This window comes from Rhodococcoides sp. S146-33 (assembly GCF_059489205.1).
In genome coordinates, this window is record NZ_JCAJWY010000003.1 from 169,783 (window position 1) to 226,066 (window position 56,284).

Consider the following 56,284-nt stretch of genomic DNA (forward strand, 5'->3'; position numbering starts at 1 on the left):
GGCGAGTGTCGGATCGACGTAGCGCCCGCCGCCGTGCACGGTGCGCACCACCTCGGCGAGGGTGGCGGCCGAGGTGGTCTTCGGCAGGAACCCCCGCACTCCCGCCTCCAGTGCCTTCTTCAGGTAACCCGGTCGACCGTGGCTGGTTACGATGATCGACGCGCAGGCGGGCAGGGTTTCGGCAATCTTCTGGGCCGTCTCGATGCCGTCGATGCCGCCCATCTGCAAATCCAGCACTGCCACATCGGGTGCCAGTTCGGCGGCCACGGTCAGCGCCTGCTCACCGGAGTCGGCCTGACCGACGATCTCGATGTCGTCCTCCAGATCGAGCATGGTCGCCAGTGCCGTTCTGATCAGATTCTCGTCGTCGGCCAGTAGAACTCGAATCATGATGTGGTCCTCGGGTTCTGGGTCGGCAGCGCCGCCGTGAGGGTGAACGCTTCGGTGGTCTTCTGCGCGTCCAGGGTGCCTCCGACCGAGACCAACCTTTCGCGCAGGCCGCTCAGGCCGGTGCCGTCGTCGCGGCCGGTCGATGGTTGCGGATGATCGTTGATCAGTCGAATACTGTTGTCGGTCAGCTCGATCCGGCAATACGTGGCCTCGGAATGTCGCAGAATGTTCGTCACTCCCTCACGAACCACCCAGGCGGCCGCCTCGGCCGCGCGCTCGGACAGGACCGACGTCTCGCCGATCAGTTCGGTGGAGATACCTGCGGCGGACAGCAGCGATCGAGCTCCGTCGAGTTCCGACGCCACATCGACCGATCGGTAACCCCGAACCAGCTTTCTGGCGTCGGCCATGGATTCCTGGGCCAGAATGCGAACCTCGTCCATCTGGCCCGCCGCTCGGTCGTCACCTCGACGAGCCAGCGTCGCGGCGAGTTCGCTCTTGACGGCTATGGCCGAGAGCGCTCGTCCGACGACGTCGTGCAGGTCTCGTGAGAACCTCAGTCGCTCCTCCGCTACCGACAGCGCAGCCGCGGCGTCGCGGGTGGCGTCGAGTTCGGTGACGATGCGCAGCAACCACGCCGACAGTTGCACGGTGAACGCCATGAAGGCTATGAAGACGCCGAGTATCAGAGTTTCCACTGCCGGGGTTCCCAGAGCCGCCGCGAGCGCAGCGGCGGCGACGGCCGCCACCAGAGACCATCGCAATGGAATCCGGGTCGCAACTGCGGTGGTGACCAATACGCCGGCCCACAGGGTGTTGCTCGTGGTCCCGCCGGCGACCAGGACCACAGCGGCGACGGCCAGGATCGCCAACGGGATTCGTGGGTCGGCCGTCGACTCGCCGCCGAGTGCGGGGGTGCGCTGCACGACCACGAAGGCGGCGGCGGAGCAGGCCGCGATCGCTGCCATCGAGAGATAGTCGACGAACTGCAATGACGTCAGCATCCCTGCCACGGCAACAGCGACGGAGATCAGCAGAAACGACTGGCGGGTGTAGACGCGTACCTTGTCCACTGCACTGCTGTCGTTCCAGCCGTGCAGTGGATTCAGGTACTCGTACAGCTTCATGGTCTCCAGCCTTGCAGATGGACGGGGAAGGGGGCGGTCTAGGACCGCGGTTCCCAGCGGAAGTGCGTCCGGGCGATCAGCAGGCTTCCGACGATCCAGGCCAGCATCACCGCCAGAGGCATGGCGGCCTCGCCGAAGGTGCCGGCAAATCCGAGCGACGCGTCGCCGGGGGTGGTGTTACCGAACCAGCCCAGATTCAGCAGGTCCGAGACCGCGGCCATGGGGGTCAGGTCGATGACGTTGCTCAGTGAATCAGGGACGACGCCGCGCAGCGCGGCCGAGCCGGCCAACGCGATCAGAATGACCGGCAGGCTGGTGATCTGTGCCGCTTCGGCGTTGCGAGTGAAGGCCGAGGTGATCAGTGCCAGTGCGGCGAACAGCCCGGCACCGCCGAGGAGGGCCACGGCGACGAGCAGCACGTTGACGGGAACTGGCCCGCCGAAGGCGATCACCACAGCTCCGACGATCAGACTGAGGGCGACGGTGAGGATCAGCGAGGGTATTGCGGGGCCGAGCAGGATCTGGACGTCCGAGCTCTCGCCGGTGCGAAGTCGCTTGAGCACCAACTCGTCTCGACGTGTGGCGTAGACCGAGAGCATGTTGTAGTAGACCACGAGCACCACCAGGAACAATGCGAAGATCTCCAACGCACTCGCGACGCCTGCGTCTTTCAGTCCGCCGTCACTCCGGCTGCCGATGATCAGCAGCGCGATAGGGAAGATCAACGGCATGACGATCGCGTTGAACAGAAGTACTCGGTTGCGTCCGAGCAGTGTGAATTCTGCTCGCGACAGGGCGGTCATCGTGCTCATGCGCTCATCACCTCGGTCTTTTCGATAGCTGGGTCGTTCACGGTGGAGTTGTCGAATTCGTCTGCGATGGAGAGGAACACGGTCTCCAGTGATGCCGCGCGGGCATCCAGACCGTGCAGAGTGACGCCATTGGTGCGGGCCCACACGAGCAGGTCGGTGAGCGTGTCCTGTACCGATGATGTCTGGATCGAGACGGTGTCACCCGAGACGTCGATCGACGTACCGGGCAGCGACGGCAATGCCGTGCCGGGGGCCTTCAACTCGATCTTCGCCGGGTGGTCGGCGACCACCTCGTCCACGGTGCCGCTGCGAACGACTCTGCCGCGGTGCATGATCGCGAGTCGATCGCACAGGGACTCGGCCTCGTCCAGGTAGTGAGTCGTCAACATGATCGTCACGCCGGAGTTCTTCAGCTCCTGAATCAATCGCCATGTGTTGCGACGACTTTCGGGATCGAGCCCGGTGGTCGGCTCGTCCAGGAACAGGATGCGCGGACGGCTGATGATCGCGCAGGCGAGGTCCAGTCGACGTTGCTCCCCGCCGGAGAGAAACTTCACCCGAGTGTCGGCGCGATCGGCCAGATCGACGCGGCCGAGCACCTCCGCTACCGGCAACGGATCACTGCAGGTGCCGGCCCACATCCGCAGACTCTCGGCGGTTGTCAGATCCTGCGGCAGGCCGCCCTTCTGCAGCATGATGCCCAGAGACGGGCGCACCTTACGGCGATCGGCCACCGGATCCATTCCCATGATCCGGACCGTTCCCTTGCTCGGCCGCGAAAGACCCTGGATCACTTCGAGAGTGGAGGTCTTGCCGGCACCGTTGGTGCCCAACAATCCGAACAGCTCGCCCTCGGCGATATGCAGATCGAGGGCTTGGACGGCCTCGTACGCGTTCTTGCCCGAGCCGTAGCGCCGCGTCATTCCGTCGACGTCGATGATGGTCATGATTGCTTCTCCCAGTGCCGCAGTCCGATGACGAACCGGACGCCCATGAAGGCGACGATGACGCCGAGTGCGACGAACGCCGGAAGGGACGTGCCGACGATCGCGAAGAGCACGGCGACAATGGCCAAGCTGATGACGATGACGACGATCTCACGCGCCATCGTCGGAGCCGGCCCGATCTCCATCAGATCGGTGAACAGATTTCCTTCGTCTGGTTGCTTCATGACTACGAGTCTGCTGCGCCCGAACCGCCGAAAACAGTGCAGCGCATCATGACTTGGAGTGACAGCGTCACGGTCCAGCCATGACAAAAGTCATGTGCTTCCCGGTTTCGCCCTGTTTGCCACGTGTTCGGGTACTTTCAGCTCGTGAATCGCACCGAGTCGGCGAGCCCCGACCGTCGTACGCAGATGCGCGTCATTCTGGTGGGCTCGGTGCCGAACCTGGTGCAGTGGTTCAACCTGTATCTCTACGCGACCTTCGCGCCGTATTTCCGGACCGAGTTCTTCGATCCGGCCTCGGACGATTCACTCGTGTACGTCTACGGACTCTTCGCATTGACCTTCGTCGTACGCCCGCTCGGATCGTGGCTGTTCGGCAGGCTCGCGGACGTGCGAGGCCGACAGTTCGCGCTCGTCGCAGCAGTCACGCTGATGTCGGCCGGATCGGTTGCGTTGGCGGTCACTCCCACGGTCCACGCGATCGGTGCCTGGGCGGCGGTGATCCTCGCGGTCGTGAGCATCGTCCAGGGCGTCGCCACCGGTGGCGAATATGCGGCGGCGACGGTGCTGCTCTCCGAGTCGGGCACGCGCGGTCATCGCGGATTCTTCGCCTCGTTCCAGGCCGCGACCATCGTCGGCGGCCTCGTGCTCGCGCAGACGTGTCTACTCGTGCTGCTCGCGAGCACCGACCGAGCGGCAATCTCGGAGTGGGGCTTTCGCCTCGCGTTCGCCGCGGGAGGTGCGGCCGGCTTGGCGTCACTCTGGTGGGCGCGCGGGCTCGATCGCGCCCCGCGAGAACCGACGGCACCCCAGGCCGACCGGGACGCCACGATGGGAGCACTGTTTCGCGGTCATTGGCGTCCGCTGATGTGGGTGTTTCTGTTGACCGCGGGAGGAAGCGCGGCGTTCTACACCTACACCGTCACGGTTCCCTCGATCGTTCGCGAGACGTTCTTCGCCGCGGACGGCGACCGGGGAGAGCTCACCGCGACCGGTCTGGTGCTCGCCGCGTTCGTGGTGCTGATGGTGCTCCAACCGATCGGCGGCGCACTGAGCGACCGCATCGGCAGAAAGCCTCTGCTCGTCGTATTCGGGGTGCTGGGGATACCTGCCACCGGGGCGCTGGTGCTGACCGCTACCCAGGAGACGTCCCCGCCCGTGGTCTTCGTCATCCTGGTGAGCGCGTTCATCGTGCTCACGTGCTACCTGTCCGTGAACGGCATCGCCAAGGCGGAGGTGTTTCCCCCACACATCCGGGCGCTGGGGGTCGGCTTCGGCTACGCCGTCGCGAACTCCCTCTTCGGGGGCACGGCACCGTTGCTCTACCACGCCACGAGCAGCCACGGCAGTTTCGAATTCATCGCCTACATGACGGTGCTCATCGCGGTGACGCTGTGCGCCGCCCTCCGGATGCAGGGCGGCTCGGCGACCGCGCTCGACAAGCCGAACAGCCCGCTCTAGAAACCCCAGCCCATAACGGCCGGGCGCGCTGTTCCAAATGTCAGATCGAGCGCATGCAGGGATTCCTCGGTGCGAGCGGTGAGGCGATTCGCCGCGGCGAACAACCGAGCCCGGTGGGTGCCGAAATAGATGCTGGCCAGCACATCGATGTCCAGTTCGATGTCCGGTTCGGATTCCACCCGGGTGCAGGTCGCTGTGCCATCGGTGACGCTGAACGAGTAGGTACCGCCTGCGTCGAGGAACGGATCTCGGACAGCGATGATCAGCGATGTGTCGAGAGCGTAGGTCCGCGCCTCGAGCGCTGCCTCGACGTGCATGATGCGGGCCCACAGAGCGTCGTGGTGTGCGGTGACCTTCGGAAGCCGATTGTTGGTCAGCAAGAACGGCAGTGCTTCGTCGCGTGCCTGTCGGACCTCGATGGTGTCGACCAGGTCCACTCCGACCAGGATCTGCCACAGCGCTGCGTACGCGTCGTCGGTCACCGCGATGAATTCCTCCACCACCACCCGGCTGGGGTTGCGTCCGCGTCGGTAGGCGACGTAGCCGTCGGGATGGACGATGAAGAACAGTGCCGTCAGTCCGCCGCGCCGGTTCTCGCGGTCGGCGAAGAACCGTTCCCACCGAATCGGTGGCTTGGGCTGCGCGCCTGCGGTCTGCTGCTGCCACCGGTGGTAGATGTCCGGGAGCAATTCGGTGGCCTCGGCCGATTCGATCAGTCGCACGCCCGTCGCCGGGGGAGCGTCCTTGCGGAACTGAGCGAACCGACGGTCGATCGAGACGCTGATCTCCTCGGTGATCGGGCCGTACCCGAAGCGTCCGTAGATCGTCGCCTCGCTGGCTGTCAGCAAAGACAGCGGCGCGCCCGCGTCGTTCAGAGCGCGGTGCTGCTGGGTGAACATCGACCGCAGGATGCCGCGTCGACGATGCGTCGGCGCGACGGACACCCAGGAGACTCCGGACGCCTCGACCTGCGCACCACCGGGAACGGTGACCGACATCGGGAAGTGCATGGCCACACCCACCGGGGTCTCGCCGTCCCACGCCAGGTACACGTGCTCGGACTGGGTCAGGATCTGCGTCTCCGCCAAGTCCTCGGCGTTCTGGTGCTCGCCGAAGGCATGGGCGTCGAGCAGCGCGACGGCATCCCAGTCGTCGTCGGTGGCGGTACGGATGGTGATCGATTCGTCGGTAGTCATCGCTCTTTACTTTTCCATATAGAAGTAGGCCTTCGCCGACGGAGTCCCGGAAAAGCCGGGTGACAAGATGAGCGGGTGGTTCATGTAATCGATGTCGACGATCCTCTCGACCCCCGGCTGGACGATTTTCGCGACCTCAACTCCTCGGACAAGCGACCCGATCTGCCTGAGGGCAAGGGCTTGGTGATCGCCGAGGGTGTGCTGGTTGCGCAGCGCCTGCTGACCTCGCGCTTCCCGATGATCAGCCTGCTGGGCGTGAATCGACGGCTCGACGCCTTGCGCGATGATCTCGCCGAATCGGATGTTCCGTTCTATCGGACGTCGGCCGAGGTGATGGCCGAGGTCGTCGGCTTCCATCTCAACCGTGGAGTGTTGGCGGCGGCAAACAGGCCGCCTGCTCTCGATCTGGACGAGGTGCTGGCCGACGCCACGACGGTGGCGATCCTCGAGGGCGTCAACGATCACGAGAATCTCGGGTCGATGTTCCGTAATGCAGCAGGCCTCGGCGTCGACGCTGTGCTGTTCGGTGCCGCGTGTGCGGATCCGCTGTACCGGCGGTCGGTACGGGTCTCGATGGGGCACGTGCTGCGGGTGCCCTTCGCGAAGGTGCCCGAGTGGCCGCGCGGCCTCGATCGTGTTCGTGCGCACGGCTTTCAGCTGATCTCGCTCACACCCAATCCGGAAGCCGTGTCGCTGGCTGCGGCGATGACGGGGGAGAAGGTGGCGCTGTTGCTCGGCGCAGAGGGCCCGGGTCTGACCGAACATGCGATGCGCGCCACCGACATTCGCGCGCGCATCCCGATGGCACCTGGCACCGATTCGCTCAACGTCGCGACAGCGGCGGCGATGGGGTTCTACGAACGGGTGCGTCTGACGTGACCGATCGCGACCCGGGCAATCTGTGGACCGGTCTTCCGATCGCCGTGGTCTCGGCGATTCTCGTGGCGGTGGCACTGGCGGCGTTCGGACTGGAACTGGCGCGAGTGCATCCGTTGCTCGCGATAGGCCTCAACCTCGTCGTCGTGGCAGGCGCAGCCCCGACGGTCCTGCGGTGGCTCCGCGTCCCGGTGTGGCGCTGGGCTGTCTACGGTGCGAGTGTCGGTGCGCTACTGAGCTTCGTGGCCCTGGCGGCCCTGGCGTTCTGACCGACCGCGGGCAGGGTTGCGCACTACCGTTCACGATCGACGGAAACCCGTCGACCGGCGATCGTTGTGTGCAACGGTGCCCATACCGAGCCACTATTTTCGCGAGAACCAACGCTTCTTCGGTCGCGGTGCTGGTTCGGTCGATTCCGGTGCGGGTGCGTTCTGGGCCTCGACATTCTGACGCTGCGGCTCCTGGCCGGGAACGTACATCGTGAAACCGCAGACCGGCAGGGTGGCCGGATCGAACTCGTCTGCGTGCGGGGCACCGGTGTAGCGGAATCCGAGCCATTCGGCGTTGGCGGCCTCGGCAAATTCCTGCGGGTGGAACGGCAGTGACTGCGGATCCGGCATCACTCCGGGGGGATAGATCAGCGGATGCTCACCGGCCCAGAAGGATCGCTCCCACACCAGCGGCAGGCCCGCGTCCTCGTAGATGTACACCGGAGTAGCGCTGAACGATCGCCGAAACTCACCGCGTTCCCAGTAGGCGAACGCTCCCCACGCGTGCTGGGGATCCGACGCGACGAGGTAGGTGTGCTCGGATGCCAGAGGGCGAGTGAACGATTCGGGAAGCGTCGACGGTGTCGGCACCGAAAGATTGGACCCGCACACCACGGTCACGCCCGGATAGCAGCCGATGAAGACGTGATCGTCGTCCACCCCTGCCGATGTCGATATCGGACCTTGTGCGAGGGGCACAGCGGTCAGGTGGGGGTAGAGGCGGCCGACGAGGGCCGTCGCAGCATTCCAGTCCGAGGTGGTCGCCTCTCGGAGTACAGAAATCGGATCCGGTGTGTCCACGTACCAGATCGTTGACGCTTTGGCCCCCACTACCGGCACCTCTCTCTCCGTAAGCTTCGTCGAAAGCCTACGGCGTGAGCGTCGGCGATTTGTCACCGAGCGGTGAATCGGTCATCTACGACGTCAGTTGTGACCGCTGCTGCGTACTCCGAGCAGGACGTCTTCCCAGGATGGCATGGCGGGTTTGCCGCGCTTGTCCTTACCACCGTGTCCGGGTGCAGCCTTGGGGGCGGGTTTGGGGTCTCTGGCCACCGGCTCGCGCGGCTGATCGACGTCGGGAGCCGGGGCTTCGTCGTCTTCGATGTCGACGGTTTCGGCGTCCAGTTCACTGTCCGAGGTGGTGCCGTAGTACTCGTCGAAGCTCTGCTGTGAGGCTTCGTCGTCTGCCGCTGCAGGCGCGAGGGCGCGTACCGGAGCGAGGCCACGTAGCTGACGTCCGAAGTCGGGATCGATCAGTTCGTGTGCGGTGTCGTCCAGTGGCGCGATGGTGCCGCCGTGTCCGTCGGGCAGGAACTGCCAGTGCGCCTTGTTGGTGGTGCGTCCCGCCTGCCACTTCAGCTGTGCGACCCACTTGTTGTCCTCGTCGCGCCACGCATCCCACTCGGCGTCGTCGAGGTTGTGCCCGCGAGCGCGGAAGGCGAGTGTGACGACATCGAGCAGAGTCTGGACGGCGGGTCCGTCGTGGCGCAGCGGATGACCTGCCTGAGCCATCGACGCAGCCTGTGAGCGTTCGAGCAGAACGGGGTGAGCGAACACCTCGACGCGGCTGACGGCCATTCCGGAATCGGCGGCGACCTGTTCGATGGTCGCTCCACTCCGAATTCGAGCCTGGATTTCCTTCGGCCGCAGCAAGCTGTCCATTTCGATCTCAATCTGTCCTAGTCGAGCGATGTCGCCGCGTGAGGCTGCGCGGAGTTTGTCGTCGGCTGGAAGCCGGAATCTGTCGCCGGTCTTGGGATCTGCGCAGACGACGAACTTTCCGTCGGCCTCGAGACCCACCACATGTAAGTCTCGCACTGTGACCTCCTCATCGCGCCGGCTCGCGATACCGTCGAATTCGACCCTAGTTCACCCGATGTCCTCGGTGGGTGTTCGACACGCATCGCTTCCGCCGACGATCGTTTCTCTACCAGAGCGTAGACAGCTGCGGGCTCGGCTGCACTCGATCGCCCGAAGTTGCGTCAATTGCCTTGTGGCGCAATGCCGATCCGTCCCTGTGTAAGTACAGCGCGCCCAGGCCGAGGCCGATAGTCAGGGCGAGAGCGTGCCCGACGGCGGTGAACGACGGGCTCTGAATGCCGCTGACGGCGACGACCCCGATCCACAGTGCAGCCCAGACCGGTCGCCACGGCATCGGCAGGAACCTGATCATGGACCCGGCCACCGCTGCTGCGGCGTAGCTGACCCCGACGTCGACGGCCATCGCCAGCGAGTCGGCCAGCCAATCGGCGCGGATGCCGATGAACAGCCCGACAGCAACCAGCACCGTCGCGCCGACGTGGCCGGCGCTGAACGTGAGCAGGAATCGTCGCCAACCGGACATCCATTCGGCGACGGCGAACAAGAGTGCGACGCTGGCCAGCCACAGCCAGTTCACCCGGCCTTCGGTGAGAAAGACGCTCGTGACGAGGGTGGCAAGATGGCCGTCGGTCAGATTGTGCAGGTTGGTACTCGCCGCATGCAGCACGTGCCAGCGATCGTGTGGTCCGATTTGTCCGAGCGCCACCGTGCCTGCCACCTCGAGGACGCAGTAGATCAGTGTCACGCGAACCCGGAGTGCGAAAGCCAGGAGCCTGAACATACGAGCGCTCCCTCCGAGGTCTTTACGCTTGCGTACTTCAACGCAAGTGTAGGCCTCGAAGGGAGCACTCCAGCTGGGAGCTTGCTGGCAATCAGCTCAGGGTGGACACGACCCAGTCGATGCTCTTCGTCAGCGCGGTGATGTCGTCCGGCTCGATCGCGGGGAACATACCGACACGCAACTGGTTGCGGCCGAGCTTGCGGTACGGCTCGGTGTCGACGACGCCGTTGGCCCGCAGGATCTTGGCGACCTGAGCTGCGTCGACCTTCTCGTCGAAGTCGATGGTTCCGACAACCTGGCTGCGGTGATCAGGGTTGGTCACGAACGGCGTTGCGAACTCGCTCTTCTCGGCCCAGTCGTACAGGCGCGAGGACGAATCGGCGGTGCGCGCAGTGGCCCAATCCAGGCCGCCCTTGCCGTTGAGCCACTCGATCTGATCCGCGAACAACAGCAGAGTCGCCACTGCCGGGGTGTTGTACGTCTGATCCTTGCTGCTGTTGTCGACGGCGATCGGCAACGACAGGAAGTCCGGAACCCAACGGCCACTGGAGGCGATCTCGTCGACGCGGGCAAGCGCGGCCGGGCTCATCAACGCAACCCACAGCCCACCGTCCGCGGCGAAGCACTTCTGCGGTGCGAAGTAGTAGACGTCGGAATCGGCGACGTTGACCGGAAGACCGCCGGCACCGGAGGTGGCGTCGATCGCGACGAGGGCGTTCTCGGAGCCGGCCGGACGGCTGACCGGGATGGCCACGCCGGTGGACGTCTCGTTGTGTGCCCAACCGATGAGGTCGACGGATGGGTCGGACGTGGGTTCGGGCGCACTGCCCGGCTCGGCCTTGACGACGATCGGATCGCCGATGAAGGGGTTGTTCTTGGCCACCGAGGCGAACTTCGAGCTGAACTCACCGTTGGTCAGGTGCAGCGACTTCTCGCGGATGAGTCCGAACGCAGCGGCGTCCCAGAACGCGGTGGTGCCACCGTTGCCGAGTACCACCTGGTAGCCCTCGGGCAGCGAGAACAGGTCCTTCAATCCACTGCGTACGCGTCCGACGACGTCCTTGACGGGCTTCTGCCGGTGGCTGGTGCCGAACACGGACGCGCCGACGTCGACCAGGGATTGCAGCTGCTCGGGGCGAACCTTGGACGGGCCGCAACCGAAGCGTCCGTCGGCGGGAAGAAGGTCGGCGGGAATGATCGGCAAATCGGCCATGGAGTAGCGCGTCCTAGCGTCGAGGGAATATGGCACCCACAGGTTAGTCGGGTGCCATGACACCGTCGACTACCGGATCAGCTCCCAGCCGTCGACGGAGTCGGGGGTGCGCGGTTCGGGTCCGGTGTAGAGGGCCGCGGGGCGAACGAGCTTGCCCAGTCGCTTCTGCTCCAGAATGTGGGCGCACCAGCCGGCGGTACGACCGCAGGTGAACATGGCGGGCATCATGTGTGCCGGAACCTCGGCGAAGTCGAGGATCACGGCGGCCCAGAACTCCACATTGGTCTCGATGGCCCGATCGGGCCGGCGTTCGCGCAGTTCCGTCAACGCGGCCTGTTCGAGCGCGGCGGCAACCTCGTACCGTGGAGCGTTCAGGCGCTTGGCGGTGGCGCGCAGCACGCGGGCTCGGGGGTCCTCGGCGCGGTACACGCGGTGCCCGAAGCCCATGAGCTTCTCCTTGCGATCCAGGATCCCGGTGATCAGCGCGCGAGCGTCCCCGGTCTTCTCGACCTCCTCGATCATCGGCAGTACGCGGGCCGGCGCCCCACCGTGCAGTGGGCCCGACATCGCGCCGATTGCACCGGACAGGCAGGCGGCGACGTCGGCCCCGGTGGAGGCGATCACGCGTGCGGTGAACGTCGATGCGTTCATGCCGTGCTCGGCGGCCGAGACCCAGTACGCGTCGATAGCGGCGACGTGGGCGGGGTCGGGCTCACCCTTCCATCGGACCATGAAGCGTTCGGTGACTGTGGCAGCCTGATCGATGCGGCTCTGCGGAACGGCGGGCTGGTAGATGCCGCGAGCGGACTGGGCGACGTAGGACAAGGCCATCACCGAGGCGCGGGCGAGGTTGTCGCGGGCGGTGGTGTCGTCGATGTCCAGCAGCGGCTGGTAGCCCCAGATGGGGGCGAGCATCGCCAGGCCCGCCTGGACGTCGACGCGGACGTCGCCGGTGTGGATGGGAAGGGGAAACGGTTCGGCCGGCGGGAGACCGCGGCCGAATTCGCCGTCGACCAACAGGGCCCACACGTCGCCGAAGGTGACGTTCTGCGCGACGAGTTCTTCGATGTCGACACCCCGGTAGCGCAGTGCGCCGCCGTCCTTGTCGGGTTCGGCGATGTCGGAGGTGAAGGCGACGACACCTTCGAGACCGGGCACGAAATCCTCGGGAACGTGTTGAACAGCCATGGCCTGTGGACTCCCTCGTCGCGTTTACGCCCGGCTCTGCGCCGCATGCGGGCGTACTGTGCCAGAACCATAGCGAGCATGTACGCGGGAGTAGCGTCTGGGTTCGTGTCTGCAGATGAACAGCGGTTGGCGAACATGCGAGTCGACTACGGCGAGCCCGAGGACCTCGATATCGATGCTCTGGCCGGCGGGTGGCTCCCACTGGCGCAGCAGTGGTTGGCCGACGCTGTGGCGGCAGATCTACCCGAGCCCAACGCCATCGTGTTGGGGACTGTCGACGAGGCAGGCCGACCCGCTACTCGGACGGTGCTGTGCAAGGGTCTCGATGCCGACGGCGTGGTCTTCTACACCAATTACGACTCGGACAAGGGCCGCGCACTCGCGGCGAATCCCTACGCGTCGGTGACCTTCCCGTGGATCGCGAGTGCCCGGCAGCTCACCGTGCGCGGCTCGGTGGTCAAGGTCGACGCCGAGACCACCGAAACCTACTGGCGCACCAGGCCGCGCGGCTCCCAGCTGGGGGCGTGGGCGTCCGAACAGTCGCGACCCGTGGGCTCGCGTGAAGACCTGGCCGCCAAGTTGGCCGAGGTCACCGCAACGTTCGACGGTATCGACGTGCCGGTGCCACCGAACTGGGGCGGCTTTCGCGTCGAGCCCGAGACGGTCGAATTCTGGCAGGGCCGAACCAGTCGGATGCACAACAGGATCCGCATCACGTTGGCAAGTGGTGTGATCGAGCGTCTGCAGCCGTGAGCGGATTGCGCGGCATACTTGCCGACACGACACCGCTGAAGACCCCGGCCTATCGCCGGTTGTGGTTGGCGAACATCGTCACCGTCATCGGTGCCCAGCTGTCCATCGTGGCTGTGCCGCAACAGGTATTCCAGATCACGCTGAGCTCGGCCTATGTGGGTCTGACGGGTGTGTTCGCTCTCGTACCGCTGATCGTGTTCGGTCTGTGGGGCGGTGCGCTGGCCGATGTGATGGATCGCCGCACCCTGTTGATGATCACCACCTGCGGCCTGATCGGAACATCCGCACTGTTCTGGCTGCAGGCGTTCCTCGAACTGAACAATGTGTGGATCATCCTGGCGCTCTTGGCAATTCAGCAGGCATTCTTCGCGGTCAATCAGCCGACCCGCAGCGCGATTCTGCCGAGGATCCTGCCGGCCGAACAGCTACCGGCTGCGAACTCGCTGAACATGACGGTGTTCAACTTCGGCGCGATCGCAGGCCCGCTCAGTGCAGGCATTCTGATCTACTACATCGGGCTCGAGACTCTCTACCTGATCGACACCATCGCACTGTTCGCAACACTGTGGGCCGTGATTCGGTTGCCGGGAATTCCGCCGGCGAAGTCGGGTCAGCGAGCCGGATTGCGTTCGGTGTTCGACGGTTTCGCATATCTCGCCACCCAGAAGGTGCTGCTGGCATCGTTCGTCGTCGACATCATCGCCATGGTGTTCGGTATGCCCAGGGCTCTCTTTCCGCAGATTGCACACGAGAGCTTCGGTGATCCGGCGTCGGGCGGACCGGTGCTGGGCATGCTGTTCGCGGCCATGTCCGCAGGCGCGGTGGTGGGTGGAGTGTTCTCGGGCTGGCTTCCGCGCGTGCGTAGGCAAGGCCTGGCAGTGCTGATTTGCATCGTCGTGTGGGGCGTGGCGATGATCGGCTTCGGGCTGGCCGTCGGCGCGGCCACCGACGGGGCGACCGCCGTTGCCCTGTGGTTCGCGCTGGCGTTCCTGGCTCTCGGCGGCGGGGCCGACATGATCTCCGCGGCGTTCCGCAGCACGATGCTGCAGACCGTCGCTACCGACGAGATGCGCGGCCGACTTCAAGGTGTCTTCATCGTCGTCGTGGCGGGAGGGCCTCGTATCGGCGATGTGCTGCACGGGGCCGCAGCCGCGTCGGTGGGGACGGCAGCTGCTGCGGCCGGCGGCGGCGTGCTGGTCGTCATCGGTGTTTCGATTGCTGCGCTGGCTCTCCCGGCATTCATCCGCTACCGAGTGGGTGTCGTAGTAAAGAATGGTTCTCATGGGTGACGAACAGACCTACTCGTTGACGAGCGGCAAATATCGGGCAGACATCGCTGCCGTCGGAGCGGGCCTGCGGGTTCTCGAGTACGACGGCGCTGCGCTCACCGAAACCTGGGAGGCCGGCAGCAAGCCGCCGCTGTCGGCGGGGCTGGTGTTGGCCCCGTGGCCCAACCGGACGGCCGACGGGACCTTCGCTTTCGAAGGCGTCGAACATCGGTTGGAGATCTCCGAGCCCTCACGGAACAACGCCAGCCACGGATTCGTCCGCAAGGTGGCATGGACTCTGGTGGAGCACACCGACGATCGCGTCGAGCAGAGCGTGGACGTCGGGACGCATCAGGGTTGGCCGTTCTCGCTGACGGTGACGGTGGTCCACGAGCTGTCGGCGGACGGTCTCACCGTGACTGCGTCTGCGAAGAACACCGGTGAGTCCGCCGCGCCCTACGGGATGGGTTTTCACACCTATGCCCGGGTCGGGGACGTGCCGCTCGACGAGTGCACGCTCGAACTCTCGGCCGGGACCCGGCTACCGCTCGATCCGGTGCGCAATCTGCCCGTGGGCAATTCGGTGCCGACGGCCGATACCGAGTACGACTTCCGGGAGCCACGGACGCTGCAGGGCGTACAGCTCGATACCCCGTTCAGTGCGTCGCTGCCCGACGGCGACGGCCGTGCGAATCATGTTCTGCGTGGCCCCGACGGCACCGCGACCGTGTTGTGGACCGACGCGAACTTCGGCTGGGTACAGGTGTTCACCGCCGATCCGGCCAACGATCAGGCCTATCCCGAGAGGGGCCGGGCGTTGGCGATCGAACCGATGACGTGCCCGCCCGATGCGCTGAACTCCGAGATCGATCTGATCGTGCTCGAGCCGGGGCAAACCTGGTCGGGTACCTGGGGAATGAGGTACGAGAAGTGACGATATTGGTGTGCGGTGAAGCGTTGGTCGACTTGGTTCCGGTGCACGAGGGACCGCTGCTCTCACCCAAACTCGGCGGCGGACCGTTCAACGTCGCCATCTCGATCGGTCGACTGGGTTCGCCGGTTGCGTACCTCTCACGGATCTCGCGCGACTCGTTCGGTGAGCAGATTCTGGCGAGTCTGCGCGACGCAGGCGTCGACATCTCGTGGGTGCAGCGCGGCGACGAACCGACCACCTTGGCGATGACCACCCTCGCCGAGGACGGCAGCGCCGAGTACTCCTTCTATGCCGACGGCACCGCCGACCGGCTCGTGGCCGATCCTGGCGATCTCCCGGACGAGATCAGCGTGCTCTCGTTCGGCACGTTGTCTCTGCTCTACGAGCCCGGTGCATCGATGTACGCAGGATTGCTGCATCGGGCGCGGGCGGCAGGCAAGCTCACGATGCTCGACCCCAATATCCGGCCGGCCGCCATCGACAGCACCAGCGGCGACATCACTGCCGACGGTTTCCGTGACCGCTTTCGCTCGTGGTTGCCCAGCATCGACATCCTCAAGGTGTCCGAGGACGACTCGTACTGGCTGGGGCTGGGAACGCAGGGGACCACCGTCGACGACTGGCTCGCGGCCGGGGTCACCGCAGTGGTCATGACGCGCGGCGGCGACGGAATCTCGGTCTTCACCGCGTCCGACGAAATCTCGGTGCCGGGTGTGGCCGTCGATGTCGTCGACACGATCGGCGCAGGTGACACCGTCCACGGTGCCCTGCTCAGCTTTTTGGAGAAGGAGACCATTATCACATCGAACGCGGTCAAAGCGATGAGCAAGCAAGATTGGCAACAAGCGCTCGATTTCGCCGCGAAGGCAGCGGCAATCACGGTTTCGCGCCCCGGTGCCGACCCTCCCTGGGCGTCCGAGGCGTCGAGAGACTAGTTTCACTATCGACGTTAGAACTGTCCGCTTCAAGTACGTGTCCGTTACACGAGTTCGAGAGGGACCATTCGTGCCCGCTGAGAATGATGCCAAAGCCACCCTCACCTATCCCGGTGGCGAGTACTCCATGTCGATTGCCGAGGCTTCCGAAGGCAACAACGGCATCGAGCTGGGAAAGTTGCTGGCCACCACCGGCTATACGACATTGGACGGCGGGTTCGTCAACACCGCATCGACCAAGTCGGCCATCACGTACATCGACGGTGACGCGGGCATCCTGCGCTACCGCGGATACCCGATCGAACAACTTGCGGGCAAGTCGTCGTTCATCGAGGTCAGCTACCTGCTGATCTACGGGGAGCTGCCGTCCGCAGACGAGCTCGAGACGTTCACCGACCGGATCCGTCGCCACACGCTGCTGCACGAGGACCTCAAGCGGTTCTTCGACGGCTTCCCGCGCAACGCGCACCCGATGCCGGTGCTGTCCAGCGCAGTCAACGCACTGTCGGCGTACTACCAGGATTCGCTCGAGCCCAACGATCCCGAGCAGGTCGAGCTCTCCACGATCCGCCTGCTGGCGAAGTTGCCGACCATCGCGGCCTACGCCTACAAGAAGTCGGTCGGCCAGCCGTTCCTGTACCCGGACAACTCGAAGAGCCTGGTCGAGAACTTCCTTCGCATGACGTTCGGCTTCCCCGCCGAGCCGTACGAGGTCGATCCCGAGATCGTCAAGGCACTCGACATGCTGCTCATCCTGCACGCCGACCACGAGCAGAACTGCTCCACGTCGACGGTGCGCCTCGTCGGATCCTCGCAGGCCAACCTGTTCACCTCGATCTCCGGTGGCATCAATGCGCTGTGGGGCCCGCTGCACGGTGGAGCCAACCAGGCCGTGCTCGAGATGCTCGACAAGATCAAGGCCGAGGGCGGCGACGCCACGGACTTCCTGCGTCGAGTGAAGAACAAGGAAGACGGCGTCAAGCTCATGGGCTTCGGACACCGGGTGTACAAGAACTTCGATCCGCGCGCGACGCTGGTCAAGGAAACTGCGCACACGATCCTCGGCAAGCTGGGCAATGGCGACGAACTGCTCGAGATCGCCCTCAAGCTCGAAGAGACCGCTCTCACCGACGACTACTTCGTCGAGCGGAAGCTCTACCCCAACGTGGACTTCTACACCGGCCTGATCTACCGCGCGATGGGCTTCCCGCCGCGCATGTTCACGGTGCTGTTCGCAATGGGCCGTCTCCCCGGTTGGATCGCGCACTGGCGCGAGCAGAACGAGGACACGACCGGCAAGATCGGCCGTCCGCGCCAGATCTACACCGGCTACACCGAGCGCGACTACCAGGACGTCAGCTCCCGCTAGTTCTTGCTTCACAACAACGCCGCCGGCTCCCATTGGGAGTCGGCGGCGTTGTTGTTGTCGGCCTGCGTCGAGTTCGCAGTTACGCGGGCGATATGGCCACTTTCGGCTGCATAACTGCGATCTCGCTGCGGGACGGCCGAGTGCGCGCGCCGAGTTCGAGGTTATGGACGTATTTCGGCCGGAATCCATCCATAACTTCGAGTTCGCGGCACCGTCAGGCGTCGAAGTGCTTGCGATTCTTCAGCACCGGCAGCGTTTTCCGGACGGCGTCGACCATTGCGGTATCGATGTCGATGGTCAGCATGCCCGGAGTCGCGTCGAGCTGACCGAGGATCTCGCCGGTGGGGGAGCAGACGATGCTGTGGCCCACGCCCAATGGTGCCTTTCCTTCGGCGGCAGCGGGTTCGGCTTGGTCGCAGGCTGCGATGAACGTCGTCGAATCCAACGCGCGGGCGCGGGCGAGCAGGGTCCACTGGTCCACTTTGCCGTCACCCGATCCCCACGATGCCGGAACGAGAACGAGTTCCGCACCGAGGTCGCCGAGCTTCTGGAACAGCGCCGGGAAGCGGATGTCGTAGCAGGTCGCGAAGCCCACCCGAACTCCGGCGATGTCCACCACCAGTGGGTCCGAACCCGGTGCGACGGTGTCGGATTCGGCGAATCCGAACGCGTCGAAGAGGTGTATCTTGTCGTAGCTCGCATCGATGCCGGGGCCGGTGACGAGCAGTGTGTTGGTCACTCGGTCATCTGCCGCGGGGGTGAACATTCCGGCGACGACGGTGATCCCGGCATCGGACGCGATGGACCGCACCGCGTCGGCCCATTCGCCGTCGAGAGGCTGTGCGAACTTTCGGATGGGTCCGCCGAAGCAGCGCATCGTCGCCTCCGGAAACACGACGACGTCCGATCCGGCGTGAGCTGCGGCGCGGGTGTGGGTCTCGATGAGTTCGAGGTTCTCGGTGGGGTCTTCGCCGCTGGTGATCTGGGCGAGGCTGATGCGAATGGACGAGCTCACGGTGTGACTCCTGGTTTCGTCGGAGGAAGACAGGTATACATATCGTATGCAGCCGCTGTCGGGGAGGGAGAAGGCGTACCTGTTCGTGCGCGATCAGGTGCTGTCGTCACCGGCCGCCACCGGCACTTTTCTCAACGAGCAAGAGCTCGCCACGCGAATCGGCGTATCGCGCACACCGGTTCGTGAAGCGCTGCTCATGTTGCAGTCCGAGGGCCTGGTCGAGATGGTGCCCAAGCGCGGCGCGCACGTGCCGGCGATGTCCGGACGGCAGATCGCCGAACTGATGGATCTGCGCGGTGTCCTCGAGCGGCATGCAGCCACCCGAGCGCTGCGCGCCGGTGATGCGCCGATAGAGCAGATGCAGAACGCGCTGACGCAGCAGGAATTGTTGATGAACTCGGCCGATGCGGATGCACCCAAGCAGTTCATCGACTGGGACGGCACGTTTCATCAGAGTCTGATCGATTCGGCGGGAAGCGAACTGCTCTCGCGTACGTACGCCGGTCTGCGAGCGCGCCAGCTTCGCGTGGGCTTGAGTGCGTTGTTCACCGCGGCCAACCGGCAGCATCGGGTGTGCGCCGAGCACCAGGCCATCATCGACGCACTCGGTGCGGGCGATGAAGGCCTGGTACACGAGAAGATCGACGCTCACCTCGAGGTCACACTTCAGACTCTGCTGCGCGCGTAGCGTTTTCGTGCTCCTGGTTCAGTAGTACGTAGTGCTCGTCCTCGGTGGGGTCGGGGTTGCGGCCGAGTGCCAGGCCGACGAGTGTCACCGCTCCGACGATCACGATGTATCCGGCGATCGGCACCCAGCTGTCCGTCTTGTCCAACAGGTACACGAAGATCAGCGGGGCCATCGCGCCACCGAACACCCCGGCGATCGTGTACGCCAACGAGCTACCGGTGGAACGCAATCGCACGCTGAACTGCTCGGTGACGAAGGCTGCCTGTGGCCCGTACATGAACGAGTGGAATGCAAGGCCGACAACGACTCCCAGGATCAGGAGCGGTAGCGATCCGCCGCCGATGACGAGGAAGAAGATCGCGCTCCAGGCAACACCGCCGACGGCCGCGACGCCGTACACGAGGCGCCGGTTGATGCGGTCGGACACTGCTCCGGCGAGCGGTATCAGGCCGAGTTGGCATGCCGATCCGATCAGAATGGCCGTGAGTACCTCGCTGCGCTCGAAGCCCAACTTCTGGGTTCCGTAGGTGATCGAGAAGACCGTGAACATTGCATAGATGACGTCGGGTGCGACACGAGACATGATGCCCGCCAACAGCGGTCGCAGTTCGGTCTTGAACACCTCGCTGATCGGTGCCTCGGAGCGGTCGCCGCTCTCCTGGAGCGCCTTGAACACCGGGGTGTCCTCGAGCTTCAGGCGGATCCACAAACCGAACCCGACGAGTACGGCCGAGAAGAGGAATGCGACCCGCCATCCCCAGGACTCGAACTGCTGGTCGGTCAGTGACAGTGTCAGGATCGCGAGTGCGCCGTTGGCGAGCAGGTTGCCTGCCGGTGGTCCGATCTGGGCTGCCGAGGACCAGAAGCCGCGTTTGCGGGGATCGCCGTATTCGCTGGAGAGCAGAACGGCTCCGCCCCACTCGCCGCCGACCGCAACTCCCTGGCAGAACCGCATCGTGACGAGGATGATCGGGGCCGCGATGCCGATGGTGTCGTAGCCGGGGATCAAGCCGATGGCGAATGTCGTGACGCCGATCAACAGCAGGGTGATGACGAGTAGCTGTTTACGCCCGATGACGTCGCCGAGACGTCCGAAGACGAATCCACCGACCGGACGGGCGATGTACCCGACGGCGTACGTCGAGAAGGCCAGCAGTGTTCCGGTCAGTGGGTCGCTGTCCGGAAAGAAGACGAGCGGGAACACCAGCGCTGCGGCGGCCGAGTAGACGGCGAAGTCGTACCACTCCAATGCCGTTCCGGTCAGGCTGGCGGCAAAGGCCTTGGCCAGGCCCTTTCTATCCACCGAAACAGGTTCGGTCATGACGACTCCTTCGTGTGCCTGGGATCACTCTATCCGTTGTACCTGCTCCATACTTGCTGTATACAAGACGTATGCGCAAGGCTTTGGGCGTATCGGAAACAGAAAATTTACGAGGAGAGGGTCCTTACTGATGCTCACATTCACGCTGCCCGACGGCACGACCGAGTCGGTTGAAGTGACCGCGCTGCTCAATGCGGGCTATGCCGGTCGCAACCAGGAAGAAGTGGCGTCGCACATCGCCGAGCTTGCCGAACTGGGCGTCCCTGCCCCGACGGTGACCCCGGCGCTGTATCCCATCTCGCCGTACCTGGCGCAGCAGACCGATGCCGTCGCCGTCCAACACGGTCGCACCTCGGGTGAAGCCGAGTGGGCCCTGGTTGTCTTGGGCGACACGATGGAGGACGTATTGCTCACGGTGGCATGCGATCACACCGACCGGGACCTCGAAGTTCACAGCGTCGCGTGGAGCAAGAACGCGGCTCCCGACGTGCTCGGCACCGGCGCATGGCGCTTGAGCGAGGTGGCCGACCGACTGGACGAGATCACCCTGACCGCGTGGGCCGATGGAGTGCTCATCCAATCGGGAACTCTCGGTGATCTTCTCGCCCCGCAGTACTGGCTGGACGTGCTCACCGAGCGCGGACTGTTCTCGCGTGGAACGGTGTTGATCTCGGGCACCATCTCGATGCACCACGGGGTGAATCAGTTCTCCGACGCATGGAAGGTGGAGATGACCGACCCCGCGACCGGCAATGCTCTGACCTGCGAATACAAGACGAATTTGATGCCAGCGCCGATTGGCTGACCGTCACGACGTAAAGTCGGAGCGGAATATGCCCCAGATCGACAGTCGGCGTCGGCGGGCCGGCATCAACCGCAGGAGACTTCAGTGACGAAGCCAGTGATCGAATTTCAGGCCGGACCGGCACCCTTGGACTTGGTGACGGTCGACCTCGTCGAAGGTGACGGCGCAGAGGCAGTTGCAGGCGGCACCGTCGAGGTGCACTACGTCGGTGTCGAGTTCGATTCGGGCGAGGAGTTCGACTCGTCCTGGAACCGCGGCGAATCCATTCAGTTCCCGCTGCAGGGACTGATTCAGGGCTGGCAGGACGGCATCCCCGGAATGAAGGTCGGCGGACGCCGTCAGCTCACCATTCCGCCGGAGCTCGCCTACGGCCCGGCCGGTGCAGGTCATCGCCTCTCCGGCAAGACCCTCGTGTTCGTCATCGATCTGCTCGACGTCAAGTAACAGCGCGACGTACCCGCTCGGCTTCGCGGGTTGCCGAGGCGTTGGCCGTCCCGCCTCGGGAACCTGCCAGTTTTGCCTTGATGTGTTCGGCCACGGTCACCGGTCGGTACCGGGGCTCTGCGCCGGCCTCGATGCACGAGGCCAACGGCGCGATCACAGCGTCGAGATTGCCGTCGTGGAAGAAGGCAGCAGAACGTCTGCGCTGGATCGTCCCGCCCGACACCGGTGGCCGCACGCGATGCAGAGTCGACATCCAGCGATCGTTGGTCAACCGGGCGGTCAGATCACCCAGATTGACCAGCATTGCGCCCTCGACAGGCTGCACGTCGTGCCACAGTCCGTCTGCACCGAGGACCTGTAGGCCGGGTACCCGATCGGCCCAGAGCACCGTCACCAATCCGTAGTCGGTGTGCTCGCTCATTCCGGTGAGTTCGCGGTCCGGTACATCGGTGCCCGGGTCGAGTGCGTAATTGTTCATTCGTAGCGTGTCGAGCGACTGATCGGTGATGCGTGAGAACAGGTTCGGCGATTCCCCGAGTGCGTCGGCGAACACCCCGGTCAGCGTGCGTGCCACGCGGCCGGCTTCGGCGAAATACGGTTCGACGGCGCTTCGGAACCCGACCGAGTCGGGCCAGGTGTTCGGCTCACCGGTGCCGATATTGAATGCTTCGAAGTAGTCGTTCATGCCCGACGCCGAATCGAGCCCGAGGCTCAGGCTCAACGTTTCGCTCTTCGGTGCGGTGTAGCCGCGGTTGAGCTCGGGCGGGCAGATGTAGGCCGATTTCTGCGCTGGGTCCAGTCCGAAGAACGAATCCATCGCCGACGCGAGCCCAGCAACGATCTCGTCGGGGATGCCGTGGCCGACGATCTGCATGAAACCGACTGTGCAGCATGCATGATCGACCTCCGACGCCACGCTTCGGCGCGCGGTCGCGTCGGCCCTCGAGGAGTGGGCACCCCGCACGTACGGCGAGATGTCGACAGTGGGAACGGTGAAATCCGATGACGAGTGCACCGGTCCATACTCCTCGCATCGGGCAATCCTGCGGGTTTCTCCCGCGTAACGAATGCCGACCCTAGCGAATCTGCAACTCCATCACCAGGCGCGCGCCGCCCAGTGGACTGTCGGTGAAGTAGACACGGCCACCGTGCAATTCGGCCTGCTGCGCAACCAGGGCCAGACCGAGACCCGAGCCACCCTTGGCTGCCCTGGTGCCGCGCTCGAAGCGGCCGAACACCGATTCGCGTTCATCGACGGGTACCCCGGACCCGTTGTCGTCGATCACAACTCGCACCGTCGTGTCCACGCGTTCGGCGGTGATGACGATCGAGGTTGCGTTGCCGTGCCGAACGGCATTGCCGATCACGTTGTCGACGGCCAATCGCAGACCGGTCGGTAGTGCGCGCATCGTGATCTCGCAATCGGGAGCGGACTCCACGCGGATGTCGAGCTCGGGGTGCAGTCTCTGCGCGTCCTGGGCGGCGACGTCGCAGATGTCGATGATGTCGGTCTCGACTCTGTCGCCCTCACTGGACAACTCACCCGACGCCAGTCGTTCCAGGGCGGTCAGCGTGGTCTCCACGCGTCCTTGCGTTCGCTCCAGGTCGCCCAGAATCTCCCGTTGCTGCGCGGGTTCGAGGTCGAGGGTTCGCAGGACCTCGAGGTCGGTGCGCATCGCCGTCAGTGGGGTGCGCAGTTCGTGTGCGGAGACGGCTGCGAAGTCGCGTGCGGTGTCGAGCGCGGCATTGGTGCGGTCCTGGGCCTCGTTCAGTCTGGTCAGCATGCCGCCGATCGCGACTGCGAGTGCATCGGCCTCGGTCACACCGGTGCGGGTGTCGGGCGCGGTCGGAGGTTGAGCGCTGACCTGCCGGGTCAACGTCACCAACGGTCTGACGGCTCGCCCGCCGAACAGCCAGCCCAGGCCGGTGGACACGGCAATTGCAACCAGCCCCAGCATGAGCACTTGTTTCTGTTGCTCGTCGGTCACCTGTTGTGCTTCGAGGGCCGGCACTCCGATCGAAATGGAGACGGTGGAGACGACGGTCGACACCGCCGTATAGACGCGGAACCGTTGGCCGTCCACGTCGACGGTCTGCGATCCGGTCTCCAGCGCGGGCAGCCGTGTCGGTGTCGACGCGACCACAATGTCACCGCTACGGATGGTGACGGCGAATGCGCCGGAGAGTTGATCTATGAAGGCCTCCAGCGTCGACGAGTTGGGAACCAGCACCTGCGACGCTGTCGTCAGCCGCTCGTCGAGCTGATTGACGTTGTTGCGGGAAATGGCGACCGACGTGACCACCGCGAGGGCCGCAACGACAAGGGTGGCACCCAAGGCCGTGGCGGCGGCGACGCGGGCGCGCAGCGAGAAGCTCATGCGGCTTCTCGGACGACGAACCCGACGCCGCGGACGGTGTGCAGGATGCGCGGGGAACCATCGGATTCGAGTTTGCGACGGAGATAGCCGACGAACACGTCGACGACGTTGGTGTCGGCGACGAAGTCGTAGCCCCACACCAGTTCGAGCAGTCGCTCACGCGTGAGGACAACGCCCTTGTTCCGGGCCAGAATTGCCAGCAGCTCGAATTCCCGCTTGGTCAGGTCGATGTCGACTCCGCCGCGATGTACTCGATAGCCGGGGATGTCGACCACGAGGCTCCCGATGGCCACCGCCGAGTTCGGTACCCCCGAATCTGTCACCGGCACAACCGGATTGGTGCCGCGTCGGCGCAGCATGGCGCGGATTCTCGCCACGAGTTCGGCCAGTACGAACGGTTTGGTGAGGTAGTCGTCGGCACCGGATTCCAGCCCGGCAATGCGATCGTCCACCGAGCTTCGAGCACTGAGCACGCAGATCGGAATGTCGTTTCCCATGGCGCGCAACGCGGTCACGACGCTGGCTCCGTCGAGTACCGGCATGTTGATGTCGAGCACGATGGCATCGGGCGTGGATCGGGAGACCACGCCGAGTGCCTCCGCTCCGTCGGATGCGGTGATGACGGTGAACCCCGACAGGCGCAGTCCGCGTTGCAGCGAGGACAGCACGTCGGCGTCGTCATCGACGACGAGGACGGTGGCGGGGGAACTCGACGATTCGGTCACCGGTCCAATGCTAGGCAACCCAGCTGTCGACGGTAGTTCGGCGTTCCTCGGGTGTCTTGGCGAAGAACTCCTCGAGTGCACTGCGGCGGCCGGTGTCGGCATCGAGCGACCAGGCGAGTGCCGGTGCCTTGGCATAGAGCTGCTCGTAGTACTTCTCGAAAGTGCAGGTGCTGTTCACCAGGGAAAGAGCGCCGGGGAAGGGGCGGATGTTCGACATGATGTTCTCCTTTTCTCTTCTGTGTTTCCCAAGGTAGAGGCCCATGTTGCGGCCTTGGTGAGCCGTCGTTGGCGATTCTCTGAGAATTGCGCGGGGCGAGGGTGCGGGTTGCACTCCGGACGGTTGGGTAAGACTGACACCATGTCGCTCGTATGGTTTCGCCGTGACCTCCGTCTGGGGGATCTGCCCACCCTGACCGCCGCCGCCGAGTCCGGAGATCCGGTGCTCGGGCTCTTCGTGCTCGACGACCGCTTGCTGAAGCCCTCCGGCGGGCCGCGGAAGGACTTTCTCTTTCGGTCTCTCGAGGCGCTGAACGAGCAGCTCGACGGCAGACTGATGGTGGTGCACGGCGACCCCGAGACCGTCGTGCCGAAGGTGGCGAAGGCGATCGACGCGCAGGACGTCCACATCAGTGCCGACTACGGCCCGTACGGCCGCGATCGCGACCAGCGTGTGGGTGAGAAGGTGAATCTGGTCGAGACCGGATCCCCGTATGCGGTCGCCCCCGGGCGGATCGTCAAGAACGACGGTGAGCCGTACAAGGTTTTCACGCCGTACTCGCGCCAGTGGCTCGAACACGGCTGGCGCGGTCCTGCCGACACGTCCGCGAAGACCGTGGAGTGGATCGACCCCGACGACGTGAAAGGTGTTCGGCGGGTGAAGATTCCTTCGGAGAAGGAGGCGTCCGACGCGGCTGCCGGGGAAGCGGCCGCGTCCAAGCAGTGGAAGGACTTTCTCGACGAGGTCTCTGCATACGACGACGAGCGCAATCGTCCCGACCTCGATTCGACGAGTCGGATGTCAGTACATCTCAAGTACGGAACCATTCACCCGCGGACGATGTTGGCCGATCTCGGCAAGCTCCGCAGCGAGGGGTCCGCGTCGTACCGTCGGCAGATCTGTTGGCGAGACTTCTACGCCGACATCCTCTTTCAGCGACCCGACAGTGCTCGAGAGAACTACGTCAAGAAGTTCGACGCAATCGAACTGGACTCCGGTAAGCATGCCGACGAGTTGTTCGATGCCTGGTGCAAGGGGGAGACTGGCTTCCCGATAGTCGATGCCGGTATGCGGCAGTTGAACTCGGAGAAGTGGATGCACAACCGGGTCCGCATGATCGTCGCGTCGTTCCTCGTCAAGGATCTGCACCTGCCGTGGTGGCGGGGTGCGCGGTACTTCATGCAGCACCTCGTCGACGGCGATCTGGCGAACAACCAGCACGGCTGGCAGTGGACCGCGGGAACCGGGACCGACGCGTCGCCGTACTTCCGAGTGTTCAATCCGATCACCCAGGGCGAGAAGTTCGACCCCACCGGCGATTACGTGCGGCGTTGGGTACCCGAGCTACGCGGTGAAGAAGGAAAAGCCGTGCACACGTTGAAGTTCGGCCGGCCCAAGGAATATGTGGAGCCGATCGTCGACCACAAGCACGAGCGGGAAGTGGCGATCGCGCGATTCAAGGCAATCTAGCGACCGTTATCGCTTGCGCGACAACCCTACCCCCACCAGACATATCATTCCGCCGACCACCGCGAGGTAATGCGGAACCTCACCCAGCAGCAGCCAGGCGAGAGTGATGGTGATCGGCGGGACGGCGTACGTGGTGATGCCGAGCTTGCCTGCGTTCATTCGCGTCAACGCGTAGGCCCAGGTGCTGAAGGCCAGTGCCGTCGGCACCAGGCCCAGGTAGATCAGTCCGCCGGTGGCTCCGGTCGAGGCCGTCGACAGGTCGTCGAGTAGAGCCGGTGCGAAGGGCAGCGTGCAGACCGCGCCGATGGTGCAGGCCATCCACGTGACTTGAAGTCCGGGAATGGTGCGCAGCACCGGCTTCTGGCTGAGCACTCCGATGGCGTACGTCACCGCGGACACCAGACACAGTGCGATGCCGAGGAAGTCGGCGTCCGTCTTGGTCGTGGACGTGGTGGTCACGGCGGTGACGACACCGACCATGACGGCACCGGCGAACGCGATGCCGGCACCGATCACCAACCACCTCGGAAAGCCCTCGCCCAGAAGCAGACCCGCGAACAGGGCGACGAGTATCGGTCCGATCTGAATGATCATCGAGGTCGTCCCGGCGTCGACGCGTTGTTCGGCAGCATTGAGGGAGACGTTGTAGATGCCGAACCAGAAGACACCGATGCTGATGATCTGCAACCATTGAGTCCGGTTCGGCTTGACCCACTGTCTTCTGACGAGGACTATCGCGCCGAGTGCGAACGATCCGATGAGTAGTCGGCCCAATGCAAGTGGCCCTGCACCGAACGATTCACCGACTCCGCGAATGGCCACGAAGGCCGAGGCCCACGAGACCACCGTGACGACGACTGCGCCGAGAGCGAGCCAATCCACGGCGGGCCGGGTATCGAGATCTGTCATGGTGACGACGTTAGCGCGCTGGAGTTCCCCGTGGCGCGCGGGTTTCGGCCATGGTTACGCGAATTTGCGTCGTGAGCGTCCCCACCGGTCGTGCGCGTTTTGCGTACCTGGACATACGCAAAACGCGCACGACGGGTCAGCGGCCGAGCAGCTTCTCCAGTGCATCGAGGACGGCCGGATCCTCGATCGTCGACGGGACGCCGTACTCCTCGCCTGCGACGATCTGGCGCATGGTCTTCCGCAGGATCTTGCCGGATCGGGTCTTGGGCAGCGCTCCGACGATCGTCACGTCGCGGAACGTCGCGAGCGCACCGATCTGATCGCGCACCATGGCCACCAGTTCGGTACGCAGCTGCTCCTCGGTGATGTTCTCCCCGGCTTTGAGTACTACGTAACCACTGGGGCGCTGGCCTTTGAGGTCGTCGTGGATACCGATGACCGCGCATTCGGCGACGGCGGGATGGCCGGCCAATACCGCCTCCATCGATCCGGTCGACAGACGGTGGCCGGCGACATTGATGACGTCGTCGCTGCGTCCGAGTACGTAGACATAGCCGTCGGCATCGATGTATCCGGAATCGCCGGTGAGGTAGTAGCCGGGGAACGTATCGAGATACGAACGCTGGAAACGTGATTCGTCGTTCCACAGGCCTACCAGTGCGCCCGGTGGCAGTGGCAACTGCACGACGATGTTGCCCTCGGTGCCCGCGTCGACGGGGTTGCCGGTGGCGTCGAGGATACCGACCTGGAAGCCGGGTACCGGTACCGTCGGCGATCCGGGTTTGATCGGAAGTGGCTCCAGGCCGCGAAGATTGGCGCAGATGGCCCAGCCGGTCTCGGTCTGCCACCAGTGGTCGACGACCGGGCGGTCGAGTGTGCGCGAAGCCCACTCGTAGGTATCGGGATCGAGGCGCTCGCCGGCGACGAACAGGGTCTCGAGCGAGGAGGTGTCGTATTTCTCGAGCTCGGTGGCGTGCGGATCGACCTTGCGGATGGCGCGCAGCGCAGTCGGTGCGGTGAACAGGGCGCGGACGCCGTGATCCTGGATCACCCTCCAGAATGCCCCGGCATCGGGAGTCCCGACGGGCTTGCCTTCGTACAGAACCGTTGTGGCACCGGCGAACAGGGGTGCGTAGACGATGTACGAATGTCCGACGACCCAGCCGACATCGGACGCCGTCCACATCACTTGCCCTGGCCCCACGTCGTAGATGTTGCGCATCGACCACGTCAGCGCGACGGCATGGCCGCCGTTGTCGCGGACCACGCCCTTCGGCTTGCCGGTCGTTCCCGAGGTGTAGAGAATGTACAGCGGATCGGTGGCCAGCACCGAAACCGGTTGTGCTGCTGTGGCGTCGGCGACGAGGGTGTCCCAGTCCAGCCACTCGTGGTCACCGGTAATTCCCTCTCGTGATTTCACGATCACCGACGGTGTGTTCGCGGTGGTGAGAGTCAGTGCCCGTGCCACCAGCGGCAGATACTCGATGACGCGACCCGGCTCGAACCCGCCGCTTGCGGTGATCAGCAGTGCCGGTTCGGCGTCGTCGATGCGCGCTGCGAGTTCTTTGGCTGCGAAGCCGCCGAAGACCACCGAGTGCACCGCGCCGAGCCTCGCGCACGCCAACATCGCGACGACGGCCTCGGGAATCATCGGTAGATAGATCACCACACGATCGCCCGGCCCCACACCTTGCCCGCGCAGTACCCCGGCGAATCGAGCGACCTGGTCGAGGAGTTCGGCGTAGGTGTAGCTGCGGGTGAGTCCGAGCATCGCAGAGTCGTAGATCAGTGCGGTCCGGTCGCCGTGCCCGGCATCGACGTGCCGGTCCAGGGCATTGAAGCACGTGTTGAGGCGGGCCCCGGGGAACCAGTGTGAGCCGTCGAATGCGGTGGTGGGAGGGGTATCCCAGTCGACTTCTGCCGCCGCATACAGCCAGAATTGCTCGCGGTTGTCGATGCTGCTGTCGAATGCTTGCCGATACTCACCACTCATGTTGTGGAGCGTAGTTCGGGGCTGCGTGGTGCGGGCGGGGTTGCGCACTACCGGCGACGACCGGCGGGATCCCGTCGACCGACGGTCGTTGCGTGCAATGGTGCCCATCGGCGTCGATATCGATGGCTCGGCCGCCGAGATTGCGTCAACGCCTCTGCCTGAGCATTTCGCGGCCGCCGTAGAACGCGGCGCTGGCCGCGAACATCCCGGCCACCAGCAACAGCCATCGCATCGCATACGGCTCCTGTGTCAGGCCGGTGGCCGCCTCGTACGTCTCGCTTCCCTGGGAGAAGATGCCCGGTGCGAACAGCAGCAGGCTCAGACCTGCGCCGAGCGCAGGAATGCGAACCGCGTTGACGAACCGGCCGAGGCGAGCCACCAGCGTCCGGTCGAGTAGGGCATACAGCGGAAACAGAATCGCGTCGTGCACCACAGCAGCGCCCACGAACCACAGCCCGATGGACTGCCACCAGACGTCGGCGTTCCACAGTGCCGGAAAGCCTATTGTCAGAACCACGACACCGGCCAGTGCGAGGCAGCAGGCCGTCACCACCAGGTGCAACGGGCCTGCGCCGTACCGCGCCCGAAACGTGCTCATGCGTTCTCCCCGAAGAATTCGACGGATTCGATCCATTTGGTGGCATGTACCCCGGGAATCGCCGGCATCATGATGCGAGCGGGATAACCGTGATCGAGGGACAGATCGGCACCGTTCACTCGAAGGGCGAGCAGCGAATCGGGATGCACCATCTGGTGGCCACCGAAGGTGACGCGGTTGAACGACCCGGAAGGTTCGAGGGAACGTACCTCGCCGGTGTCCACGGAGTCGATTCCTGCGAGTACAGCGAGATCTCGCAGCCGGACACCGGTCCACGTCTGAACCGTCGACCAGCCTTCGACGCAGGAGATCGGCAATTCGACGGTGTGCAGATCCATCTGTTCGAGTTGGGCTCTGGTGAGCACGACCTCGTTGCTTCCGGCGCGCACGGTCAGCCGCCACGAATCTCCCGTCCGCGCCTCGTCGATGCCTGCGGCCTCGGCAGTCCGGTTGATCTGAAAATCGTTGGGTCCGTCGCCGTAGGAACGGCCGCGGGGGAGCAGAATCGCCGCTCCGCGAAGAAAGCCGCCTGTCGTCTGCCCCACGCTGAGGACGGCGACAAACAGTGCGCTGCCGCCCACGAGTGCCAGTGCGCCGCGCCGACTGATGGTCGCAGGGGCGGGATCGGTTGCAGCAAGACCGGATTCGTCGTCGACGTCGGGAACGGTGTCGGCCACTCGAATGCGCATCAGCTCCAGGAACGGACGGGTTCTCAGTGCCGTGACCATGGTCGGAAACTTCAGCACCACGTGAGCGAGGAAGCCGGCGACGAACACCCAGGCACCCCAGTAGTGCGCGGTGTAGAAGCTGAAACCGAAGAGGTAGTCGTACTGAATGTTCAGCACTCCGGTGATGATCTCGAACAGGACGCCACCGACCAACGCCAGCAACGATATTCGTTCGAGGAGGTGGGCGACACTTCGAACCGGTGGCATCTCGATCAGTTTCGGGATCACCGACCACAGCTTGGCCAGGACGATCGGCACCATGATCAGTCCGAGTCCCACGTGGAGGCCCTGAGTGAGTCGGTAGAACCAGACGGGTTCGGTCGGCCAGTCGAACGACGGTAGCCGCAGCCATCCGACGTCACCCGGCATGGATTGGCCGAATTGGGGACCGTAGGCGGCCCAGGAAATGAATCCGGTGATCGTCACGATCGGCAGCGCGACGAGCAGTACGGATGCCAGAACAGAGGTGAACCAGACGCCGCGGATCGGGCTTCGAAACGTAGGAAGTCGTTGCATTCTGGTTCCCGTCTCCAATTTTGTACCCGCTAGTACAAACTAGTGAGGTCGAGCGTAGCGCACTCGGGGTCCGGTCACCAGAGTTCGTTCGCTCGTCATGTCTCGGTGCGCAGTCGACGAACCGCAGCGACCGCAGCGTCGAGCGCATCGCGCAGCGGTTGCACGTCACCGGCGATCCGCGCGATCAGCATGCCGCCCTGCAGCGAGGCGATCAGAGTGGCGGCGGCAGCGGCCGGATCGGTTGCCACGTCCAGTTCCCCGCGGTCGACCATGCGACGAATTCCCTGCTCCAGTGGTTGCTCCCAGCGCCGGAACGCGGCATGGAGACTGGGGACGAACGCTGCATCGTTCTTGAGTTCTGCCGCGAGCGAGCCGAGGGGACACGAGAACGGCCCACCGGGCTGCTCGTGGTTTCGGACGACCTCGGCGGCCCACGCGTCGATGTCGTCGAGGCTGTCGATGTTGGCCAGGCGTGGCTGAGCGGCGAGAACACGTTCGAGCTGACGGGCGATCACTGCCTCGACCAGGTCCGACTTGTCGGAAAAGTAGTGGTACAGCTGCGACTTTCCGGTTTCGGAGGCGGCGAGTACGTCGTCGAGCGTCGTACCGGCAACGCCGTGGGTGTACATCATCGTCGCGGCTGCATCGACGATCGCAGCTCTTGTTCGTCGACCCTTTGCGGTTCGCGGTAGCTCCTTGCTCACACGCCCTCGATTCCTCGCTCGAAGTTGTGAACGGCGAGTTCCGTGAATACCCGACCGTTCGACTCTATGGTCCGCCGGACTTGCAGTCCCGTCGCTACGGCCAGCGCATACAGTGCGCTCACTCCGACGCTGGCCCAGCTGAACCACTCGCCGACCGATTCTCCCGTCTCCCAACGGACCGTTTCGGTGTGATCGTCGCTCTCGAAGGCGGTTTCGACGATGGCCGTACCCGTCTCGTGCAGCAACCCTCGAACCGTTGCCAGCAGTGCGGCAGGGTCGCCGCCGATACCGATATTGCCGTCCGCGAGCAACACGTGCGACCACTGACCCGCACCGGGGAGCGCCGAGAAGATGTCTTGCTGCATTGCTCGTCCACCACGGTGATTCGTCATCTCCACGGCAACCGACGAGCTGTCCACTCCCAGGGCGGGCACTCCGGCTCGAGTGAGCGCTTCGGTCAAACGCCCTGGTCCGCAACCGAGATCGAGTGTGGGACCGGTGCAGAAGGCGATCGATGCCTCGTCCGACCGGATGTCCGCTGCGGTCGCAAAGGTGCCGCCCATCCAACGCGCAATCGGGAGTGGGGTGCGTCGGCCGTGGGAATCGGCGATCCAGGAGGGCAGCCCCGCTCGGCCGCGGCGATAGACGTCGTCTGCAATCACCCGATCGAATGTACCAGTGAGTACAGGAAGTGGTCTGCCATCAATATTCGACGCGGCACCGTCAAGATTGCGTCAACACCTCTGTTCGACGCCTCCGCACAGCGCAAGACTGCTTCTCATGACACTTCTCGACATGCTTCCGTCTCTCGGTGCCGCCTACGTTGCGCGGTGCGATCCTTCGCTGTGGCCCGCCGACACGCACTGTGTATGCGGCCGGATCGTCGTCGACGGCGTTGCGCTGGAGGATCTGGCCGATGCCCAGGGCACACCGGTGCAGTGGGGCCGCATCCTGGTGACTCGGGTGCGCTCGGTCATCGCAGGCGAAGTGGGCGTCGATGCCGAATTCGGTGACCTGCTGCAGGCTGTGGTGGTCAACCGGCATTCGGTGGGTCCGGTGGTCAAGGTGGACGTGCACAGCCCGGGGCGCAGCTGCGTCAGTCCGGTCGAGTTGCCCGCCGACCTCCGCGCGGGTGACGTGGTGGCGCTCGTGACCTCGCAGGTGAGCGGAACTTCGTAGCAGGTTACGGCGGGAGTGGAGCCTGCGGAACGACCTATTGGGGGCGCCCGTTCACATGCGGCGCCAGCCGCTCACCCCAGCGTGCGGTAGCGAGCGAGTCTGGATCGCGTGCGGGCAGCGGTGCCGACGGTCGACAACCCGCGCAGTTCTCGGATGATGGCATCGGCGATGCGACCGGAGAATGCGGCCGGCTCGTCGGCCGCGTCGGGGAGTTCGGGGACGACGGCGTCGACGATGCCGTCGCGCATGAGGTCGACCGACCGAATTCCCTGCGCCTCGGCCATGTCCGGTGCATGTGCGGTGTCGCGGTGCACGATGGCACTGGCCCCCTCGGGCGGAAGTGGTGCAAGCCAAGCGTTCTGGGCGCACAGCACTCGATCGGCAGGCAGCAGTGCGAGTGCGCCGCCGCCGGTGCCTTGGCCGAGCAGCACCGACACCGTGGGGGTGTCGACGGTGACCAGATCGGAGATCGAGCGGGCGATCTCGGGTGCCAGACCTCCTTCCTCGGCCTCCCTGGACAGTGCTGCACCGAACGTGTCGATGACGAGCACGAGGGGCAGCCGGAGCTCCTCGGCGAGACGCATGCCGCGGCGTGCTTCGCGGAGTGCTGCCGGGCCCATCGTTGCCGTGGCGGTACTGCTGCTTCGGTCGTTGCCGAACAGCACGCACGACACGCCACGAATACGGCACAGTGACAACAGAATCGAGGTATCGGCCTCACCCTGGCCGGTCCCGCTGAGCGGAACGTGCTCGGACGCAGCATGTTCGATGATCTGCCGAATCCCTGGCCGATCTGCCCGGCGAGAAGACTGCACCGAGTGCCAGGCCGACTGCTCCGGTACGACGTACCGCTCGTCCTCCACGAGATCGGGCCACTCGGTGACGTCGAGGATGACGCGCAGGGCTCGGGTGAGAAGATTTCTCAGTTGATCGACCGGCACCACCCCGTCGATGACCCCATGTTGGTAGAGGTTCTCGGCGGTCTGGACACCCTCGGGAAATGGCTTGTCGTACAACGCCTGGTAGACGCGGGGGCCGAGAAATCCTATGAGCGCTTCGGGTTCGGCGACGGTGACGTGAGCCAATGATCCCCAGGATGCGAAGACGCCGCCGGTCGTGGGATTGCGGAGGTACACCAGATAGGGCAGATGGGCCATCTTGTGCGCGGTGACGGCGGCGGCGATCTTGACCATCTGCACGAACGCGAGTGTGCCCTCCTGCATTCGCGTTCCGCCGGAGGTGGGGGAGGCGATCAGCGGGAGCCGTTCGGCGGTGGCGCGTTCGACAGCAAAGGTGATGCGCTCGGCCGCCGCAACGCCGATGGAGCCGGCGAGAAAGGCGAACTCGCAGGCGATGATCACCACTCGTCGGCCCTCGATGGTGCCCTCGCCCGTCAATACCGATTCGTCGACGCCACTCTTTTCGCGAGCCTTGGCCAGGTCCTTCAGATAGGCCTCCCCAGGACGAACGTCCACCGGCGTGGAGTCCCACGACACGAACGATCCGCCGTCGAGAACGGAATCGAGAATCTCGGCGGCGGACGTCCGTGGGCTCATGACGCGAACTCTATCGAGCGAACGCTTCCTTCCAGGACACGGTCTTGCCGATTCGGAGAATGGAGCGCTGGTAGATCTTCGCCGCGCCCATCGCCAGAATCGCGGTGGTGATGATCATCAGGACCGCCGATCCGACGATCTGCACCGGAGAGGTCACACCGGCAGCGATGCGCAACGGCATCATGATCGCGGAGAACGGAGGGATCCAGCTCAATGTGTTCGCGAGGGTGCTCTCCGGATCGCTGACAGAGTAGAAGGCCGCGAAGAACATGGCCATGATCAGGATCAGCAGCGGCATGGTCGTCGAGTTCACGTCCTCTTGCCGCGAGACCATCGAACCGCCCGCCGCATAGAGCACCGCGAAGAAGGCAAAGCCCAAGATGAACCAGGCCAACGTGGCAGCGAAGACACTGACGGCGGCACCGGTGACGGTGAGCACGCCCGTGCCCAATCCTGCTCCCACACCGGCTATTCCGTACAGAGCGAGCTGCAGGATGCCGACCGCACCGATGCCGAGGATCTTGCCCCAGAGCAGCTGCAGTGGGCGAACGGTGGAAAGCAGCAGTTCGACGACACGCGACGACTTCTCTTCGACGACACCCATCGCGACGTACATGCCGAAGCCGATGATCTGGGCGTACAGCAGGAACACAGCGGAGAGGGCCAGCGCGGTCCGTTGACCGGCTTCGGGGTCGGGCGGATCGATCGCGTCGACGGTGACCGTCGCGGCGCTCGTTGCTGCCCCGAGCTCGTTCTGGTCGACGCCCTGTTGCGCCAGTGCAGTATTCGTGGCTTGCGTCGCGACACTGCCCTCGACGACGGCGCGCAGCGTTCCGGTCAGGTCGGACTCGGTGACGGCGGTGTACGCGCCTGCGGTTCCGTCGGGAACCAGCGCCACATCGAGATCCCCGGATTCGACGCCGCTGCGTGCGGCCGCCGGGTCGGAGACCTCGCGTACCTCGACGGGCGAACCGACGGCGTCTCCGGTTGCTTCCACTATGGCCGCGATGGATTGATCGCCCGCGATTCCGACCACGTCGCGTTCCTCGTCACCGCTGCCGGAGAAGATCGAGTACGCGATGATGCCGCCGACGATGACGGCCAAAATGATGACGTTGCTGATGACGAAGCTCTTCTTCATCACCTGAACGGTGAACTCGCGCTTGGCGATCAGTGAGACCGCGCTGAAGGAATTCAGTTGTGAGCTCATTCCACTACCGCCTCTCGGAACAGGTCGCTCAGGGAAGGTTTCTGAATGGAGAATTCGTGGACGGGGCCGGTGGCGAGTGCAGCCCGAAGTATTTCCTGATCGTCGGTGCCGGGTGCCAACCCCAGTACGGTGACGCCGTCGCTGTGGCCGAGGGTGCTCACTCCGGCGATGCCCGACGCCCATCCGGGGGCAGCGTTCGGTGCGTGGACGTGCAGGTGCGAATCTCCCGATCCGCGGAGCTCGTCGACGGTGCCGACGGCCTTCATCGAGCCGGCGGCGATGATGCCGACGCGGTCGCACAGGCGTTGAACCAGATCGAGCTGGTGGCTCGAGAACACCACCGGCACTCCGGCAGCGGCCTTTTCGCGTAAGACCTCGCTCATGACGTCGACGGCGATCGGGTCGAGGCCGGAGAACGGCTCGTCCAACACGAGAACGGCGGGATCGTGCACGAGCGCTGCTGCCAACTGCACGCGCTGTTGGTTGCCCAGGCTCAAAGCGTCGACAGTGTCGTTGACGCGCTCATCGATGCCGAGACGTTCGGTCCAGCGGATCACCGCAGATTTGGCATCCTTCGACGACAAGCCGTGCAGCTCGGCCATGTACGCCAATTGCGGGCCGACCTTCATCTTCGGGTACAGGCCGCGCTCCTCGGGCATGTACCCGATGGTGCGGCGGACGTCGAGGTCGACGGGCCTGCCGCCCAACAGAACCTGGCCGGAGTCAGCGGACAGAACTCCGAGTGCGATGCGCATCGTGGTGGTCTTGCCTGCGCCGTTACTGCCGACGAAGCCGAAGAGCTCGCCCGGCCGGACGTCGAAACTGAGGTTGTCGAGGGCGATCTTGTCGCCGTATCTCTTGGAGACGGAGTCGATCGTGAGGGTGCTCATGGTGCCCTTTCGGTCGTTACTGCTGTTCGAAATCTTCGGTGTCTTCTGGTTCGGGGTCGGGGGTGATCCAGGCAAGAATGATTGCGGGGGTGGAGATTCCGATCATCAAGGCCGCGAGAGTCCAACCGCCGCCGGCGTAGGCGAGACGGGGGAGATCGGGAAAAGTCGTGGACAGGAAGATCAGAGCGAAAGCCGCGACCAAGACCAGCCCTTGCGTGACAGTCAGGCCGATGGAGCGAGCCTCGTTGCGCTGCTGTACTTCCCACTCGTCTAGCGCGCCAGTGGGGGCATCGCTGTGGCGGCCGGAGACCGTCTGCAGAGCTGTCCAGATCGGAATGAAGATGACTGCGGCGGGAATCCAGACGATCGCAGCCCATGAGAAGAACAGCGTCGAGATGCTGACGACGACGAACGTAAGGTCGGCGGCGATCACGGCGACGGCGAGAATGCGCCGACGTTTCTGCGTGCGCCACTTCGGAAGCCAATGCCTTGTCTTGGCATCGTTCTCCAGGAATCGCCGCGTGCGATAGGCCTGGTAGCGGGTGAGGATGTCGGGTTGCGGGGTCATTATCTCAGCCGTCCTCGGGGTCGGGGTCGGGGTCGGGGGTGGTCCACGCGAGAAGCATTGCGGGGGTGGCTCCTCCAGCGCTCAATGCGGTCAGCATCAGTGCGCCGCCGGAGATCCCGAGATTTGTTGCCCCGAAAATCGATCCCAGAAACAGGTACGCAGCGGCTGCGGTGCCCAACGCCTGAGTGACCGTCAGGCCGATGGATCGGGCCTGGTTGCGGAGCTGCACTTCGAGCTCGTCGAGCGCTTCCACCGGTGCTTCGGCGCGCCGATTGGATACGATGCCGAGGACGATGGTCGCGAAGGCGAACACGATGTAGCAGATTCCCCAGGATCCGATTGCCCACTCGAACAACGGGTCCGACAGTGCGAAGCCCGCGGAAGCGGTGAGCAGCATCAGAAGGATGGTAACGAAAGCTCGGCGTCGTTTCTGGGCTCGTAATCCCGGTAGCCAGTTCGCATAGGTCTTTTCGTTCTCCAGAAACACTTTCGTCCGGGCTTCCTGATATCTACCGAAGATGCTGGGACTGTGCGTGTTCATCGATCCTTCTCCCTTCGGAAGAGTTCGGCGGAGAGTGGTCCGAGTTCTTCCCGTGAGAACACTGCTTCGATCGGCAGATCGAACACGTCGCAGATGCGCATCGCGAGGTCGAGGCTCGGGTAGTGGTCGCCTCGTTCGAGGGCCCCCACCGTCTGGGGATTCACTTCGACGAGTTCGGCCAGTTGCGCGCGGCTCATCTTCCGTTCAGCCCGCAGAACACCCACCCTGTTGTAGATCGGGAGCGCGGTACCGCGCTTTACGGGGCTCATGACAATGAAGTGTTGTATAAACCCAACGATCTGTCAACGGGTAATAACGGATTGCTCGCGTTGGCTACGTTTCCTGTTGCTCTCGGGCGTCGGCGACGATGGCGCGCATCGTCGTCAGAAACTCGTCGATCGTCGCCCGCTGTTCGGGTGTGAAGCGGTCCAGCTCGGCTACTGCTCGGCCGATGATCGGGCCGAAGAACGTAGTGCCGAGCTCCGACGCGTGAGCGGTCACGCGTAGCAGTACTCGCCGGCGATCGGATGGGTCCGCTTCCCGTGCTACCAAGTCTCGCTTGCTCATTCGATCGACCAGGGCCGTGACCGACGCGGATTCCAAGCCCAGCTGGGTTCCCAGCCACCCGGGCGTGGCGCGCGTTCCGGCTCGGTCGGCATCGAGCAGGCAGATGAGCGCCCGGATATCCGTCGGGTGGAGCGCGTGTCTCTGCGCGAACTCCGCGCCCAGAAGGTCGAGGTCGACGGTCAACGCACGTAGCTGATGGACGGCGGAGGCAGGCTCGGTCATGTGCTGATCCCTCGGGAGATGCTGGACGTAACGTCTCTCTATTGTCTACTATCTCGATCATCGAGAGAATAGGGGTACCAGTGACGCTGGACAGATTCTTCACGGCCTACGACCGAGTACTGCAGAAGTGGCCGACAGATGCCCAGGCCATCGACGTGAGCACGGTGCACGGAACCACGCGAATCAACGCCTGCGGTCCCGTCGACGGTCCGGCGCTGGTGCTGCTGCCGGGGGCCGGCGCTACGTCGACGGTCTGGTTCGCCAACGTTGCGGCGCTCTCGCAGCACTATCGGGTGTACGCGGTGGACTTGATGGGCGACGTCGGACGGAGCGTTCCTGGGGAGCAGTCCATCGACTCTGTCGACAAGCTGCTGAACTGGGTGTCGGCGGTGCTGGATGAGCTGGGACTGCCAACAGCAGCATTGTGCGGCCATTCTTATGGGGCGATGATCGCGTTGGCTTACGCCCTACGCAACGAAAACCGCGTCGATGCGCTGACGCTGCTCGATCCCAATTCCTGTTTCGGCTCCATGCGTCCGCGATACCTGATTCACGCCCTGCCGATATTGCTGTCTCGCAACGAGAAACGCCAGCGCAGCTTCGTGCGATGGGAAACCGATGGTGTGCAACTGGATTCGGACTGGCTCGACGTACTCGCTCTGGGAGCCGCGTACGCCCCGACCACAAAAACCATCGTCCCGAAGCGGCCGAAGCCTGCTGCGTTCGAGAACTTCGGTGTGCGTACCACCGTGGTCCTGGCAGGGAAAGGGAAGGTGCACAACGCATCCAAGATCGGAGCGACTGTGCATACTGTTCTGCCCCAGGCGAGGACGGTGACAATAGCGAACGCCACGCACCACGGGTTGCCGATGCTTCCTGCCGCCGAGGTGAACGAGATTTTGCTGAGTTGACGTGAATCGGGTGCAGCCGACCGCGCTCACCGCGGTCAGCTGCACCCGATTTCGATCACCGCGACTACTGTTCCGACAGCTGCCCGTCGGCCATCGTCCAGTGACGAGTGCTGCGAACGGTATCGAGCATTCGGCGGTCGTGTGTCACCAGCAGCAACGTGCCCTCGAAGTTCTCCATCGCACGTTCGAGTTGTTCGATGGCCGGCAGGTCGAGGTGGTTGGTCGGCTCGTCGAGCACCAGCAGATTCACTCCACGGGCCTGCAGCAGTGCGAGTGCGGCACGGGTTCGCTCACCCGGCGAGAGTGACGACGCGGGCCGGAGTGCGTCGTCGCCGCGCAGACCGAACTTGGCCAGCAGGGTGCGGACCTCGGCGTCGGGCCACTCGGGAACTGCTGCACTCAGGGCGTCGGATACGGTGCCGTCACCGACGAAATATGCTCGTGCTTGGTCGATTTCACCGATGGCAACACCCGATCCGAGTGACGCGGTGCCCTCGTCCGGGTCCAAGCGGCCCAGCAGTACCGATAAAAGCGTGGTCTTGCCGGAGCCGTTGGGTCCGGTGATCAGGATTCGATCGCCCCACTCGATCTGCGTCGTCACCGGGCCGAACGTGAACCCGGATCGGCGCACGAGAGCACCGCTCAGAACCGAGACGACGGTGCCGCTACGGGGAGCCGCCGCGATTTCCATGCGCAGTTCCCACTCCTTGCGCGGTTCTTCCACCACTTCGAGTCGTTCGATGCGGCGTTGTGTCTGACGAGCTTTCGCGGCCTGCTTCTCGGTCGACTCGGCGCGGGTCTTGCGGGCGATCTTGTCGTTGTCGGTCGCCTTTCGTCGCGCATTGCGAACGCCCGATTCCATCCAGTTCCGCTGCATCTGCGCGCGAGACTCCAACGCGGACTTGGTGTCTGCGAACTCGTCGTACTTCTCCCGTGCATGCTGACGCGCTATTTCGCGTTCCGCTAGGTAGGACTGGTAGCTGCCGTCGTACACATCGATGCGGCGCTGGGCCCGATCGAGCTCGACGACGCCCGTCACCGTCCGCGCCAGAAACTCACGATCGTGACTCACGACGACAATTGCCGCCCGCGTCGCGACGACGAACTGCTCGAGCTGTTCGAGACCGGCGAGATCGAGATCGTTGGTGGGCTCGTCGAGCAGCAGGATGTCGTAACGCGCGAGCAGAATCGCGGCGAGACCGGCGCGGGCAGCCTGCCCACCCGACAGGTCCGTCATCAGTGCGGACCCGTCGACCTCGAGGCCGAGATCCGCAAGCACTTTCGCGGTTCGCTCCGCCAGATCCGCACCGCCGAGCGCAAGCCACTTCTCCAGCGCCGGGGTGTAGAGATCCTCATCGCTCGAACCGAGAGCCTCGGCGGCGGCGTTCATGGACGATTCTGCCGCCGTGACTCCGGTGCGTCGACCGAGGAAATCCAGCACGGTCTCGCCGGCAATGCGTTCGGGCTCCTGCGCCAGGTAACCCACGGTCGCATCGGGCGGGCTGGTGTAGATCTCACCCTCGTGATCGGCTGTGCCCACACCGGCAAGAAGGGTCAACAGCGTCGACTTACCCGCGCCGTTCGCACCGACCAGACCGATGACGTCGCCCTCGGTCACCGTCAGATCGAGGCCGGAGAACAGGGTGCGATCGCCGTGAAAAGCGGCGAGATCGTCGATACGAAGCGTTGCGGTCACACGGAAACACTAAGGGGCGGGAACAACACCACCCCACTCACCGTTGCCATTTGTATGACGTATTCAGCCGAGACCAGTACTGTCCCGACCATCGTGCTCAACGACGGCACGTCCATTCCCCAGCTCGGGTTCGGTGTGTGGCAGGTTCCCGACGACGGTGCTCAGGCCGCAGTCGCCGAGGCGCTGAAGGTCGGCTACCGCAGCATCGACACCGCCAAGGTGTACGAGAACGAGGCCGGCACCGGCAAGGCGATCGCGGAGTCCGGAATTGCCCGCGACGAGCTGTTCATCACCACCAAGTTGTGGAACGACGATCAGGGCTACGACTCCACGTTGAAGGCGTTCGACGCCAGCATGGATCGCCTCGGCCTGGAGTACCTCGACCTGTACCTCATTCACTGGCAGCAACTCGATCGCAACAAGTACATCGATACGTTCAAGGCTTTCCAGAAGCTCAAGGCCGATGGCCGGATCGGTTCGATCGGCGTCTCCAATTTCACCATCCCCACCCTGGAGAAGCTGATCGACGCGGTCGGCGAGACGCCGTCGGTCAACCAGATCGAGCTGCATCCGCGTCTGATCCAGGAAGAGATGCGCGCTTTCCACACCTCGAAGGGCATTGCCACCGAGGCCTGGAGCCCGCTCGGGTCCGGCACCGTCCTGGACGATCCGGCCTTTGCGCCCATCGCCGAAGCACACGGAGTGACCCCGGCCCAGGTGATCCTGCGCTGGCACATCCAGCTCGGCAATGTCGTGATCCCCAAGTCGGTCACCCCCGAGCGCATCGCCAGCAACTTCGACGTCTTCGGCTTCGAGCTGAGCAACGACGAACTTCAGCAGATCAACGCGCTGGACTCCGCCGACGGCCGCACCGGCCCGGACCCGGACAAGTTCAGCAGCTGATGTGAGCGGAACTTCGTAGTGGGCTACGAAGTTCCGTGCACGTGGGGCCTAGTCTGTACCCATGTCGGAACCGCTCGACGGCAAGACCGTTGCCCTCACCGCCGAGCGGCGTGCGGACGAATTGGCCACCATGCTCGAACGCCGCGGCGCGAACATCGTTCACGCCGCGGCGATTCACGTTCTGCCCCTGATCGACGACTCCGAGTTGAAGTCCGCCACCGAGGGCATCGTCGAGCGCCCACCGCAGATCGTCGTCATCAGCACCGGCATCGGTTTTCGGGGCTGGCTCGACGCGGCCGCCGACTGGGGTATGCGCGACGACCTCCTCGCAGCGCTGGGGCAGACGCGAATCATTGCCCGAGGTCCGAAGGCGCGCGGGGCAATTCGCGGCACGGGGCTTCGCGACGAGTGGTCGCCGGCCACCGAGGCCTCGCAGGAAGTCTCCGATCATCTTGCTGCCCAGGGTGTTTCCGGAGTGGACGTCGCGGTTCAGTTGCACGGCGTCATCACCGAGTGGGAACCGACGATTCACCTGAGCGATGCGCTCAGCGAACTCGGCGCACACGTCCGACCGATCCCGGTGTACCGCTGGATTCGCCCGGTCGATCAGGCCCCACTCATCGATCTGTTGGCGCAGATCATCGAGCACCGCGTGGACGCGGTCACGTTCACCAGCGCCCCCGCCGTCGCGTCACTGCTCTCGACCGCCAAGTACAACGGCCTGCTCGACGCCTTCCTGGACGCGCTTCGAGGCCCCGTCGCCGCGATCTGCGTCGGGCCGGTGACGTCAGCCCCGTTGGAGGCGTTGGGCGTTCCGACCTCGATGCCGAGCCGTGCGCGTCTGGGTTCCCTGGCCAAGTTCGTCGTCGAGCAGCTCGGTTAACCCAGAGTCTCGAGCAACTCCGTCACCGCGGCCCGTCCGGCGCGATTGGCCCCGATCGTGCTTGCGGACGGCCCATAGCCGAGCAAGTGGACGCGATGGTTCGCCGCCACTCGAGTGGCGAGCCTGCCGTCCATGACGATCCCTCCGCCGTGCCCGCGCAAACGCAGTGGAGCCAAGTGGTCGAGGGCGCTGCGAAAACCGGTGGCCCACAGAATCACGTCCGCGTGTTGGCTCGATCCGTCGTCCCACACCACCGAATCTGTGGTGATCTTCGAGAACATCGGCTTGCGCTCGAGTGCGCCGCGCTCGCGTGCGGCCGTCAACGACGGCGTCAGCAACAACCCGGTCACCGACACGACCGAGCCCGGCGGCAGACCCGCCCGCACCCGCTCCTCGACCATTGCCACGGCCGTGCGTCCGGCATTCTGATCGAACTCGCCGTCCCGGAACACCGGTGGTCGGCGTGTCACCCACGTTGTCGTCGTCACCTGGGAGATCTCGTCGAGCAGCTGGACGGCCGAGATCCCGCCGCCCACCACCACGACGTGCTTGCCGGCGAACTCGTCGGCCGTCCGGTAATCCTTCGTGTGTAATTGCCGGCCGGTGAACGTCTCGGCTCCGTCGTAATGCGGAACGAACGGCTTCTCCCACGTTCCTGTCGCGTTGATCAATCCTTCGGCCATGACGACCGTCTCCCCGGCCTCGATCCGGAAAAGAGGGTCGCGATCGCACACGACGGTGACCGTGACGGGGCGTCGAACATGCAGTTCGAAGCGTTCTTCGTACTCGCGGTAGTAGTGGGGAACGGCTTCGGCCGCCGCGATGGTGTCGGTCGGCTCGTCGCCCAGCGTTTCCGCGAAGGTCATCCCGGGCAGATCGTGTACCCCGTTGACGGTGCTCAGCGTCAACGAGGGCCACCGGAACTGCCAGGCACCGCCGGGGCCGGGGGCGCTGTCCAGCATCACGAAGCCTGTCTCTGCGTTCAGGCCTGTGCGGTGAAGGTGGTAGCCGGCCGAGAGTCCGGCCTGCCCCGCGCCGATGACGGCAACTCGAGTATCGATCACGGTCACCAGTAGATCAGCCACCCAGTAGGTAAAACCGGTACTGGTCGGTAACCTCTGCTTTCGTGATCGGACTCTCTCGTGACGGCGATGTCGTCACTCTCGAATTGCAGCGGCCGGATCGACGCAATGCGTTGAACACGGAGCTGTGTCTTGCCGTGCGCCAGGGTGTCGAACGGGCCGAGCGAGACGGTGCGCGGGTTGTCGTCATCACCGGGCAGGGCACCACCTTCTGTGCGGGCGCGGATCTGACCGGTGATGCGTTTCCGGACTCGTTCGGGCAGATTCTCGAAGAGATGTTGATCGCCGTCGAGTCCGTGTCGATTCCGGTGGTCGCGGCGATCAACGGTCCGGCCGTGGGGGCAGGCACCCAGTTGGCGATCGCCTGCGATCTGCGGGTGGTCGCGCCCGACGCATTTTTCGAGATCCCGTCGACGCGCCTCGGTATCGCGGTGAGCAACTGGACCATCCGACGGTTGGCTGCGCTCGCCGGTGGGGGAGTGGCGCGCACGATTCTGCTCGGCGGGGAGCGGGTGCACGCAGAGCAGGCGTACACGTGCGGGCTGGCCAACAAACTCGGTGACGGCGATGAGGCGATGAAATGGGCCGAGTCGATTACCGAACTCGCCCCGCTGGCCCTGAAACACCTCAAGCTCGTGTTCAACGACGACGAGATTCACGATGATCCGACGCCGGAGCAGCAGGCCGCATTCGAAGCCGCGTGGAGCAGCGAGGACATGAAGGAAGCGCGCCGCGCACGTGCCGAGAAGCGCAAGCCGAAGTTCGTGGGCAAGTGATCAACGGAGCGCCCGACGCGGGCGATACCGCCTGGCTGCTGGCCAGTACTGCGCTGGTGCTGCTGATGACGCCCGGCCTGGCCTTCTTCTACGGCGGTATGGTGCGTTCGAAGAGCGTGCTGAACATGATGATGATGAGCCTGTCGGCCATCGCCGTCGTGTGGCTGCTGTGGTTGGCGTTCGGATTCTCGATGGTGTTCGGCGACAACGTGATCGGTGGCTGGATCGGAAACCCCGTGCAGTACGCCGGTTTCGAGGGTCTGCTGGGTGGTGTGTACACCTCGGCCGGGGGAGCAGTATCGATCCCGTTGGTGGGAACCGTTCCGGCACTGGTGTTCGCGGCATTCCAAGCTGGATTCGCCATGGTGACGGTGGCGCTGATCTCCGGCGCTGTCGCAGACCGCATGCGGTTCGTTCCCTGGGTGCTGTTCGCGGCGTTGTGGTCCACCCTCGTGTATTTCCCGGTGGCGCACTGGGTGTTCTCGCTCGACGGGCTCACCAGTGAGTTCGGTGGATGGTTGACCAACAGGCTCGGCGCGATCGACTTCGCCGGCGGTACCGCAGTGGAGATCAATGCCGGAGTCGCCGGGCTGGTGCTTGCGCTCGTGGTCGGCAAGCGGAGCGGGTGGCCGCGAGATCCCATGCGCCCGCACAATCTTCCGGCCGTCATGCTCGGTGCCGGGTTGCTGTGGTTCGGTTGGTTCGGCTTCAACGCGGGGTCGTCGTTGGCCGCGGACGGCGTCGCCGCGGTGGCCTTGGTGAACACGATGGGTGCCGGCGCGCTGTCCATGGCCGCCTGGCTCGTCGTCGAGAAGTGGCGGGACGGTCACGCCACGTCGTTCGGCGCGGCCTCCGGCGTCGTGGCCGGGTTGGTGGCCATCACACCGTCGTGCGCGGCGGTCACCCCGATAGGTGCCGCAGCAATCGGCATCGTCTCGGGTGCACTGTGCGCTCTGGCCATCGGCCTCAAATACCGCTTCGGGTACGACGATTCACTCGATGTCGTCGGCGTGCACCTGGTCGGTGGCCTTGTCGGCACGCTGATGATCGGGCTCGTTGCCAGTGCGCAGATGCCGGCGGGTGTGGACGGTCTGTTCTACGGCGGCGGCCTGCATCAGCTCGGGGTACAGGCGATCGCGGTGGTGGCAGTGTTCGTCTACTGCGCGGTGATCACCACCGGCATCGCGTTCGCGATCAAGGCGGTCATGGGTGTGCGTGCCGATGCACAGCACGAAGCCGACGGCCTCGACGAGCACGAGCACGCCGAGTCCGCGTACGACTTCGGAGTGGGCCACGGAGGCAGCAACAAGCCTGGTCTTTTCGGTAAGTAGAGCCAACCCGTACGCGCCCTTTACGAACCACTTGGTACTTGAAAACTGTTGTGTCCCTTTTGGGTTGATGCGTCCGATCGTTGTTCGCTTCGGCCCCGTTCGTTCATCTTCGGTTCGCCTGACCCGCTTGTCGTTCCCATAGTTTTTCGCTGCTCGGTATCGAGTGATGGACACGACGAAAGACAGAGGAACATGAAGCTGACTCGATTCGCGGCAACGTCCGCATTGGTCATTGCAGCGATGACGACCGCCATGGGCACCGCCTACGCGGATCCGGCACCGGCTCCCGCCGCTGCCGTCGGGTGGAACGTCACCCAGGCCGGCAACCAGGTCCTCGTCGACACGACGGCCGGCACCCTGAGCAACGAGGACAACCACCTCGTTGTCCGTGACGCCAATGGCGCACTGGTCGAATCCGTACCGCTGGCCATTGCCGCGGACGGTTTCTCGCACCCCGTCGCCGCCGTCATCGACGGAAACCACGCCACCCTGACCGCCGATGCCTCACCTGCCGCGGCAACCCCGGTCTCCACCTCCCTTCCCGGCCTGCAGCAGGTCGACCTGCCCGCCGCAGTCGCAGGCGTCAAGGACAACCTCAGCCTCACGGCTTCTGTCGGCGGATTCCTCGGTGCTGCAACCGGAATCGTCGGCGGATGCATCCTCGGAATCATCACCGGAGTCGTCGTGACTGCCCCGGTCGCGACTCTTCTCGGAATGGGCCCCATCGGCGGCTGCGTCATCGGCGCGATCGCTCTCGGTTCCATCGGATCGCTCGCCGGCACCGCCGGCGGTGGCCTCGGTGCGGTTGCAGCCAACGCCGGACAGTTCATCCAGCTCCTCAACGCTCCGCCCGCAGTCAAGAAGTAGTACACCGTAAAGCTGTGGCCCGCACCGGATGTCCGGTGTGGGCCACAGTCGTCCGGAGGTCTAACGAGCCAGGGCGAGATCGCCCACGTGAGCACGCCGAGCTGCTGTCACGAGTTCTACGACGGCGTCCGCCACCTCGTGTGCTCGTTCGAGAATCACCATGTGTCCGGCCTGCGCGACGCGGACCAGCCGTGCGTCGGGAAGATGGGCGGCAAGGGTTTCCGAGTGTCGCATCGGGGTCATCAGGTCGTCCGAGCCGCAGAGCACCAAGGTGGGAATCGAGGCGAGCGCGGCCAGGCCGGCCACTTCGTCGAGTGCGCAGAAAGCCCCGAGGAATCCCGCCATCGTCACGATGGACGTCTCCCCGAGCATCGCCGTCGCCAGTGTCACCACCCGGGGGCTCACCTTTCGGGATCCGCATCCGGCCGTCCGCACTATCGGCGCACATACGCCGCGACTGAGTTTCTTGGCACCCGACATCAGTCGAGGGGCGCGTCGGACAGCCGCCTGAAACGCAGACACAGCCGGATGCGCAAGGCAACTACCGAGTCCGTCGTCGGTGATGCCGCCCGCGGACGTTGCGATCAACCCGACCCCGACCAGACGCGTGCCGATGGCGTCGGGGTTCTGGCGCGCGTAGGACAGCGCCGTCATTCCGCCCATGGAGTGTCCGATCACGACGAACGGTCCCACCGGTACGACCGCGCGGATGACGTCGGCCAGGTCCTCGCCGAGCTGATCGATGGTGCAGCTCTCCGAGGTAGCCGCACTCGATTCTCCGTGACCCCGGTGGTCGTACATCACGATTCGCACGTCGTCTCCCCAGATCTGCTCCACCTGTCGACGCAAATCGGTCCACGACTGCATGCGCAGGCAGTGTCCGTGCACGAACACCGCGGTCAGCGGCGCATTCGGGTGTCCGAATTCCCGAACCGCCAGGGCAGTGCCATCAGCGGCAGCGACGGTGCTGCGGCGACCGACCTGATGGATCTGCTCGCTGGTGTTCATGTGCGCTCCGCGGGGGTGAGGGTCACGTGCTACGACGACGGTGTTGCTCGGTACTTCGCTCCTGCGACACGCCGTGTTACCTGAATCACATTCTTCTCGGATGTGGTAGCCGCTGCGACCAAGCCGAAAGGGAATCTGCGCCGAAGCACTCATGAGCGTTCAGGAGAGGACGCGCGTTGCCAGTGAGGAGATCGGCCATGAGCGAGACCGTGGACAGGCTGGAAGAGGTCGTGCCGCACGCCGTGGCGGGAGATCGAACCGCCCTCGAGCAGGTGCTCGTGCTGATCCAGCCCCCGGTACGCAGGTACTGCGCCGCCCGGATAGGCAACCTCGACGTCGCCGCCGACGATGTGGTGCAGGACGTGTGTCTTGCCCTGGTCACCGCTATTCCCAAGTACCGCGACATGGGCAAGCCCTTCATGGCCTTCGTATACGGAATCGCTGCCCACAAGTTGGCCGATGCCGGACGTAAATCGGTACTGCGTCAGACGTTCTCCATCGACGAGATGCCCGAGGAGCAGTCTCAGGACGCCGGTCCGGAGCAGCTTGCTCTCGGTGGTGAACTCCGTAGTCATGCCCAAGCGCTGATGGACACTCTGCCCACGAAGTACCGCAAGATCATTCTGATGCGAGTGGTCTGGGGTCTCACGGCACCACAAACTGGCGAAGCGCTGGGAATGACGGCCGGTGCGGTGCGGGTGGCTCAGCATCGGGCGATGAACATGCTCCGTGCCGAACTGTCCAACTTTTCGCTGCTGGCGGCACCCGCAGTCGCCTGATAGAGCCTCGAACGCGGGAAATGTCCGAAACGCCGGATTTTTTTACATTAGCTACACAGACGTAAGACATCACGGCAACGCGACGGATCTACGTTACTGATCCATGACCGCCGTACAGCCTGCGCCGACAGACACCGCGCTGAAAGAGACGCTCGAGGACTACACGCTGCGCTTCGCGCCGCGTAGCTACCGCAAGTGGGGAACCGGTGTTGTCGCGACGTCCGCACTCGGCGGAATCGCGTATCTCGCGGACTTCGCCATCGGTGCCAATATCGGAATCTCGTACGGAACCGGCAACGCACTCTGGGGCATCCTGGTGTTCGCCGTCGTGATCTTCCTGACCGGGCTCCCGCTCGCCTACTATGCCGCCCGTTACAACATCGACCTCGATTTGATCACTCGGGGAAGCGGATTCGGCTACTACGGTTCGGTGGTTACCAACGTCATCTTTGCGACGTTCACGTTCATCTTCTTCGCGCTCGAAGGTTCGATCATGGCGCAGGGACTCGAACTGGGGCTGAGTATTCCGTTGCCCATCGGGTACGCGGTCTCGACCATCATGGTGATTCCGTTGGTGATCTACGGCATGAAAGCCCTTGCCAAACTTCAGGTCTGGACCACCCCGCTGTGGCTGGTGCTGATGGTGCTGCCGTTCGTCTACCTGGTGATCAGCAATCCCGATTCGGTCGGAGAGTTCTTTGCCTACGGCGGGCAGGACGGAGCCGACGGTAAGGGCGTCAATGTCGGATCGGCATTGCTGGCCGCGGGCGTGTGTCTCTCGCTCATCGCGCAGATCGCCGAGCAGATCGACTACCTACGATTCATGCCGCCGAAGACACCGGAGAATTCTCGACGCTGGTGGACGGCAGTGCTTCTCGCTGGACCGGGCTGGGTCATCTTCGGTGCGCTCAAGCAGGTCGTCGGCCTCTTCCTCGCCGTGTACCTGATCGCCAACGTCGTCGACGGATCCACCATCGCAAACGAGCCGGTGCACCAGTTCCTGGAAATCTACGAGAACTTCATGCCGGGCTGGCTCGCGATGACCCTCGCGGTGATCTTGGTCGTCATCAGCCAGATAAAGATCAACGTCACCAACGCGTACTCCGGATCGCTGGCGTGGACCAACTCCTACACCCGCCTCACCAAGACGTATCCGGGACGCATGGTGTTCGTGCTGTTCAACCTCGCGATCGCGCTGATCCTGATGGAAGCCAACATGTTCGACTTCCTCAACAGCATCCTCGGCTTCTACGCCAACTGCGGTATCGCATGGATCGCCGTCGTGGCCTCGGACATCGTCTTCAACAAGTACATTCTGAAGCTGTCGCCCAAAGTGCCCGAGTTCCGACGCGGCATGCTCTACAACATCAACCCGGTCGGCTTCGGGTCGATGGCGGTGTCGGCGATCCTGTCGATTCTGGTGTTCTTCGGCGCCTTCGGATCAGCGATCAAACCGTATTCGCCGATCGTGGCTCTCGTTCTCGCACTGGTGCTTCCGCCCATCCTGGCGATGGCGACCAAGGGTAAGTACTACCTGCGGCGCACCGACGACGGTATCGATCTGCCGATGTTCGACGAGCACGGCAACCCGTCCGACGAGCTGGTGATGTGCCACGTCAGTGGCATGGAATTCGAGCGACCCGACATGATCGCGTCCAACGTGCCGGGGCCGAACGGGGAGAAGCAGTACATCAGCTCCCTGTCGCTGAGCACCGACAAGACGGGGGAGCACATCCTGCCTCCGCAGTGACCCGCCGCGCCGCACGTGCGCGTTTTGCGTACCCACAGGGGCGCAAAACGCGCACGACGGGCGAAGCCCTTACACCGTGCGGGTCAACCGATCGGCGAGGAGCTTGGAGAACTTCGCCGGATCCTTCAGATCCGTACCCTCGGCGAGAAGTGCCGTTGCGTAAAGCAATTCGGCGGTCTCGGCGAGGTGCGGGTCGTCACTGCGATCTTCACGCGCCTTCTTCAATCCCGTCACCAGATCATGGGTGGGGTTGAGTTCGAGGATGCGCTTGGAGGTCGGCACGAACTGTCCCGACGCCTTGTACATCTTCTCGAGCTGCGGAGAGAAGCTGAATTCGTCGCCGACGACGCAGGCCGGTGACGTCGTCAGTCGTGTCGACAGACGTACCTCCTTCACGTCCTCGCCGAGGGTTTCGGTGAGCCAGGTGAGCAGGTCTGCGAATTCCTTGTCCTGCTCCTCGCGCTTGGCCTCGGACTCCTTCTTCTCCTCCTCGGTGTCGAGGTCCACCTCGCCCTTGGCGATGGACTGGAACGACTTTCCGTCGAATTCGGTGACGTTGCCGACCCACACCTCGTCGACCGAATCGGTGAGGAGGAGCACCTCGAGCCCGCGAGCCTTGAAGGCCTCCATGTGCGGCGAGCTCTCGATCTGCTGACGGGATTCGCCCGTCATGTAGTAGATCTGCTGCTGGCCGTCCTTCATCCGGTCGACGTACTCGGCGAGGGTGGTCACGCCCTCCTCGGAGTTGGTGGACGCGAACGACGCGATGCCCAAGAGGGTTTCGCGGTTGTCGTTGTCGGAGATCAGTCCCTCCTTGAGGACCGTGCCGAACTGCGACCACAGCGTCTTGTACTTGTCGGGCTGCTCGCTCCGCAGCTCCTTGACCGTCGAGAGCACCTTCTTGGTGAGGCGTCGGCGGATCGCGCGGATCTGCCGATCCTGCTGCAGGATCTCGCGAGAGACGTTGAGCGAGAGGTCTGCTGCGTCGACGACACCCTTGACGAAGCGCAGGTACTCGGGCAGCAGTTCTTGCGAGTCGTCCATGATGAACACGCGCTTGACGTACAGGTGCACGCCGGCCTTGCTCTCGCGCATGAAGAGGTCGAACGGTGCCTGCGACGGAATGAACAGCAGCGCTTGGTATTCGAACGTGCCCTCGGCCTTGAATGGAATGACCTCGAGCGGCTCGTCCCAGGCGTGGCTGACGTGCTTGTAGAACTCCTTGTACTCCTCCTCGGACACCTCGTCCTTGGAGCGGGTCCACAGCGCCTTCTGCGAGTTGATCGTCTCGGTCTCGATCGTGACCGTGTCCTCGCCGCCCTCTTCCTCACTCTTGACGCGCTTTTCGACGTCGATGCGAATGGGCCAGGCGATGAAGTCGGAGTACTTCTTGACCAGTTCCTTGATCTTGCGCTCGGACGCGTAGTCGTGGAGGTGGTCCTCCTCGTCGGCCGGCTTGAGGGCCAATGTCACCGAGGAGCCCTGCGGGGCGTCGTCGACGTCGGTGATCTCGTAGGTGCCCTCGCCGGTGGACTCCCACTTGGTGGCAGTGCTCTCGCCGGCTTTGCGGGTGAGCAGCGTGACCTTCTCGGCCACCATGAACGTGGAATAGAAGCCGATGCCGAACTGGCCGATCAGTTCCTCGGACGCAGCTGCATCCTTGGCTTCCTTGAGCTTCTTGCGCACCTCGGCGGTGCCGGACTTGGCGAGCGTGCCGATCAGGTCGATCACCTCGGACCGGGACATGCCGATGCCGTTGTCGCGGATGGTGAGGGTGCGGGCGGCGGAGTCGATATCGATCTCGATGTGCAGATCCGAGACGTCGACGTCCAGGTCCTTGTTGCGGTACGACTCCAGGCGCAGCTTGTCCAGCGCGTCCGAGGAGTTCGAGATCAGTTCACGGAGAAAGCTGTCCTTGTTGGAGTAGATGGAGTGCACCATCAGATCCAGGAGCTGACGCGTCTCCGCCTGGAATTCGAGCTGTTCGGTACTCAATGTCTCCCCTTCTAGCAGCAAAACCGACGCGAATATTCTACGGCAAGGCTACGGGTGAGCTGCGCAGACGTCGGCGCCGCCTACTGTGGTGGCCGTGACGAAGACGAAACTCGTACTGGGAGCAACGGCAGCACTGAGCGGGGCATGGTTGGCCCGTGCGCTGTGGGGTCTTCCGTCGGCCATCGGTGCCCGACGCGTACACATCACCCCGTACGCCGCCGGATCGCCGCGATACCGCGACCGTCGGTTCCACAATTCGGACCCCAGCTCGAGCTACGTGCCGGGACGAGGCGACAAGGGCGAGAAGAACATGCTCGTTTCGCTCGTCACCGAACGCGGCAAGGGGCGGCCGCAGCGACCGATCCCGCTGGCCCCGCCGATCGCTCCCGTGGATGCGGGTGAGCTTGCGGTCACCTGGTACGGCCACTCGAGCGTGCTCATCGAGGTCGACGGCTATCGCGTTCTCGCCGACCCGGTGTGGAGCAATCGCGTGTCGCCGTCGACTGTGGTGGGGCCCGCGCGGCTGCATCCGACTCCGGTCGAGTTGATCGACCTGCCGCGCGTCGACGCCATCGTGATCTCCCATGATCATTACGACCACCTCGACAAGGCGACGGTGCAGAAGTTGGCGAGCACGCAGTCGGCACCGTTCGTCGTGCCGTTGGGAATCGGCGCGCACCTGCGCAAGTGGCGGGTGCCCGAGGAACGCATCATCGAGTTGGACTGGGACGAGCAGACGAACATCGGTGGCCTGACCGTCACCTGCACCGAAGCTCGGCACTTCTCGGGCCGTGGCCTGACCCGCGATTCGACGCAGTGGGCGTCCTGGGCCTTTGCCGGTCCGGTTCGCCGCGTCTTCTTCGGCGGCGACACCGGCTACACACCGAAGTTCGCCGAGATCGGCAGCAACTACGGCCCGTTCGACCTGACCCTTCTTCCAGTGGGTGCCTACGACGTGCGCTGGCCGGACATCCACATGAATCCGGAGGAAGCGGTGAACGCGCACGTGGATTTGACGGCGTCGGGCATCTTCGTGCCCATTCACTGGGCGACGTTCAATCTGGCTTTTCACCCGTGGTCCGAGCCGATCGTGCGGCTGCATGCCGCTGCCCAGGACGTCGGGGTACAGGTGGCGGTGCCGATGCCGGGGCAACGAATAGACGGCACGCGAACGCTGCACGACGATCGTTGGTGGGCTCGGCTGGGCTGACCGACCGGGTTTAGGCTGCACGCATGTCTATCGACGCCGACGCGCAGCGTGACACCGGGCTGACCCAGGCGGACGTCGCCAGGCTCACGTCCGAGGGAAAATCGAACGACGTTCCGGCCCGCGCGTCTCGGTCGGTTCGCGACATCGTCCGCGGCAACGTGTTCACTCGTATCAACGCGATTCTCGGTGTGCTGTTGATCATCGTGCTCTCCACGGGCTCGGTGATCGACGGTATGTTCGGGCTGCTGATCGTCGCGAACAGTGGCATCGGCATCATTCAGGAGGTTCGCGCCAAGCGCACGCTGGATCGGCTGGCGATCGTCGGTCAGAACAAGCCACAGGTACGACGTGACGGTATCTCGCAGCAGATTCCGCCGGACGAGGTAGTTCTCGGCGACATCGTCGAACTGGGGCCCGGTGATCAGATCGTCGTCGACGGCGAGGTGATCGAGACCGCGAGCCTGGAGATCGACGAGTCGTTGCTCACCGGTGAAGCCGATACGGTGCACAAACTTCATGCAGCGCAGGTGCTTTCGGGCAGCTTCGTGGTCTCGGGTTGTGGGGCATATCGCGCGACGAAGGTGGGTCGCGACGCCTACGCGGCCAAGCTCGCCGAGGAAGCCAGTAAGTTCACCCTGGTCAAGTCCGAGCTGCGTAGCGGTATCGACAAGATCCTGAAATTCATCACGTACCTGATGATTCCGGCAGGCGCGCTGATCATCTACAACCAATTGTTCTCCAGCGGTCAGGCTTTGCGGCCGGCCCTGGGCGGCATGGTGGCCGCGCTCGTTCCGATGGTTCCCGAGGGCCTGGTGCTGATGACGTCCATCGCGTTCGCGGTGGGTGTGATCCGGCTCGGTCAACGGCAATGCCTGGTGCAGGAGCTGCCGGCGATCGAAGGACTCGCGCGCGTCGACGTGGTGTGCGCCGACAAGACCGGCACCCTCACCGAGAACGGCATGCGCCTGTCCGAGTTGGTGCTCGCAGACGAGCGCGACTCCGATTCCGTCACACAGGCTCTCGCGTCCCTGGCGCACGACGATCCGCGGCCCAATGCCAGTGTGCAGGCCGTGGGTGAGGCCTATCCCGATGCACCGGGGTGGACGCAGAGCGCCGTGGCGCCGTTCTCCTCGGCCAAGAAGTGGAGCGGTCTGTCGTATGGGGAGCACGGGAACTGGTTGCTCGGTGCCCCGGACGTGTTGTTGGACCCGAACTCGGAGACGGCCCGACAGGCCGAATCCGCCGGATCCAAGGGTCTGCGGGTATTGCTGCTGGCCAGCAGCGACGCCCCCGTCGACGATCCGGCCGCGCCCGGTGTCGTCACCCCGCGAGCGTTGGTGATTCTCGAGCAGAAGGTGCGCGAGGATGCCCGAGAGACGTTGGAGTACTTCGCAAGTCAGCATGTGCAGGTCAAGGTCATTTCCGGTGACAATGCCGTTTCGGTCGGTGCGGTCGCCGGCTCGCTCGGACTCCCCGGCGGTGACGCTCCGATCGACGCGCGAGAGCTGCCCGAGGACTCGGAGAAGCTGGCCGACACACTCGCGAATTCCACTACGTTCGGCCGCGTTCGGCCCGATCAGAAGCGGGCGATGGTCGGCGCGTTGCAATCTCGTGGTCACACGGTCGCGATGACCGGCGACGGCGTCAACGACGTGCTGGCCCTCAAGGACGCCGATATCGGCGTGTCGATGGGTTCGGGAAGTGCGGCGACGCGAGCCGTCGCGCAGATCGTGTTGTTGGACAACAAGTTCGCCACACTGCCTTACGTCGTGGGGGAGGGACGACGCGTCATCGGCAATATCGAGCGCGTCTCCAACCTGTTCCTCACCAAGACCGTGTACTCGGTGCTGCTGGCGTTTCTCATCGGGCTCTCCGGCGTGCTGTCGCAGATCTTCCATTTCGAGCCCATTCCCTACCCCTTCCTGCCGCGGCACGTGACGATCGCGGCCTGGTTCACCATCGGCATTCCGGCCTTCGTGCTCTCGCTCGCCCCCAACAACGAGCGCGCGCGCAGCGGGTTCGTCTCCCGGGTGATGCGGCTGGCCGTCCCGTCCGGACTGATCGTCGGCTCGTGCACGTTCGTCTCTTATCTGCTGGTGTACGCGGGACCGAATGCCACCGAGGCTCAGGTGACACAGGCCAGTACGACTGCGCTGATCACGCTGATCATGATCGCGCTGTGGGTGTTGGCCGTCGTCGCACGGCCCTACAACTGGTGGAAGATACTGCTGCTCGCCGGATCGGTCGGCGGCTACCTGCTGCTGTTCGCAATTCCGTTCTGCCGTACC

Annotated in this window: 57 protein-coding genes (2 of these 57 running past the window's edge); 23 read left to right on the top strand and 34 right to left on the bottom strand. The window is 64.4% G+C overall.

The window, feature by feature from the left end:
• The 5 genes in view from AC5WEY_RS16460 to AC5WEY_RS16480 are tightly spaced (at most 38 nt apart) and all read right to left on the bottom strand, a layout consistent with a single transcriptional unit that may run on beyond the window.
• A protein-coding gene (locus AC5WEY_RS16460) for a response regulator transcription factor (protein ID WP_057479281.1) crosses the window boundary here: on the bottom strand, positions 1–390 show its 5' portion. It extends 216 nt beyond the left edge of the window; only the first 390 of its 606 coding nucleotides appear in the window; the start codon lies at positions 388–390; its stop codon lies beyond the left edge, outside the window.
• On the bottom strand, positions 387–1,517 hold the full coding sequence (locus tag AC5WEY_RS16465; RefSeq protein WP_495646700.1) for a sensor histidine kinase: 1,131 nt from the start codon (positions 1,515–1,517) through the stop codon (positions 387–389). The genes AC5WEY_RS16460 and AC5WEY_RS16465 overlap by 4 nt, the downstream gene beginning before the upstream one ends.
• A 38-nt stretch (positions 1,518–1,555) precedes the next feature.
• Positions 1,556–2,329: an ABC transporter permease gene (locus tag AC5WEY_RS16470; RefSeq protein ID WP_495646701.1), complete on the bottom strand. Its 774-nt coding sequence runs from the start codon at positions 2,327–2,329 to the stop codon at positions 1,556–1,558.
• Positions 2,326–3,276 carry an ABC transporter ATP-binding protein gene (locus AC5WEY_RS16475; protein WP_495646702.1) on the bottom strand — a complete coding sequence of 317 codons (951 nt, stop codon included), beginning with the start codon at positions 3,274–3,276 and terminating at the stop codon, positions 2,326–2,328. Before AC5WEY_RS16475 ends, AC5WEY_RS16470 begins: the two co-directional genes overlap by 4 nt.
• Positions 3,273–3,500: a hypothetical protein gene (locus AC5WEY_RS16480; protein WP_174557234.1), complete on the bottom strand. Its 228-nt coding sequence runs from the start codon at positions 3,498–3,500 to the stop codon at positions 3,273–3,275. Before AC5WEY_RS16480 ends, AC5WEY_RS16475 begins: the two co-directional genes overlap by 4 nt.
• 144 nt (positions 3,501–3,644) lie before the next feature.
• On the opposite strand from AC5WEY_RS16480, the gene AC5WEY_RS16485 reads away from it, so the two are divergent.
• Positions 3,645–4,958: an MFS transporter gene (locus AC5WEY_RS16485; RefSeq protein ID WP_495646703.1), complete on the top strand. Its 1,314-nt coding sequence runs from the start codon at positions 3,645–3,647 to the stop codon at positions 4,956–4,958.
• Here the strand turns inward: AC5WEY_RS16485 and AC5WEY_RS16490 are convergent.
• Positions 4,955–6,154, bottom strand: a complete 1,200-nt coding sequence (locus AC5WEY_RS16490; RefSeq protein WP_495646704.1) for a GNAT family N-acetyltransferase — start codon at positions 6,152–6,154, stop codon at positions 4,955–4,957. The genes AC5WEY_RS16485 and AC5WEY_RS16490 overlap by 4 nt on opposite strands.
• 75 nt (positions 6,155–6,229) lie before the next feature.
• Between AC5WEY_RS16490 and AC5WEY_RS16495 the strand changes: the two genes are divergently transcribed.
• On the top strand, positions 6,230–7,033 hold the full coding sequence (locus AC5WEY_RS16495; protein ID WP_495646705.1) for a TrmH family RNA methyltransferase: 804 nt from the start codon (positions 6,230–6,232) through the stop codon (positions 7,031–7,033).
• On the top strand, positions 7,030–7,299 hold the full coding sequence (locus tag AC5WEY_RS16500) for a DUF2537 domain-containing protein (RefSeq protein WP_495646706.1): 270 nt from the start codon (positions 7,030–7,032) through the stop codon (positions 7,297–7,299). The genes AC5WEY_RS16495 and AC5WEY_RS16500 overlap by 4 nt, the downstream gene beginning before the upstream one ends.
• Positions 7,300–7,392: 93 nt before the next feature.
• Here AC5WEY_RS16500 and AC5WEY_RS16505 read toward each other — a convergent pair whose 3' ends face one another.
• The 5 genes from AC5WEY_RS16505 to AC5WEY_RS16525 form a co-directional block, all read right to left on the bottom strand.
• Positions 7,393–8,100, bottom strand: coding sequence for a DUF6928 family protein (locus tag AC5WEY_RS16505; protein WP_495646707.1), 708 nt, complete (start codon positions 8,098–8,100; stop codon positions 7,393–7,395).
• A 123-nt stretch (positions 8,101–8,223) separates the two neighbouring features.
• Positions 8,224–9,117: a septation protein SepH gene (sepH, locus tag AC5WEY_RS16510; protein ID WP_057479271.1), complete on the bottom strand. Its 894-nt coding sequence runs from the start codon at positions 9,115–9,117 to the stop codon at positions 8,224–8,226.
• 109 nt (positions 9,118–9,226) lie between these two features.
• Positions 9,227–9,901 carry a rhomboid-like protein gene (locus tag AC5WEY_RS16515; protein WP_495646708.1) on the bottom strand — a complete coding sequence of 225 codons (675 nt, stop codon included), beginning with the start codon at positions 9,899–9,901 and terminating at the stop codon, positions 9,227–9,229.
• A gap of 91 nt (positions 9,902–9,992) precedes the next feature.
• A complete protein-coding gene (gene serC / locus AC5WEY_RS16520) occupies positions 9,993–11,114 on the bottom strand; it encodes a phosphoserine transaminase (RefSeq protein WP_495646709.1) in 1,122 nt (373 codons plus the stop codon).
• Positions 11,115–11,183: 69 nt separating this feature from the next.
• Positions 11,184–12,302: a citrate synthase 2 gene (locus tag AC5WEY_RS16525; RefSeq protein WP_495646710.1), complete on the bottom strand. Its 1,119-nt coding sequence runs from the start codon at positions 12,300–12,302 to the stop codon at positions 11,184–11,186.
• Positions 12,303–12,380: 78 nt separating this feature from the next.
• Here AC5WEY_RS16525 and pdxH point away from each other — a divergent pair, with 78 nt between their 5' ends.
• The 5 genes from pdxH to AC5WEY_RS16550 all read left to right on the top strand — a co-directional run bounded on the left by pdxH (position 12,381) and on the right by AC5WEY_RS16550 (position 17,561).
• Positions 12,381–13,055 (top strand): pyridoxamine 5'-phosphate oxidase, encoded by a 675-nt coding sequence (gene pdxH, locus AC5WEY_RS16530; RefSeq protein WP_495646711.1) that lies wholly within the window; start codon positions 12,381–12,383, stop codon positions 13,053–13,055.
• A gap of 5 nt (positions 13,056–13,060) precedes the next feature.
• Positions 13,061–14,344 (top strand): MFS transporter, encoded by a 1,284-nt coding sequence (locus tag AC5WEY_RS16535; RefSeq protein WP_495646910.1) that lies wholly within the window; start codon positions 13,061–13,063, stop codon positions 14,342–14,344.
• Entirely contained in the window at positions 14,337–15,257 is a 921-nt protein-coding gene (locus tag AC5WEY_RS16540) for an aldose 1-epimerase family protein (protein WP_495646712.1), read from the top strand. Before AC5WEY_RS16535 ends, AC5WEY_RS16540 begins: the two co-directional genes overlap by 8 nt.
• Positions 15,254–16,192, top strand: a complete 939-nt coding sequence (locus AC5WEY_RS16545) for a carbohydrate kinase family protein (RefSeq protein ID WP_057479266.1) — start codon at positions 15,254–15,256, stop codon at positions 16,190–16,192. The genes AC5WEY_RS16540 and AC5WEY_RS16545 overlap by 4 nt, the downstream gene beginning before the upstream one ends.
• A 70-nt stretch (positions 16,193–16,262) precedes the next feature.
• Entirely contained in the window at positions 16,263–17,561 is a 1,299-nt protein-coding gene (locus tag AC5WEY_RS16550) for a citrate synthase (protein WP_082521158.1), read from the top strand.
• A 214-nt stretch (positions 17,562–17,775) separates the two neighbouring features.
• On the opposite strand, the gene AC5WEY_RS16555 is transcribed toward AC5WEY_RS16550, so the two are convergent.
• A complete protein-coding gene (locus tag AC5WEY_RS16555; protein WP_495646713.1) occupies positions 17,776–18,576 on the bottom strand; it encodes a carbon-nitrogen hydrolase family protein in 801 nt (266 codons plus the stop codon).
• Positions 18,577–18,622: 46 nt separating this feature from the next.
• Here AC5WEY_RS16555 and AC5WEY_RS16560 point away from each other — a divergent pair, with 46 nt between their 5' ends.
• Positions 18,623–19,264 (top strand): GntR family transcriptional regulator, encoded by a 642-nt coding sequence (locus AC5WEY_RS16560; RefSeq protein ID WP_495646714.1) that lies wholly within the window; start codon positions 18,623–18,625, stop codon positions 19,262–19,264.
• On the opposite strand, the gene AC5WEY_RS16565 is transcribed toward AC5WEY_RS16560, so the two are convergent.
• Positions 19,236–20,585: an MFS transporter gene (locus AC5WEY_RS16565; protein WP_495646715.1), complete on the bottom strand. Its 1,350-nt coding sequence runs from the start codon at positions 20,583–20,585 to the stop codon at positions 19,236–19,238. The two genes, AC5WEY_RS16560 and AC5WEY_RS16565, sit on opposite strands and share 29 nt — an antisense overlap.
• Before the next feature lie 130 nt (positions 20,586–20,715).
• Between AC5WEY_RS16565 and AC5WEY_RS16570 the strand changes: the two genes are divergently transcribed.
• Together AC5WEY_RS16570 and AC5WEY_RS16575 are read left to right on the top strand one after the other, a co-directional pair.
• Positions 20,716–21,390, top strand: coding sequence for a DUF2848 domain-containing protein (locus tag AC5WEY_RS16570; protein ID WP_057479262.1), 675 nt, complete (start codon positions 20,716–20,718; stop codon positions 21,388–21,390).
• 84 nt (positions 21,391–21,474) lie between these two features.
• The gene (locus AC5WEY_RS16575) at positions 21,475–21,834 is read left to right on the top strand and encodes an FKBP-type peptidyl-prolyl cis-trans isomerase (RefSeq protein WP_057479261.1); all 360 of its coding nucleotides are present in this window, start codon (positions 21,475–21,477) and stop codon (positions 21,832–21,834) included.
• On the opposite strand, the gene AC5WEY_RS16580 is transcribed toward AC5WEY_RS16575, so the two are convergent.
• The 4 genes from AC5WEY_RS16580 to AC5WEY_RS16595 form a co-directional block, all read right to left on the bottom strand.
• Positions 21,827–22,849, bottom strand: a complete 1,023-nt coding sequence (locus AC5WEY_RS16580; RefSeq protein ID WP_495646716.1) for an isopenicillin N synthase family dioxygenase — start codon at positions 22,847–22,849, stop codon at positions 21,827–21,829. The genes AC5WEY_RS16575 and AC5WEY_RS16580 overlap by 8 nt on opposite strands.
• A 61-nt stretch (positions 22,850–22,910) precedes the next feature.
• Complete coding sequence (locus AC5WEY_RS16585; protein ID WP_495646717.1) at positions 22,911–24,212, bottom strand: sensor histidine kinase; 1,302 nt, start codon at positions 24,210–24,212, stop codon at positions 22,911–22,913.
• The gene (locus tag AC5WEY_RS16590; RefSeq protein WP_495646718.1) at positions 24,209–24,937 is read right to left on the bottom strand and encodes a response regulator transcription factor; all 729 of its coding nucleotides are present in this window, start codon (positions 24,935–24,937) and stop codon (positions 24,209–24,211) included. Before AC5WEY_RS16590 ends, AC5WEY_RS16585 begins: the two co-directional genes overlap by 4 nt.
• 10 nt (positions 24,938–24,947) lie before the next feature.
• Entirely contained in the window at positions 24,948–25,154 is a 207-nt protein-coding gene (locus AC5WEY_RS16595; RefSeq protein WP_057479344.1) for a hypothetical protein, read from the bottom strand.
• Positions 25,155–25,295: 141 nt separating this feature from the next.
• On the opposite strand from AC5WEY_RS16595, the gene AC5WEY_RS16600 reads away from it, so the two are divergent.
• Complete coding sequence (locus AC5WEY_RS16600) at positions 25,296–26,624, top strand: cryptochrome/photolyase family protein (protein WP_495646719.1); 1,329 nt, start codon at positions 25,296–25,298, stop codon at positions 26,622–26,624.
• 6 nt (positions 26,625–26,630) lie between these two features.
• On the opposite strand, the gene AC5WEY_RS16605 is transcribed toward AC5WEY_RS16600, so the two are convergent.
• From AC5WEY_RS16605 to AC5WEY_RS16630, 6 genes are all read right to left on the bottom strand, one after another.
• Complete coding sequence (locus AC5WEY_RS16605) at positions 26,631–27,533, bottom strand: DMT family transporter (RefSeq protein WP_057479257.1); 903 nt, start codon at positions 27,531–27,533, stop codon at positions 26,631–26,633.
• 136 nt (positions 27,534–27,669) lie between these two features.
• Complete coding sequence (locus AC5WEY_RS16610; protein WP_495646720.1) at positions 27,670–29,526, bottom strand: propionyl-CoA synthetase; 1,857 nt, start codon at positions 29,524–29,526, stop codon at positions 27,670–27,672.
• Positions 29,527–29,671: 145 nt separating this feature from the next.
• Positions 29,672–30,124 carry a hypothetical protein gene (locus AC5WEY_RS16615; RefSeq protein WP_495646721.1) on the bottom strand — a complete coding sequence of 151 codons (453 nt, stop codon included), beginning with the start codon at positions 30,122–30,124 and terminating at the stop codon, positions 29,672–29,674.
• Positions 30,121–31,368, bottom strand: coding sequence for a molybdopterin-dependent oxidoreductase (locus AC5WEY_RS16620; RefSeq protein WP_495646722.1), 1,248 nt, complete (start codon positions 31,366–31,368; stop codon positions 30,121–30,123). Before AC5WEY_RS16620 ends, AC5WEY_RS16615 begins: the two co-directional genes overlap by 4 nt.
• A gap of 95 nt (positions 31,369–31,463) precedes the next feature.
• Complete coding sequence (locus AC5WEY_RS16625; protein WP_082521168.1) at positions 31,464–32,000, bottom strand: TetR/AcrR family transcriptional regulator; 537 nt, start codon at positions 31,998–32,000, stop codon at positions 31,464–31,466.
• Positions 32,001–32,068: 68 nt separating this feature from the next.
• On the bottom strand, positions 32,069–32,734 hold the full coding sequence (locus AC5WEY_RS16630) for a class I SAM-dependent methyltransferase (RefSeq protein WP_495646723.1): 666 nt from the start codon (positions 32,732–32,734) through the stop codon (positions 32,069–32,071).
• Positions 32,735–32,852: 118 nt separating this feature from the next.
• Between AC5WEY_RS16630 and AC5WEY_RS16635 the strand changes: the two genes are divergently transcribed.
• A complete protein-coding gene (locus tag AC5WEY_RS16635; RefSeq protein WP_495646724.1) occupies positions 32,853–33,251 on the top strand; it encodes a hypothetical protein in 399 nt (132 codons plus the stop codon).
• A gap of 71 nt (positions 33,252–33,322) precedes the next feature.
• Here AC5WEY_RS16635 and AC5WEY_RS16640 read toward each other — a convergent pair whose 3' ends face one another.
• From AC5WEY_RS16640 to AC5WEY_RS16670, 7 genes are all read right to left on the bottom strand, one after another.
• The gene (locus tag AC5WEY_RS16640; protein WP_495646725.1) at positions 33,323–34,807 is read right to left on the bottom strand and encodes a carboxyl transferase domain-containing protein; all 1,485 of its coding nucleotides are present in this window, start codon (positions 34,805–34,807) and stop codon (positions 33,323–33,325) included.
• Positions 34,808–34,817: 10 nt separating this feature from the next.
• On the bottom strand, positions 34,818–36,017 hold the full coding sequence (locus tag AC5WEY_RS16645; protein ID WP_495646726.1) for an ABC transporter permease: 1,200 nt from the start codon (positions 36,015–36,017) through the stop codon (positions 34,818–34,820).
• A complete protein-coding gene (locus AC5WEY_RS16650; protein WP_495646727.1) occupies positions 36,014–36,907 on the bottom strand; it encodes an ABC transporter ATP-binding protein in 894 nt (297 codons plus the stop codon). Before AC5WEY_RS16650 ends, AC5WEY_RS16645 begins: the two co-directional genes overlap by 4 nt.
• 16 nt (positions 36,908–36,923) lie before the next feature.
• The gene (locus AC5WEY_RS16655) at positions 36,924–37,475 is read right to left on the bottom strand and encodes a hypothetical protein (protein ID WP_495646728.1); all 552 of its coding nucleotides are present in this window, start codon (positions 37,473–37,475) and stop codon (positions 36,924–36,926) included.
• A gap of 4 nt (positions 37,476–37,479) precedes the next feature.
• Positions 37,480–38,016: a hypothetical protein gene (locus AC5WEY_RS16660; RefSeq protein ID WP_495646729.1), complete on the bottom strand. Its 537-nt coding sequence runs from the start codon at positions 38,014–38,016 to the stop codon at positions 37,480–37,482.
• Positions 38,013–38,285 (bottom strand): helix-turn-helix transcriptional regulator, encoded by a 273-nt coding sequence (locus AC5WEY_RS16665; RefSeq protein WP_032371288.1) that lies wholly within the window; start codon positions 38,283–38,285, stop codon positions 38,013–38,015. Before AC5WEY_RS16665 ends, AC5WEY_RS16660 begins: the two co-directional genes overlap by 4 nt.
• 64 nt (positions 38,286–38,349) lie before the next feature.
• Positions 38,350–38,805, bottom strand: a complete 456-nt coding sequence (locus tag AC5WEY_RS16670) for a MarR family winged helix-turn-helix transcriptional regulator (RefSeq protein WP_495646730.1) — start codon at positions 38,803–38,805, stop codon at positions 38,350–38,352.
• Positions 38,806–38,885: 80 nt separating this feature from the next.
• Here AC5WEY_RS16670 and AC5WEY_RS16675 point away from each other — a divergent pair, with 80 nt between their 5' ends.
• Positions 38,886–39,716, top strand: a complete 831-nt coding sequence (locus AC5WEY_RS16675; RefSeq protein WP_495646731.1) for an alpha/beta fold hydrolase — start codon at positions 38,886–38,888, stop codon at positions 39,714–39,716.
• A gap of 64 nt (positions 39,717–39,780) precedes the next feature.
• Here AC5WEY_RS16675 and AC5WEY_RS16680 read toward each other — a convergent pair whose 3' ends face one another.
• Positions 39,781–41,412 (bottom strand): ABC-F family ATP-binding cassette domain-containing protein, encoded by a 1,632-nt coding sequence (locus AC5WEY_RS16680; protein ID WP_495646732.1) that lies wholly within the window; start codon positions 41,410–41,412, stop codon positions 39,781–39,783.
• A 54-nt stretch (positions 41,413–41,466) separates the two neighbouring features.
• Here AC5WEY_RS16680 and AC5WEY_RS16685 point away from each other — a divergent pair, with 54 nt between their 5' ends.
• Together AC5WEY_RS16685 and AC5WEY_RS16690 are read left to right on the top strand one after the other, a co-directional pair.
• Positions 41,467–42,315: an aldo/keto reductase gene (locus AC5WEY_RS16685; protein ID WP_495646733.1), complete on the top strand. Its 849-nt coding sequence runs from the start codon at positions 41,467–41,469 to the stop codon at positions 42,313–42,315.
• A 61-nt stretch (positions 42,316–42,376) separates the two neighbouring features.
• Positions 42,377–43,198, top strand: a complete 822-nt coding sequence (locus AC5WEY_RS16690; RefSeq protein WP_495646734.1) for a uroporphyrinogen-III synthase — start codon at positions 42,377–42,379, stop codon at positions 43,196–43,198.
• Here AC5WEY_RS16690 and AC5WEY_RS16695 read toward each other — a convergent pair.
• Complete coding sequence (locus AC5WEY_RS16695) at positions 43,195–44,268, bottom strand: NAD(P)-binding domain-containing protein (protein ID WP_495646911.1); 1,074 nt, start codon at positions 44,266–44,268, stop codon at positions 43,195–43,197. The two genes, AC5WEY_RS16690 and AC5WEY_RS16695, sit on opposite strands and share 4 nt — an antisense overlap.
• A 56-nt stretch (positions 44,269–44,324) precedes the next feature.
• Between AC5WEY_RS16695 and AC5WEY_RS16700 the strand changes: the two genes are divergently transcribed.
• The 3 genes from AC5WEY_RS16700 (at position 44,325) to AC5WEY_RS16710 (ending at position 47,254) form a co-directional block, all read left to right on the top strand.
• Entirely contained in the window at positions 44,325–45,056 is a 732-nt protein-coding gene (locus tag AC5WEY_RS16700) for an enoyl-CoA hydratase (RefSeq protein ID WP_495646735.1), read from the top strand.
• Positions 45,053–46,387, top strand: coding sequence for an ammonium transporter (locus tag AC5WEY_RS16705; protein ID WP_495646736.1), 1,335 nt, complete (start codon positions 45,053–45,055; stop codon positions 46,385–46,387). Before AC5WEY_RS16700 ends, AC5WEY_RS16705 begins: the two co-directional genes overlap by 4 nt.
• A gap of 192 nt (positions 46,388–46,579) precedes the next feature.
• Positions 46,580–47,254, top strand: a complete 675-nt coding sequence (locus tag AC5WEY_RS16710) for a DUF8020 domain-containing protein (RefSeq protein ID WP_057479241.1) — start codon at positions 46,580–46,582, stop codon at positions 47,252–47,254.
• 60 nt (positions 47,255–47,314) lie between these two features.
• Here the strand turns inward: AC5WEY_RS16710 and AC5WEY_RS16715 are convergent, their stop codons facing one another.
• Entirely contained in the window at positions 47,315–48,262 is a 948-nt protein-coding gene (locus tag AC5WEY_RS16715) for an alpha/beta fold hydrolase (RefSeq protein WP_495646737.1), read from the bottom strand.
• Positions 48,263–48,459: 197 nt separating this feature from the next.
• Here AC5WEY_RS16715 and shbA point away from each other — a divergent pair, with 197 nt between their 5' ends.
• Both shbA and AC5WEY_RS16725 read left to right on the top strand, forming a co-directional pair.
• Positions 48,460–49,041, top strand: coding sequence for an RNA polymerase sigma factor ShbA (gene shbA / locus AC5WEY_RS16720; protein ID WP_495646738.1), 582 nt, complete (start codon positions 48,460–48,462; stop codon positions 49,039–49,041).
• Positions 49,042–49,144: 103 nt separating this feature from the next.
• Entirely contained in the window at positions 49,145–50,791 is a 1,647-nt protein-coding gene (locus AC5WEY_RS16725) for a purine-cytosine permease family protein (RefSeq protein ID WP_057479238.1), read from the top strand.
• 69 nt (positions 50,792–50,860) lie between these two features.
• On the opposite strand, the gene htpG is transcribed toward AC5WEY_RS16725, so the two are convergent.
• Positions 50,861–52,786 carry a molecular chaperone HtpG gene (htpG, locus tag AC5WEY_RS16730; protein WP_495646739.1) on the bottom strand — a complete coding sequence of 642 codons (1,926 nt, stop codon included), beginning with the start codon at positions 52,784–52,786 and terminating at the stop codon, positions 50,861–50,863.
• Between the two features lie 94 nt (positions 52,787–52,880).
• Here htpG and AC5WEY_RS16735 point away from each other — a divergent pair, with 94 nt between their 5' ends.
• Positions 52,881–53,996: an MBL fold metallo-hydrolase gene (locus AC5WEY_RS16735; RefSeq protein WP_495646740.1), complete on the top strand. Its 1,116-nt coding sequence runs from the start codon at positions 52,881–52,883 to the stop codon at positions 53,994–53,996.
• A gap of 23 nt (positions 53,997–54,019) precedes the next feature.
• Positions 54,020–56,284, top strand: the 5' portion of a protein-coding gene (locus AC5WEY_RS16740) for an HAD-IC family P-type ATPase (RefSeq protein WP_495646741.1). The gene runs 132 nt beyond the window's last position; only the first 2,265 of its 2,397 coding nucleotides appear in the window; its start codon is at positions 54,020–54,022; the stop codon falls past the right edge of the window.

Coding starts and splice junctions, on each gene's coding strand:
- AC5WEY_RS16710 (WP_057479241.1), top strand. CDS start 46,580: ATGAAGCTGACTCGATTCGCGGCAACGTCCGCATTGGTCATTGCAGCG.
- AC5WEY_RS16470 (WP_495646701.1), bottom strand. CDS start 2,329: ATGAGCACGATGACCGCCCTGTCGCGAGCAGAATTCACACTGCTCGGA.
- AC5WEY_RS16690 (WP_495646734.1), top strand. CDS start 42,377: ATGTCGGAACCGCTCGACGGCAAGACCGTTGCCCTCACCGCCGAGCGG.
- AC5WEY_RS16615 (WP_495646721.1), bottom strand. CDS start 30,124: ATGAGCACGTTTCGGGCGCGGTACGGCGCAGGCCCGTTGCACCTGGTG.
- AC5WEY_RS16465 (WP_495646700.1), bottom strand. CDS start 1,517: ATGAAGCTGTACGAGTACCTGAATCCACTGCACGGCTGGAACGACAGC.
- AC5WEY_RS16625 (WP_082521168.1), bottom strand. CDS start 32,000: ATGATGTACACCCACGGCGTTGCCGGTACGACGCTCGACGACGTACTC.
- serC (WP_495646709.1), bottom strand. CDS start 11,114: ATGGCCGATTTGCCGATCATTCCCGCCGACCTTCTTCCCGCCGACGGA.
- AC5WEY_RS16565 (WP_495646715.1), bottom strand. CDS start 20,585: ATGACCGAACCTGTTTCGGTGGATAGAAAGGGCCTGGCCAAGGCCTTT.
- AC5WEY_RS16610 (WP_495646720.1), bottom strand. CDS start 29,526: ATGAGTGGTGAGTATCGGCAAGCATTCGACAGCAGCATCGACAACCGC.
- AC5WEY_RS16635 (WP_495646724.1), top strand. CDS start 32,853: ATGACACTTCTCGACATGCTTCCGTCTCTCGGTGCCGCCTACGTTGCG.
- AC5WEY_RS16660 (WP_495646729.1), bottom strand. CDS start 38,016: ATGAACACGCACAGTCCCAGCATCTTCGGTAGATATCAGGAAGCCCGG.
- AC5WEY_RS16560 (WP_495646714.1), top strand. CDS start 18,623: ATGCAGCCGCTGTCGGGGAGGGAGAAGGCGTACCTGTTCGTGCGCGAT.
- AC5WEY_RS16640 (WP_495646725.1), bottom strand. CDS start 34,807: ATGAGCCCACGGACGTCCGCCGCCGAGATTCTCGATTCCGTTCTCGAC.
- AC5WEY_RS16585 (WP_495646717.1), bottom strand. CDS start 24,212: ATGAGCTTCTCGCTGCGCGCCCGCGTCGCCGCCGCCACGGCCTTGGGT.
- AC5WEY_RS16475 (WP_495646702.1), bottom strand. CDS start 3,276: ATGACCATCATCGACGTCGACGGAATGACGCGGCGCTACGGCTCGGGC.
- AC5WEY_RS16685 (WP_495646733.1), top strand. CDS start 41,467: ATGACGTATTCAGCCGAGACCAGTACTGTCCCGACCATCGTGCTCAAC.
- shbA (WP_495646738.1), top strand. CDS start 48,460: ATGAGCGAGACCGTGGACAGGCTGGAAGAGGTCGTGCCGCACGCCGTG.
- AC5WEY_RS16515 (WP_495646708.1), bottom strand. CDS start 9,901: ATGTTCAGGCTCCTGGCTTTCGCACTCCGGGTTCGCGTGACACTGATC.
- AC5WEY_RS16665 (WP_032371288.1), bottom strand. CDS start 38,285: ATGAGCCCCGTAAAGCGCGGTACCGCGCTCCCGATCTACAACAGGGTG.
- AC5WEY_RS16715 (WP_495646737.1), bottom strand. CDS start 48,262: ATGAACACCAGCGAGCAGATCCATCAGGTCGGTCGCCGCAGCACCGTC.
- AC5WEY_RS16490 (WP_495646704.1), bottom strand. CDS start 6,154: ATGACTACCGACGAATCGATCACCATCCGTACCGCCACCGACGACGAC.
- AC5WEY_RS16650 (WP_495646727.1), bottom strand. CDS start 36,907: ATGAGCACCCTCACGATCGACTCCGTCTCCAAGAGATACGGCGACAAG.
- AC5WEY_RS16655 (WP_495646728.1), bottom strand. CDS start 37,475: ATGACCCCGCAACCCGACATCCTCACCCGCTACCAGGCCTATCGCACG.
- AC5WEY_RS16480 (WP_174557234.1), bottom strand. CDS start 3,500: ATGAAGCAACCAGACGAAGGAAATCTGTTCACCGATCTGATGGAGATC.
- AC5WEY_RS16525 (WP_495646710.1), bottom strand. CDS start 12,302: ATGGCTGTTCAACACGTTCCCGAGGATTTCGTGCCCGGTCTCGAAGGT.
- AC5WEY_RS16540 (WP_495646712.1), top strand. CDS start 14,337: ATGGGTGACGAACAGACCTACTCGTTGACGAGCGGCAAATATCGGGCA.
- AC5WEY_RS16645 (WP_495646726.1), bottom strand. CDS start 36,017: ATGAGCTCACAACTGAATTCCTTCAGCGCGGTCTCACTGATCGCCAAG.
- AC5WEY_RS16600 (WP_495646719.1), top strand. CDS start 25,296: ATGTCGCTCGTATGGTTTCGCCGTGACCTCCGTCTGGGGGATCTGCCC.
- pdxH (WP_495646711.1), top strand. CDS start 12,381: ATGTACGCGGGAGTAGCGTCTGGGTTCGTGTCTGCAGATGAACAGCGG.
- AC5WEY_RS16670 (WP_495646730.1), bottom strand. CDS start 38,805: ATGACCGAGCCTGCCTCCGCCGTCCATCAGCTACGTGCGTTGACCGTC.
- AC5WEY_RS16620 (WP_495646722.1), bottom strand. CDS start 31,368: ATGCAACGACTTCCTACGTTTCGAAGCCCGATCCGCGGCGTCTGGTTC.
- AC5WEY_RS16605 (WP_057479257.1), bottom strand. CDS start 27,533: ATGACAGATCTCGATACCCGGCCCGCCGTGGATTGGCTCGCTCTCGGC.
- AC5WEY_RS16725 (WP_057479238.1), top strand. CDS start 49,145: ATGACCGCCGTACAGCCTGCGCCGACAGACACCGCGCTGAAAGAGACG.
- AC5WEY_RS16595 (WP_057479344.1), bottom strand. CDS start 25,154: ATGTCGAACATCCGCCCCTTCCCCGGCGCTCTTTCCCTGGTGAACAGC.
- AC5WEY_RS16570 (WP_057479262.1), top strand. CDS start 20,716: ATGCTCACATTCACGCTGCCCGACGGCACGACCGAGTCGGTTGAAGTG.